The organism is Phaeovulum veldkampii DSM 11550 (assembly GCF_003034995.1).
In the GTDB taxonomy this organism is placed as follows: domain Bacteria; phylum Pseudomonadota; class Alphaproteobacteria; order Rhodobacterales; family Rhodobacteraceae; genus Phaeovulum; species Phaeovulum veldkampii.
In genome coordinates this window covers 1-56,897 of the sequence record NZ_PZKF01000012.1, presented here as the reverse complement: position 1 = coordinate 56,897, position 56,897 = coordinate 1, and the positions used below count along the sequence as shown (strand labels likewise).

Annotated in this window: 50 protein-coding genes and 1 tRNA gene (1 of these 51 running past the window's edge); 26 read left to right on the top strand and 25 right to left on the bottom strand. The window is 64.7% G+C overall.

Going from position 1 to position 56,897, the window contains the following annotated elements:
- From C5F46_RS06910 to regB, 5 genes are all read right to left on the bottom strand, one after another.
- Positions 1-352: the 5' portion of a nucleotidyltransferase family protein gene (locus C5F46_RS06910; protein ID WP_107324628.1), read on the bottom strand. It extends 338 nt beyond the left edge of the window; the window shows 352 of its 690 coding nt (coding positions 1-352); its start codon is at positions 350-352; its stop codon lies beyond the left edge, outside the window.
- Positions 328-1,347 (bottom strand): aminoglycoside phosphotransferase family protein, encoded by a 1,020-nt coding sequence (locus tag C5F46_RS06905; RefSeq protein WP_107324627.1) that lies wholly within the window; start codon positions 1,345-1,347, stop codon positions 328-330. Before C5F46_RS06905 ends, C5F46_RS06910 begins: the two co-directional genes overlap by 25 nt.
- Complete coding sequence (gene tsaE / locus C5F46_RS06900; RefSeq protein WP_107324626.1) at positions 1,340-1,825, bottom strand: tRNA (adenosine(37)-N6)-threonylcarbamoyltransferase complex ATPase subunit type 1 TsaE; 486 nt, start codon at positions 1,823-1,825, stop codon at positions 1,340-1,342. The genes C5F46_RS06905 and tsaE overlap by 8 nt, the downstream gene beginning before the upstream one ends.
- A gap of 52 nt (positions 1,826-1,877) precedes the next feature.
- Positions 1,878-3,452 (bottom strand): PAS-domain containing protein, encoded by a 1,575-nt coding sequence (locus C5F46_RS06895; protein WP_107324625.1) that lies wholly within the window; start codon positions 3,450-3,452, stop codon positions 1,878-1,880.
- A gap of 99 nt (positions 3,453-3,551) precedes the next feature.
- Positions 3,552-4,928, bottom strand: a complete 1,377-nt coding sequence (regB, locus tag C5F46_RS06890) for a sensor histidine kinase RegB (RefSeq protein WP_107324656.1) — start codon at positions 4,926-4,928, stop codon at positions 3,552-3,554.
- Positions 4,929-5,019: 91 nt separating this feature from the next.
- Between regB and C5F46_RS06885 the strand changes: the two genes are divergently transcribed.
- The 3 genes from C5F46_RS06885 (at position 5,020) to C5F46_RS06875 (ending at position 6,769) form a co-directional block, all read left to right on the top strand.
- Positions 5,020-5,643, top strand: coding sequence for an SCO family protein (locus C5F46_RS06885; protein WP_107324624.1), 624 nt, complete (start codon positions 5,020-5,022; stop codon positions 5,641-5,643).
- Between the two features lie 143 nt (positions 5,644-5,786).
- Positions 5,787-6,341, top strand: coding sequence for an ActR/PrrA/RegA family redox response regulator transcription factor (locus C5F46_RS06880; protein WP_107324623.1), 555 nt, complete (start codon positions 5,787-5,789; stop codon positions 6,339-6,341).
- Positions 6,342-6,454: 113 nt separating this feature from the next.
- Positions 6,455-6,769 (top strand): H-NS histone family protein, encoded by a 315-nt coding sequence (locus C5F46_RS06875; protein ID WP_107324622.1) that lies wholly within the window; start codon positions 6,455-6,457, stop codon positions 6,767-6,769.
- A gap of 20 nt (positions 6,770-6,789) precedes the next feature.
- On the opposite strand, the gene dnaQ is transcribed toward C5F46_RS06875, so the two are convergent.
- From dnaQ to C5F46_RS06855, 4 genes are read right to left on the bottom strand one after another with little or no spacing between them, the layout of a single operon-like run.
- Positions 6,790-7,485 carry a DNA polymerase III subunit epsilon gene (gene dnaQ, locus C5F46_RS06870; protein ID WP_107324621.1) on the bottom strand — a complete coding sequence of 232 codons (696 nt, stop codon included), beginning with the start codon at positions 7,483-7,485 and terminating at the stop codon, positions 6,790-6,792.
- Complete coding sequence (gene coaE / locus C5F46_RS06865) at positions 7,478-8,080, bottom strand: dephospho-CoA kinase (RefSeq protein ID WP_107324620.1); 603 nt, start codon at positions 8,078-8,080, stop codon at positions 7,478-7,480. Before coaE ends, dnaQ begins: the two co-directional genes overlap by 8 nt.
- On the bottom strand, positions 8,077-8,916 hold the full coding sequence (locus tag C5F46_RS06860; protein ID WP_107324619.1) for a shikimate dehydrogenase: 840 nt from the start codon (positions 8,914-8,916) through the stop codon (positions 8,077-8,079). The genes coaE and C5F46_RS06860 overlap by 4 nt, the downstream gene beginning before the upstream one ends.
- Entirely contained in the window at positions 8,916-9,512 is a 597-nt protein-coding gene (locus C5F46_RS06855) for a Maf family protein (protein WP_107324618.1), read from the bottom strand. Before C5F46_RS06855 ends, C5F46_RS06860 begins: the two co-directional genes overlap by 1 nt.
- Before the next feature lie 410 nt (positions 9,513-9,922).
- Between C5F46_RS06855 and C5F46_RS06850 the strand changes: the two genes are divergently transcribed.
- The 7 genes from C5F46_RS06850 (at position 9,923) to C5F46_RS06820 (ending at position 17,343) form a co-directional block, all read left to right on the top strand.
- Positions 9,923-10,387, top strand: a complete 465-nt coding sequence (locus C5F46_RS06850; protein ID WP_107324655.1) for a CopD family protein — start codon at positions 9,923-9,925, stop codon at positions 10,385-10,387.
- A gap of 126 nt (positions 10,388-10,513) precedes the next feature.
- A complete protein-coding gene (gene rho / locus C5F46_RS06845; protein WP_107324617.1) occupies positions 10,514-11,785 on the top strand; it encodes a transcription termination factor Rho in 1,272 nt (423 codons plus the stop codon).
- A gap of 48 nt (positions 11,786-11,833) precedes the next feature.
- Complete coding sequence (gene mnmE, locus C5F46_RS06840) at positions 11,834-13,117, top strand: tRNA uridine-5-carboxymethylaminomethyl(34) synthesis GTPase MnmE (RefSeq protein WP_107324616.1); 1,284 nt, start codon at positions 11,834-11,836, stop codon at positions 13,115-13,117.
- Positions 13,118-13,129: 12 nt separating this feature from the next.
- Complete coding sequence (mnmG, locus tag C5F46_RS06835) at positions 13,130-14,992, top strand: tRNA uridine-5-carboxymethylaminomethyl(34) synthesis enzyme MnmG (RefSeq protein ID WP_107324653.1); 1,863 nt, start codon at positions 13,130-13,132, stop codon at positions 14,990-14,992.
- Positions 14,989-15,621 carry a 16S rRNA (guanine(527)-N(7))-methyltransferase RsmG gene (gene rsmG, locus C5F46_RS06830; protein WP_235820107.1) on the top strand — a complete coding sequence of 211 codons (633 nt, stop codon included), beginning with the start codon at positions 14,989-14,991 and terminating at the stop codon, positions 15,619-15,621. Before mnmG ends, rsmG begins: the two co-directional genes overlap by 4 nt.
- Positions 15,614-16,441, top strand: a complete 828-nt coding sequence (locus C5F46_RS06825) for a ParA family protein (protein ID WP_107324615.1) — start codon at positions 15,614-15,616, stop codon at positions 16,439-16,441. The genes rsmG and C5F46_RS06825 overlap by 8 nt, the downstream gene beginning before the upstream one ends.
- On the top strand, positions 16,438-17,343 hold the full coding sequence (locus C5F46_RS06820) for a ParB/RepB/Spo0J family partition protein (RefSeq protein WP_107324614.1): 906 nt from the start codon (positions 16,438-16,440) through the stop codon (positions 17,341-17,343). Before C5F46_RS06825 ends, C5F46_RS06820 begins: the two co-directional genes overlap by 4 nt.
- A gap of 3 nt (positions 17,344-17,346) precedes the next feature.
- Here C5F46_RS06820 and hemW read toward each other — a convergent pair whose 3' ends face one another.
- The 4 genes from hemW to rph are packed head-to-tail and all read right to left on the bottom strand — an operon-like array spanning position 17,347 to position 20,199.
- A complete protein-coding gene (hemW, locus tag C5F46_RS06815) occupies positions 17,347-18,501 on the bottom strand; it encodes a radical SAM family heme chaperone HemW (protein ID WP_107324613.1) in 1,155 nt (384 codons plus the stop codon).
- Positions 18,502-18,504: 3 nt separating this feature from the next.
- Positions 18,505-18,879, bottom strand: a complete 375-nt coding sequence (locus C5F46_RS06810; RefSeq protein ID WP_107324612.1) for a RidA family protein — start codon at positions 18,877-18,879, stop codon at positions 18,505-18,507.
- Position 18,880: 1 nt separating this feature from the next.
- Positions 18,881-19,489, bottom strand: coding sequence for an RdgB/HAM1 family non-canonical purine NTP pyrophosphatase (rdgB, locus tag C5F46_RS06805; protein WP_181317737.1), 609 nt, complete (start codon positions 19,487-19,489; stop codon positions 18,881-18,883).
- Positions 19,489-20,199, bottom strand: a complete 711-nt coding sequence (gene rph / locus C5F46_RS06800) for a ribonuclease PH (protein WP_107324610.1) — start codon at positions 20,197-20,199, stop codon at positions 19,489-19,491. Before rph ends, rdgB begins: the two co-directional genes overlap by 1 nt.
- Before the next feature lie 112 nt (positions 20,200-20,311).
- Between rph and hrcA the strand changes: the two genes are divergently transcribed.
- A complete protein-coding gene (gene hrcA / locus C5F46_RS06795) occupies positions 20,312-21,373 on the top strand; it encodes a heat-inducible transcriptional repressor HrcA (RefSeq protein ID WP_107324609.1) in 1,062 nt (353 codons plus the stop codon).
- Between the two features lie 5 nt (positions 21,374-21,378).
- Entirely contained in the window at positions 21,379-21,918 is a 540-nt protein-coding gene (locus tag C5F46_RS06790; protein ID WP_107324608.1) for a nucleotide exchange factor GrpE, read from the top strand.
- 20 nt (positions 21,919-21,938) lie between these two features.
- On the opposite strand, the gene mutS is transcribed toward C5F46_RS06790, so the two are convergent.
- Complete coding sequence (gene mutS, locus C5F46_RS06785; RefSeq protein ID WP_168796865.1) at positions 21,939-24,569, bottom strand: DNA mismatch repair protein MutS; 2,631 nt, start codon at positions 24,567-24,569, stop codon at positions 21,939-21,941.
- Between the two features lie 144 nt (positions 24,570-24,713).
- Here mutS and C5F46_RS06780 point away from each other — a divergent pair, with 144 nt between their 5' ends.
- The 3 genes from C5F46_RS06780 (at position 24,714) to C5F46_RS06770 (ending at position 28,631) form a co-directional block, all read left to right on the top strand.
- A complete protein-coding gene (locus C5F46_RS06780; protein ID WP_107324606.1) occupies positions 24,714-26,981 on the top strand; it encodes an NADP-dependent malic enzyme in 2,268 nt (755 codons plus the stop codon).
- A 73-nt stretch (positions 26,982-27,054) separates the two neighbouring features.
- Positions 27,055-27,936, top strand: coding sequence for a PfkB family carbohydrate kinase (locus C5F46_RS06775; protein WP_107324652.1), 882 nt, complete (start codon positions 27,055-27,057; stop codon positions 27,934-27,936).
- Positions 27,933-28,631 (top strand): fumarylacetoacetate hydrolase family protein, encoded by a 699-nt coding sequence (locus tag C5F46_RS06770; RefSeq protein WP_107324605.1) that lies wholly within the window; start codon positions 27,933-27,935, stop codon positions 28,629-28,631. The genes C5F46_RS06775 and C5F46_RS06770 overlap by 4 nt, the downstream gene beginning before the upstream one ends.
- On the opposite strand, the gene phoU is transcribed toward C5F46_RS06770, so the two are convergent.
- The 5 genes from phoU to tsaD all read right to left on the bottom strand — a co-directional run bounded on the left by phoU (position 28,632) and on the right by tsaD (position 32,262).
- Positions 28,632-29,348, bottom strand: a complete 717-nt coding sequence (gene phoU / locus C5F46_RS06765; protein ID WP_107324604.1) for a phosphate signaling complex protein PhoU — start codon at positions 29,346-29,348, stop codon at positions 28,632-28,634.
- Between the two features lie 175 nt (positions 29,349-29,523).
- Positions 29,524-29,943 (bottom strand): EVE domain-containing protein, encoded by a 420-nt coding sequence (locus C5F46_RS06760; protein ID WP_107324651.1) that lies wholly within the window; start codon positions 29,941-29,943, stop codon positions 29,524-29,526.
- The gene (locus C5F46_RS06755; protein ID WP_107324603.1) at positions 29,943-30,212 is read right to left on the bottom strand and encodes a YciI family protein; all 270 of its coding nucleotides are present in this window, start codon (positions 30,210-30,212) and stop codon (positions 29,943-29,945) included. Before C5F46_RS06755 ends, C5F46_RS06760 begins: the two co-directional genes overlap by 1 nt.
- Before the next feature lie 2 nt (positions 30,213-30,214).
- Positions 30,215-31,174, bottom strand: a complete 960-nt coding sequence (locus tag C5F46_RS06750; protein ID WP_107324602.1) for an NAD(P)H-dependent glycerol-3-phosphate dehydrogenase — start codon at positions 31,172-31,174, stop codon at positions 30,215-30,217.
- On the bottom strand, positions 31,171-32,262 hold the full coding sequence (gene tsaD, locus C5F46_RS06745; protein ID WP_107324601.1) for a tRNA (adenosine(37)-N6)-threonylcarbamoyltransferase complex transferase subunit TsaD: 1,092 nt from the start codon (positions 32,260-32,262) through the stop codon (positions 31,171-31,173). Before tsaD ends, C5F46_RS06750 begins: the two co-directional genes overlap by 4 nt.
- 73 nt (positions 32,263-32,335) lie before the next feature.
- On the opposite strand from tsaD, the gene C5F46_RS06740 reads away from it, so the two are divergent.
- The 6 genes from C5F46_RS06740 to C5F46_RS06715 all read left to right on the top strand — a co-directional run bounded on the left by C5F46_RS06740 (position 32,336) and on the right by C5F46_RS06715 (position 38,295).
- Positions 32,336-33,052, top strand: coding sequence for a uroporphyrinogen-III synthase (locus C5F46_RS06740; protein ID WP_235820106.1), 717 nt, complete (start codon positions 32,336-32,338; stop codon positions 33,050-33,052).
- Between the two features lie 264 nt (positions 33,053-33,316).
- A complete protein-coding gene (locus C5F46_RS06735; RefSeq protein WP_133618511.1) occupies positions 33,317-34,480 on the top strand; it encodes a COG4223 family protein in 1,164 nt (387 codons plus the stop codon).
- Between the two features lie 16 nt (positions 34,481-34,496).
- A complete protein-coding gene (locus tag C5F46_RS06730) occupies positions 34,497-35,888 on the top strand; it encodes a heme biosynthesis protein HemY (RefSeq protein ID WP_107324649.1) in 1,392 nt (463 codons plus the stop codon).
- 146 nt (positions 35,889-36,034) lie between these two features.
- A tRNA-Thr gene (locus tag C5F46_RS06725) sits at positions 36,035-36,110 on the top strand.
- Between the two features lie 155 nt (positions 36,111-36,265).
- On the top strand, positions 36,266-37,495 hold the full coding sequence (locus tag C5F46_RS06720) for a putative DNA modification/repair radical SAM protein (RefSeq protein WP_107324599.1): 1,230 nt from the start codon (positions 36,266-36,268) through the stop codon (positions 37,493-37,495).
- The gene (locus tag C5F46_RS06715; protein ID WP_235820105.1) at positions 37,495-38,295 is read left to right on the top strand and encodes a TIGR03915 family putative DNA repair protein; all 801 of its coding nucleotides are present in this window, start codon (positions 37,495-37,497) and stop codon (positions 38,293-38,295) included. The genes C5F46_RS06720 and C5F46_RS06715 overlap by 1 nt, the downstream gene beginning before the upstream one ends.
- 37 nt (positions 38,296-38,332) lie before the next feature.
- On the opposite strand, the gene C5F46_RS06710 is transcribed toward C5F46_RS06715, so the two are convergent.
- The 4 genes from C5F46_RS06710 to C5F46_RS06695 form a co-directional block, all read right to left on the bottom strand.
- Positions 38,333-39,670, bottom strand: a complete 1,338-nt coding sequence (locus C5F46_RS06710) for an HlyD family type I secretion periplasmic adaptor subunit (protein ID WP_107324597.1) — start codon at positions 39,668-39,670, stop codon at positions 38,333-38,335.
- Entirely contained in the window at positions 39,667-41,682 is a 2,016-nt protein-coding gene (locus tag C5F46_RS06705) for a type I secretion system permease/ATPase (RefSeq protein ID WP_235820104.1), read from the bottom strand. Before C5F46_RS06705 ends, C5F46_RS06710 begins: the two co-directional genes overlap by 4 nt.
- 25 nt (positions 41,683-41,707) lie before the next feature.
- Positions 41,708-43,648: a hypothetical protein gene (locus C5F46_RS06700; RefSeq protein WP_107324595.1), complete on the bottom strand. Its 1,941-nt coding sequence runs from the start codon at positions 43,646-43,648 to the stop codon at positions 41,708-41,710.
- A 149-nt stretch (positions 43,649-43,797) separates the two neighbouring features.
- Entirely contained in the window at positions 43,798-45,861 is a 2,064-nt protein-coding gene (locus C5F46_RS06695; protein WP_146160217.1) for a hypothetical protein, read from the bottom strand.
- Between the two features lie 697 nt (positions 45,862-46,558).
- On the opposite strand from C5F46_RS06695, the gene C5F46_RS17055 reads away from it, so the two are divergent.
- Entirely contained in the window at positions 46,559-47,281 is a 723-nt protein-coding gene (locus tag C5F46_RS17055; protein ID WP_235820103.1) for a helix-turn-helix transcriptional regulator, read from the top strand.
- Entirely contained in the window at positions 47,281-47,805 is a 525-nt protein-coding gene (locus C5F46_RS06680) for a hypothetical protein (protein WP_107324592.1), read from the top strand. The genes C5F46_RS17055 and C5F46_RS06680 overlap by 1 nt, the downstream gene beginning before the upstream one ends.
- 15 nt (positions 47,806-47,820) lie before the next feature.
- Here C5F46_RS06680 and C5F46_RS06675 read toward each other — a convergent pair whose 3' ends face one another.
- Both C5F46_RS06675 and C5F46_RS06670 read right to left on the bottom strand, forming a co-directional pair.
- Positions 47,821-49,941 carry a hypothetical protein gene (locus C5F46_RS06675; protein WP_133618515.1) on the bottom strand — a complete coding sequence of 707 codons (2,121 nt, stop codon included), beginning with the start codon at positions 49,939-49,941 and terminating at the stop codon, positions 47,821-47,823.
- Positions 49,938-50,666 (bottom strand): hypothetical protein, encoded by a 729-nt coding sequence (locus tag C5F46_RS06670; protein ID WP_107324590.1) that lies wholly within the window; start codon positions 50,664-50,666, stop codon positions 49,938-49,940. Before C5F46_RS06670 ends, C5F46_RS06675 begins: the two co-directional genes overlap by 4 nt.
- Before the next feature lie 121 nt (positions 50,667-50,787).
- Between C5F46_RS06670 and C5F46_RS06665 the strand changes: the two genes are divergently transcribed.
- The 3 genes from C5F46_RS06665 (at position 50,788) to C5F46_RS06655 (ending at position 56,848) form a co-directional block, all read left to right on the top strand.
- The gene (locus C5F46_RS06665) at positions 50,788-54,048 is read left to right on the top strand and encodes an APA family fibronectin-binding glycoprotein (protein WP_168796862.1); all 3,261 of its coding nucleotides are present in this window, start codon (positions 50,788-50,790) and stop codon (positions 54,046-54,048) included.
- Positions 54,045-55,622, top strand: a complete 1,578-nt coding sequence (locus C5F46_RS06660; RefSeq protein WP_107324588.1) for a hypothetical protein — start codon at positions 54,045-54,047, stop codon at positions 55,620-55,622. Before C5F46_RS06665 ends, C5F46_RS06660 begins: the two co-directional genes overlap by 4 nt.
- Positions 55,623-55,807: 185 nt before the next feature.
- Positions 55,808-56,848, top strand: a complete 1,041-nt coding sequence (locus tag C5F46_RS06655) for a substrate-binding domain-containing protein (protein WP_107324587.1) — start codon at positions 55,808-55,810, stop codon at positions 56,846-56,848.
- Positions 56,849-56,897: the final 49 nt, after the last annotated feature.

Here is a 56,897-nt window from a genome sequence, read left to right as displayed (position 1 = left end):
TTAGCACGTTGGGTCCGGTCCAGACAGCATCGGTGTTAAGCGTGAACACCGGCCCCGCGCCCAGCAGAGGCCGCGCCGCCCGCAAACCACCGCCGGTTTCCAGAATCCGCTCCGGCTCGGCCGAGATCCGCACACCGCGCCCGGCAAGATGCGCGGCGATCTGGTCGGCCAGGTAATGCGTGTTGGCCACGATCCGCACCACCGCAGCCGCCTCGGCCAGTGTCAGCGCATGGTCGATCAACGCGCGGCCCGCCACCTTGATCAGCGGTTTGGGGCGCGTCGCAGTCAGCGCGCCCATCCGGGTGCCAAAGCCCGCGGCAAACAGCATCAACGCATCGGGTGCTGGGCACATTGGTCTGTGATCCGGTTCAGCCGCTCGGGCGTGGGTGCGGGCAGGGCCGCGCGCACGGCGGCGGCAAGGGGGGCAAGTTCGGGATGCGCGAGGTTTTGGCAAACATGGCCCCAGACGCGGGGGATCAGCGCGACATAGCCCGGCTTTCCGCGCGCCATGCACAGCCGGGCAAAAACCCCCAGAATGCGCAGCGACCGCTGCGCCCCCAGCAGCGCATAAACCGCCGCAAAGCGCGCCGGATCAAGCCCCGCTGCCGCGGCGTAGCGGGTGCATTCGCGCGCGGCGACTGCGGCCTGCACATCGCGGCGCGCATCTTGCAGCGCCGACACCAGATCATAGGCCGGATGCGCCGCAACGGCATCCTGAAAGTCCAGCAGGCCAAGCCGCGCGGGACCACTGCGGCCCGGTAGCCAGATCAGGTTCTCGGCGTGAAAATCACGCAGCGCCACCACCGGCGCCTCATGGTTCAGCCGGGCATAGGCGACCGATATCAGGCCCGGAATTTCACCCGCCGCCGCAGTAGGCGCAGCACCAATGCCGGGCAGATACCAGTCGGCCACGATCCGCACCAGATCGCCCAGCGCCGGGCCGTCAAGCGGGGTCAGAAAGCCAGGCACGGGGCGGGTGTGCAGGTGCAACAAAATCTCGGTGACCGCAGCATAAAGCGGGGCCTCGCGCGCAGGATCGGCGGCGATCAGACGGGCCAGCAGATCATCGCCCAGATCCTCCAGCAGCAGAAGGCCGCGGGCGGTATCTTTGGCAAGGATGGCCGGGGCCGAAAGGCCCTGTTCGGCCAGCCAGCGCGCCATGCGCAGGAAGGGGCGCACATCTTCGCCGGTTTCGGGCGGGGCATCCATCAGAACCGCGCGGCGGGGGCCGTGGGTCAGCCGCAGATACCGACGCGCCGAGGCGTCGCCCGCCAGCGGCGCGCGCGCGGCCCCGGCCCAACCCGCAGCAGACAGAAAATCGTCGATCCGGGCGGCGCGGTCAGCCATTGGCAAGCCTCGCCAGAACCGGCGCCCAGCGCGACTCGGGGCCGGTGAGGGTGACCACCCGCCCCTCGCCCGCATCAGGCCGAAAGCTGAGGCGCAGCGCCGTGTCGGGCGCAAGATCAGCCATCCGGTCAGGCCATTCGACAAGGCAAAGCGCGCTGTCGAAGGCCTCTTCCAGGCCCAGTTCGGCGATCTCGTCAGGCCGGGTCAGGCGATACAGATCGGCGTGCCAGACCTCCAGATCGCCGGCCTCATAGGTCTGAACCAGGGTGAAGGTGGGCGAGGGCACATCCTCGCGGCGCCCGACAGCGGCCAGACGGGCGAGAATGAGTGCACGGGCAAAATGGGTCTTGCCCGCGCCAATGGCGCCCTCCAGCAACAGCACATCTGCGCGGCCCAAAAGGGGCGCCAGCCGCGCGCCCAGACGGGCGGTCGCCTGGGCGTCGGGCAGCGGCAGGGTCAGGGTTGCGCAGGTGGCCATGGCGGGCAGTTTTACCGCGCGGCCCCGGGGCTGCAAGGCGCATTCGGCACGATCAGCCGATGTCGGCAAATGCCGCCGGGCGGCGCGGTGCGGGCAGTGGCCCGGCCAGCCGGAACCCGGCCAGCGTGGCGCCACCCGACAGCGGCACAAACCGGCACGACAGCGTGCGGCCATCGGTCAGTTCGGCACCGGCAAACCAGGCCGCGCGGTCGCCCAGCCGGACGACGAAATCACGCGCCTCCGCCCAGATCGGGGTCGGACGACATTGGTCGTGCCAGACGCGGGCGGCATCCAGCACCGTGACGCGGCCCAGCGTGCTGGACGGGTCCACCCCCCAAAGCCGGGCATAGGCGGCGTTCGAATTGACCAGATCGCCCGAGGGCAGGAACACCGCCACCGCCTCTTCCAGCGCATCGAGAACCTCTTGGCCCAGTTCCAGCTCGGCGCGGAAGCGGCGGGTGAGGGAAACCTCGGCCGATATATCCTCAAACAGGAAGGCCACAGCGCCGCCGGGGTGTGGGCGGCCGGTGACGCGGTAGGTCTGACCGCCGGACAGCGACCACGTTTCGGCGTGATACCCCGCCGACGCGGCCTGTTCCAACTCGGTCATCTGCTGGCGCCAGCTTCGATAATCGCGGGGTTCGGGCATCATCCGGGTTTCGCGCAGCCGGTCCAGAAAGGCATAAAGCGTGGGCCGGGCCGACAGGAAATCAGGGCCAAGCTGCATCAGATCGACCAGCGCCGGATTGAACATCTGCAACAGACGCTGCCGGTCAAACACCGCCAACCCGATCGGCAGATCGGCGAAGGTCTTGGACAGGGTCTGGACGAATTCGCGCAGGCTGCGTTCGGCGCGCACCGCGGCATCGGCGGGCAAGGCGAAGTGCAGGCCCTCATGGTCCGGCCCGACGCTGTAGCAATCAAACCAGGCCGGATGCTCGCCCTCATCGCCCAGCCGACAGCGGCGGGGCGCTGTGGCAGGGCCGGGGGGCAGATCGAACAGGCGCGGCAGCGGCCAGACCATTGTGTCATCGGCAGCCTCGATAGCGTCGGAATGCAGCAGATAGGCGCGGTTGGCCCAGGTCACCGCGCCATCGGGCCCCTCGCGCCAGGCCAATGCGGGCAGCGCATCGACCGTGGCTCGCAGTTGGGCCAACTCATCCTCCATCGCACGCTGGCTCAGCCCATCGACCAGAACACCGCTGCCCTCGGCCTCAGGATCGATCAGGGTGATCCGGGCCAGGCCATTCACGTCCTCTGCCAGAAGCCGCAGGGGGGCGGCTGTTTCTGCATCAGACCGAGAGACCAGTTCGACCCGGCCACGATCGGCCAAACTGGCCATATCTGCCGACACGTCACCAAAACGCGGGCTCAGAAAGGCCAGAAGCCTTGCCCAGTCGCTGCCGCTGACCGCCGCCGCCTCCAGCAGAGCGCGAGCCGGTGGAGTGGCGTCGATCAATAGCTGATCGTCGAACAGAAACACCGTTTCCTCCAGCGGCGGCCGCTCCGCAGCACTGGCGCGGCGCCGCCCGGTGCCGGGGGCAAGCGAAATCAGCATCAGCGCAATCAACGCCGATGCGACCGAGCTTGCCACGATGACAAGAGCCAACCCCCAGTTTTCCAGCATGACACCCCGCTAGGCCCGGTTTCCGATTGGCTCAGGATGGTCAGGAATGGTTAACGGCGGGTTAAGCCAGATTGGGCGCTGCCCCTCCCCGGCTCCGCCTTAGCCAGTGATCGGAACATTTTCGCCCAATGCGCCCTCGGGCGCGATGATGCGGGAAATCGGCCAGATCACCTCGATTGCGGCGCCCGACTGAGCCGGGCCATCGTCGGCCTGAAGCGGCGGTGTGCTGTTGTAGAATTCAACCTGCGCGCCGGTGCGTTCCAGCAGGGTCTTGGCGATGAACAGGCCCAGCCCCATGCCTTCGTATTCCGGCCTGTCGGGGCGTTCGGCCTCGGGGCGGCGCGAGGTCAGGAACGGGTCGCCGATCCGGCCCAGAAGGCTGGGCGGGTAGCCGGGGCCATCATCGACCACCCGCACAACGATATGCTCTTCGGTCCATTTCGCCTCGACCCAGACGGTCGATTTTGCGAAATCCACGGCGTTCTGCACAAAGTTGCGCAGGGCGTGAATAACCTCGGGCATGCGATAGATATTGGGGTGCTTACCAGAACTATCGGCGCCGGGAACGGCCTCGAACAGAATCGTCTTGCCGCGGTCCATATGCGGCTCTGCGGCCTCGCGCAGCACCGCCAGAACCGGGGCGATGCGCAAATGCAGGTCATCCTTTCCGGCCCTGCCCATTGAGCGCAGGATATCGCGGCAACGGTCGGCCTGTTCGCATATCAGTTCGGCATCGGCGCGCAAATCGGGCCGGTCACCCAGTTCGTCGGCCAGTTCGACCGAAACCAGCTTGATCGTGGCCAGCGGCGTGCCCAACTCATGCGCAGCAGCGGCCACCACGCCGCCCAGATCGGTCAGCTTCTGTTCGCGAGACAGGGCCATCTGCGTTGCCAGAAGCGCATCGCCCATCGAATGAATCTCGGACGAGACGCGGCGGGCGTAAAGCCCAAGGAAAACCACACCGATCACGATTGCCATCCAGTAGCCGAAGCTGAACACCTCGGGGACCAGAATTTCCTCACCGCTGCGGGTGTAAAGTGACGCGTCGCCCAGACCGAGGATGGTCACCAGCAGGATCGTGACCATGCCCACAAACACCAGCGAGCGGGTCTGAAGCGCGGTGGCGGCAATTGTGGCGGGCACAAGGATCAGCAGCGCAAACGGGTTGTTCAGCCCGCCGGTCAGCGCCAGCATGAACGACAACTGAGCGGTGTCGAACAGCAGCATCGTCATTGCTTCGCTTTCCGACAGGCGGCGGTTTTCGGGGAAAAACCTCATGGCAGCCAGATTGGCCACCACCGCCGCGCCAACCACCAGAAAGCACAGCCAGAGGTTCAGCGCGATGTCGTAAAACACCCATGCCACGATGATCGCGGTCAACTGGCCAAAAACAGCCGTCCAGCGCAGGTAGATCAACGTCCGAAGCCGGACCCAGTCGCTGTGCATTTCTCGCTGCGGAAAGATCGAGCGGGGCATATCCGGTCCTGTTGTCGGGAAGGGTTTGTTTCGATTGATAGTCGCCACGCTTTGGGCAATCAATGCGCCAGCCATGAAAACGGAGAGCACCATGCCGATTTCCGCCAGAACCGCCGCAATCGCCGCCTTGGGCGTGGTGGCCATCGCGCTGGGGGTCAGCTTTGCGATGACCCGCGCGAAAGCCAGCGATCCGTTCGCGCAATGCCGCGAAACCGGCCGACCCGCGCCAATCGGCGGGCCATTTTCGTTGACCGACGAAACAGGCAAGGCGGTAACAGACCGCGACGTGATCGCCGGGCCTACGCTTTTGTATTTTGGCTACACCTTCTGCCCCGATGTCTGCCCGCTGGACAACAGCCGCAATGCCGAGGCCGTCTATCTGCTGGAACAGATGGGCCATCTGGTGACGCCGGTGTTCATTTCGATTGACCCAGGGCGTGACACGCCGGAACTGCTGGCCGAATTCACCGACATCCTGCATCCGCGAATGATTGGCCTGACCGGCACACCCGAACAGGTGAAGGCGGCAAGCCAGGCCTACCGGACCTTTTACAAGATCCAGGATCCGAACGACCCCTACTATCTGATCGACCATTCGACCCAGACCTATCTGGTTTTCCCCGAAATCGGCTTTGTCGAGAATTTCGACCGTGACACCACCCCCAAAGACATGGCACGGCGGGTTGCCTGCTTTGTCGAGGCCGCGCCAAAATAGCTTTGAAAACAACAGGTCGCAGGCCGCCGCCCGCGATTGCCACGGGCTTGCCAGAAAAGACTGTGACAACCGCGATACGCAGAAATTGACCATTTCGTCGCAACCCCTTAGAACCGAAGTCAAGCAACAGTCGAGGGGTGGACATGACCGAGGAAGACTTCGCCGAACTAGGGCCGGATCGGTCGCTGCTTTTGGTTGATGACGACATCCCCTTTTTGACCCGTCTGGCGCGGGCGATGGAAAAGCGCGGCTTCCTGACCGAAACGGCTGAAAGCGTTGCCGCCGGCAAGTCAATCGTCCAGACGCGCGCCCCGGCCTATGCGGTGGTTGACCTGCGGCTTGAAGATGGCAACGGCCTCGACGTGGTGGAGCTTCTTCGTGAACGCCGCCCCGATGCGCGGATCGTGGTTCTGACCGGCTATGGCGCCATTGCCACGGCGGTGGCTGCGGTCAAGATCGGCGCGACGGATTACCTGTCAAAACCCGCCGATGCCAATGACATCACCAACGCCCTGCTGGCGCGTGGCGAAACACTGCCGCCACCGCCCGAAAACCCGATGTCTGCAGACCGTGTGCGTTGGGAGCATATCCAGCGCGTCTATGAGCTATGCGACCGCAATGTCAGCGAAACCGCGCGGCGGCTGAACATGCACCGACGGACATTGCAGCGGATTCTTGCCAAAAGAAGCCCGAAATAACAGAAAAGTTGATTACAGATCAAAATCCCCGCCAATTGGCGGGGGTTTTGTTTCTTGATTATCTAGCCGCAATGGAGAATAAGGGAAAATCTCCAATATGACGGGAACAAGAAATGTATAACGATCTGGACACCCTGTCTCTTAACGAGTTGAAGGCCCTCCGGGCTCGTGTCGATCGTGCGATTGCCACGTTCGAAGATCGCAAAATGAAAGAGGCCTTGGCGGAACTGGAAGAGGCCGCGCGCAAGATGGGCTATAATCTGGCCGAGTTGACGGCGATTTTCTCGGGCAAGAAACGCAAGCCCGCGGCAGCCAAATACGCCAATCCGGCGAACCCATCGGAAACCTGGACCGGGCGCGGCCGCAAGCCGCGTTGGATGGCTGCGGCGCTTGCCGAAGGCAAATCGCTGGATGATCTGGCAATCTGAGCCGCGAAGGCCGGGGCGGCTTAGCCGAACCGCCCCCAGATTGCCTGAGCGCCAAGCCTTTCGATAAAGGCAGCATGGGCCTGCGCCTCGGCTTCGGTCAGGCGCGATGGCAGGGCGACAGACCGCGGGCGCGGGCGCCAATCTTGTGTGGTTTGCGCGGCGGTTGACTCACCCGCGCTGGCTGACAGCACAAAATCGGGCTGTCGCCCGCCGATCAACTCCAGATAAACTTCGGCCAGAATTTCGCTGTCCAGAAGCGCGCCGTGTTTTTCCCGGCCCGAGTTGTCGACACCAAAGCGGCGACACAAGGCATCAAGCGTCGCGGGCGAGCCGGGGAATTTGCGCCGCGCCATCGTCAGCGTATCCAGCGCGCGATCTGCGGGCAGAACCGAAAGGCCGGCCCAGCCCAATTCGGCATTCAGAAACTTCATGTCAAAGGCGGCATTGTGGATGACCAAGCGGGCATCGGGGCCGATGAAATCCAGAAACTCGCGCGCGATCTGCGCGAATTTGGGTTTGTCGCGCAGAAAATCGTCGCCAAGACCGTGTACCTGAAAAGCCTCGGGCGGCATTGGTCGCTCCGGGTTGATATACTGGTGATAAATCCGGCCAGTCGGAACATGGTTGAACAATTCGACGGCGCCGATTTCAACAATCCGGTGGCCTTCGGTCGGTTCAAACCCGGTGGTCTCGGTATCCAGAACGATTTCACGCATGATCTGCCTCCAATTCCTTGACCAGCTTTTGCACGGCGGCGCGGGTCTGCTCAAGGCTTTCGGTTTCAATCACATGGGTGGCGCGGGCGCGCTTGTCAGCGTCGGGCATCTGCCGGGCAAGGATCAGCGCCAGTTGATCCTCGGTCATGCCGGGGCGCCCCAGAACCCGCTGACGCTGCACCTCGGGCGGGGCCGAGACGACCAGCGTTGCGTCAAGATCAGCGTCGGCGCCGGTTTCGAACAGCAGCGGAATGTCGAATAGAACCAGCGTTGCATCAGCGTGGGCGCGCAAGAAGGCCGCCCGCGATGCGACGACAAGCGGGTGAACGATTGCCTCCAGCCGGGCTAGTGCGGGGGGGTCTGCGGCGATCATCGCTTTCAGCACGGGGCGGCTGACGGCGCCGTCGGACACCGCACCGGGAAAGGCGGCGGCAATAGGGGCCACCGCCGCACCGCCGGGTGCATAGAGGGCATGCACGGTAGCGTCAGCATCCCAGACCGGCACCCCAAGATCGGCAAACATCGCTGCCGTGGTCGATTTACCCATGCCGATCGAGCCGGTCAGACCCAGACGGAACGGCCGCCGCCCGCTCATCCGGCCAGAACGGCGGCGCGGGTGGCCTCGTTCACCTCGGGGCGGGTGCCGAACCAGCGCTCAAACCCCGGTGCAGCCTGATGCAGCAACATCCCCAGACCATCAACCACGGTGCAGCCCGCCGCCGCAGCCTCATCCAGCAGGCGGGTTCGCAGGGGGGTATAAACCAGATCGGTGACGATCGCCCGAAAATCCAGCGCATCCAGCGGCACCCGCAATTCGGGCTGCCCGACCATGCCCAACGACGATGTGTTCACCACGGTCAGCGCATCTTCCATCATGTTTCCAGCTTGTGCCCAGTCATAGACCACGATGCGGGCGCCAAATTCGGCGCGCAGCGCGTCGGCGCGAGCGCGTGTGCGGTTGGCAATGCGGATTTCGGGCACACCGACCTCAAGCAACGAGGCGAGAACCGCCCGTGCCGCCCCCCCTGCACCGATCAACGCGGCTGGCCCGGCGGCGGGCAACCACTGCGGCGCGTTCTGACGCAGATTGGCAATGAACCCGTAACCGTCTGTATTATCGGCGTGGATCTTGCCATCCGGGCGAAAGATCAGCGTGTTGGCCGCCCCGATCAGCGCCGCCCGGTCAGAGATGACATCGGCCAGCACCAGCGCCGCCTCTTTGTGCGGGATGGTGACGTTGCAGCCGACGAAACCTGCCTTGGGCAAGGTGCGCAGCACCTGTTCCAGATCTTCGGCGGCGACATCCATGGGAACGTAATGGCCACGGATACCGTAGGTTTTCAGCCAATGCCCATGCAGCGCGGGCGAGCGGGAATGCGCGACAGGCGAACCGATCACACCGGCCAGCGGAATGCGGGGATGATCGGACATCAGGCGAAGTCTCCTCGGAACCGAAGCCAGGACAGGAACTCGATCAGGGGCAAGCCCAGAATGGTGAAATAGTCGCCTTCAATGCGCGAGAACAGCCGCGCGCCTTCCTCTTCGAGTTTGTAGCAGCCGACACAATGGCGGATGTCGGGCCAGTTGCGCAACAGATAGGCGGTGCGTTCCGGCTCAGGGATAGGGTGCATGGTCAACCGCGCTTCGCCAATATGGCGCCAGACCGGTTTGCCGTCTTGCGACACGACGAGAGCCGACAGCAGCCGGTGACTGCGACCAGAAAGCCGCGCAAGCTGGGCTGCCGCATCGTCGGGCGAGGTAGGCTTGGAAAATATCTGTCCGTCACAGTCCAGCACCTGATCGGCGCCGAGAACCAAGGCACCCGGATGCCGCTCTGACAGCTTGCGCGTTTTCATCTCGGCCAGGAGGTCGGCCAGATCACGCGGGCTTGCACCCTCGGCCAAAAGCGCCGTGCGGATCGCCTCTTCGTCGATCCGCGGAGAAATCACCTGTGGCGACAGCCCCGCGCCACGCAGCAACCGCGCGCGGATTTCGGAGCCGGAGGCAAGGATCAGGGGCGTGTGCATGAGCCTGTGGATAAACTGGGGTGAAGCCGGGGCGAACCATGAGGCAAACTGCTGCCCCAGACAGCGATCCCCGAAACCGGGAGGTTTTGTCAAGAAAGCCGATGGCTTTTCCACCTGAGGAGAACAATTCCCCATAGCTGTGGATGATCTGCCACAGTGACGAAGCGCGGTGTATTGTCCACATTAAATAAACAATAAATAGCATGTTAAGCAGTTGATATAAAACATATATTTTTGACACTTGGAAATTTTTCAGAGTTAGGCACAGCTTTATCCACAGGCTGCGGCGCTGTGGATAGTGCAGGGTGTGCCGATGTAGTCCACATTGTCCACCGCCCCTACATCATCATCATCTTTTCAATCTCTTTACTTATTCTTAGGGTGACACCGACACAGCGAAGGGCAAGATGATGGGCGATTTTCTGTTGAGCTGGTATCCTTGGGTGAAGGCATTTCATGTGATGTCAGTTCTGGCCTGGATGGCTGGTCTGTTCTATCTGCCGCGGCTGTACGTCTACCATGTCGAGGGGCTGAAGAAGGCTGGCGTTGTCACAGGCAGCGAGATGGACCTGTTGTTTCAGCATCAGGAACGGCTGCTGCTGAAAGCAATCATGAACCCTTCGGCAATCTCGACCTGGTTTTTCGGACTGATGCTGGTGTTTACGCCGGGCGTGATCGACTGGTCGTTGATCTGGCCTTGGGCCAAAGGGTTCTCGATCATTGCCATGACGGTGTTTCACATGTGGCTTGCAGCACGACGCAAGGATTTCATGGCTGGTGCAAACCGACTGACGGGTCGTCAGTATCGCATGATGAACGAATTGCCCACGATCCTGATGGTGGTGATTGTTCTGGCGGTATTCTTGAAATTCTGAGGCTTTGTTGACTTTGCGCAGGGGCAGGGATAGGGACGGTTCAAGCCTGACCGTCCGGTCGTAGGGTTTTCCCGAATCCATCCTTGCGCGCCCTTCGTCGGCGCCTTTGCCCCCTGTGGAAGTGCCATGAGCCAAGAGCGTTTGAACCTGTCCGACCTGAAGGCGAAAAGCCCGGCCGATCTGCTTTCGATGGCCGAGGAGTGGGAAATCGAGAACGCCTCGACCATGCGCAAGGGCGAGATGATGTTCTCGATCCTCAAGGAGCATGCTGAAGAAGGGCTGGAGATCGGCGGAGATGGCGTGCTGGAGGTTTTGCAGGACGGGTTTGGCTTTCTGCGCTCGCCCGAGGCAAACTATCTGCCGGGTCCTGATGACATCTATGTAAGCCCCGACATGATCCGCCATCATTCGCTGCGCACCGGCGATACCGTCGAAGGTATCATGCGGGCACCGGGTGAAAATGAACGCTATTTTGCGCTGACCAATGTCGAGCGAATCAATTTCCAAGATCCCGAACGCGCGCGACACAAGGTGGCGTTTGAAAATCTCACCCCGCTGTATCCGACTGAACGGCTGAAGATGGAGGTCGAAGATCCGACGATCCGCGACCGCTCGGCCCGGATTATCGACTTGGTGGCACCGATTGGAAAGGGCCAGCGCAGCTTGATCGTCGCGCCGCCGCGCACCGGCAAGACGGTGCTGCTGCAAAATATCGCCAATTCGATCGAAAAGAACCACCCTGAGGTTTATCTGATCGTGCTGCTGATTGACGAACGCCCCGAAGAGGTGACCGACATGCAGCGTAGCGTGAAGGGTGAGGTGATTTCGTCAACCTTCGACGAGCCGGCGACCCGGCACGTTGCGGTGGCCGAAATGGTGATCGAGAAAGCCAAGCGACTTGTCGAGCACAAGCGCGATGTGGTGATCTTGCTTGATTCGATCACGCGGCTTGGACGTGCGTTCAACACCGTTGTGCCTTCGTCGGGCAAGGTGCTGACCGGTGGTGTGGATGCTAACGCCTTGCAGCGCCCGAAGCGATTTTTCGGTGCGGCGCGCAATATTGAAGAGGGCGGCAGTCTGACCATTATCGCCACTGCGCTGATCGACACCGGTAGCCGGATGGACGAAGTGATCTTTGAGGAATTCAAGGGTACCGGCAACAGCGAGATCGTGTTGGACAGGAAAGTAGCCGATAAACGGGTGTTCCCGGCGATGGATATTTTGAAGTCGGGCACCCGGAAAGAAGAGCTTCTGGTGGATGCAAAAGATTTGCAGAAGACCTATCTGTTGCGGCGCATCCTGAACCCGATGGGCACGACCGATGCAATCGAGTTCCTGATCTCAAAGCTGAAGCAGACCAAGACGAATGGCGAGTTTTTCGAGTCGATGAACGCCTGACGGCCCATAGGTCTGAACTTTATCGTTTACCCATAAGGGGTTACGTTGATGGATACGATTTTTGCTCTGGCTTCGGCCCGTGGCAAGGCGGGCGTGTCTGTCATCCGTCTGTCGGGGTCGGGGGCCTGGGCGGCCGTGCGCAGCCTTGCCGGGAGCCTGCCTGAGCCGCGCGTGGCTGGTTTGCGCAAGCTCTGGCTGGCGGATGATGTGCTGGATGAGGCGGTCGTGATCTGCTTTGCCGCCGGGGCCAGCTTTACCGGCGAAGAGGTGGCCGAACTGCATGTGCATGGCGCGGTGGCGACGGTTTCCGCCGTGCTGCGTGCACTGGGTGCTCTGCCGGGTCTGCGCTTGGCAGAGCCTGGGGAGTTTACCCGGCGCGCGCTGGAGCAGGGGCGCCTGGACCTTGCGCAGGTCGAGGGTCTGGCCGATCTGATTGAGGCCGAGACCGAGGCGCAGCGCAAGCAGGCGCTGCGGGTTTTGTCTGGTGCGTTGGGGCGGGTGGTCGATGGGTGGCGCGCAGATCTGGTGCGTGCTGCGGCGCTGCTGGAGGCCACAATCGACTTTGCCGATGAGGATGTGCCGGTTGACGTAGTGCCGGAGGTTCTGGCGCTGATCGACGGCGTGGCGACAAGCCTGCGGGATGAAATGCGCCGGCTGGGTGCGGCTGAACGGGTGCGAGAGGGGTTCGAGGTTGCCATCCTGGGTCGGCCAAATGCCGGAAAATCAACTCTTCTCAATGCTTTGGCGGGCAGAGAGGCAGCGATCACCTCGGATATTGCGGGCACCACGCGCGATGTAATCGAGGTGCGGATGGACCTTGGAGGTCTGGCCGTGACGGTGCTGGACACGGCCGGGTTGCGTGAGGCGCAGGACATGATCGAAGGTATTGGCATCGCCCGCGCGCTGGACCGGGCCCGTGCGGCCGATCTTCGGGTATTTCTGCTTGATGACGAAGATGTGCCTCTGATCGCTCCGGAGGGCGACGATCTGATCGTTCAGGGAAAGGCCGATCTGGGCGGTGGGGTTGGGCTTGCGGTGTCGGGCAAGACAGGCGAGGGGATCGACCGTCTGGTTGCCGAAATTACGCGGATACTGTCAGCCCGTGCCGCAGGTGCGGGCGTTATGACGCGCGAGCGACACCGGTTTGCGCTGACGCGAGCGGTAGAGGCTATGGAATCGGCGCGCTCTGAGGTATTGAAGGGGGCGGACAGGGTTGAACTGGCCGCTGAGGGGCTTCGCAGTGCTATCCGGGCGCTGGAGATGCTTGTGGGTCGGGTGGATGTCGAACATCTGCTGGATGAGATTTTTGCCAGCTTTTGCATTGGCAAGTGAGGGGTGTTTCACGTGAAACATTTTGACGTGATCGTTGTTGGTGGCGGCCACGCCGGAACCGAGGCTGCCCATGCCGCGGCGCGGATGGGTGCGCGCACGGCGCTGGTCACGCTGAGGGCGGCGGCGATTGGCGTCATGTCCTGTAACCCCGCAATTGGTGGCCTGGGCAAGGGTCATCTGGTGCGCGAAATTGATGCGCTGGATGGCGTGATGGGGCAGGCGGCAGACCGCGCTGGAATTCAGTTCCGGCTGCTAAACCGGAAAAAGGGGCCAGCGGTTCAGGGCCCCCGCGCTCAGGCGGACCGCACGCTTTATTGCAGGGCTGTGCAGGCGATGTTATCCGCACAACCGAATCTGACGATCATCGAGGGAGAAGCCACAGATTTCATCGTCAATGCGGGCCGCATCGGTGGAGTTATTCTGGGTGATGGGGCGCAGATAACGGCGGAGGCTGTCATTCTGACTTCGGGCACCTTCCTGCGCGGGCTCATCCACATTGGGGACCGGCGTTCTGAAGGCGGGCGGATGGGTGATCGCCCCTCTGTTCCTTTGGCAAAGCGGATCGAGGCCATGGGTCTGCCGTTGGGGCGGCTTAAAACCGGCACCCCGCCGCGCCTTGATGGCCGCACGATCAACTGGGACATCCTTGAAAGCCAGCCGGGCGATGATGACCCGGTGATGTTTTCGTTCGTGAATTCTGCGCCTTTTGTGCGGCAGGTGTCTTGCGGGATTACCCACACGAATGAGCGAACGCATGACATCATCCGCGAAAACCTGAGCCGATCGGCGATGTATGGCGGGTATATTGAGGGAGTCGGGCCGCGCTATTGCCCCTCGATCGAGGACAAGATCGTCCGCTTCGCTGACAAGACCTCGCATCAGGTGTTTCTGGAGCCCGAGGGTCTAGATGACCCGACCGTTTACCCAAACGGCATTTCAACGTCGCTTCCCGAGGATGTACAGGCTGATTACGTTCGTTCGATCCGCGGCCTTGAGAATGTGAGGATCCTTCAGCCAGGCTACGCGATTGAATATGACTTTGTTGACCCGCGGGCGCTGCGGCCGACGCTGGAGTTGCGTGATCGGCCGGGGCTGTATCTAGCCGGCCAGATCAACGGCACCACGGGCTATGAGGAGGCGGGCGCACAAGGATTGGTGGCCGGTGTCAATGCCGCCCTTTCAGCCCGTGGGGCAGAGCCTGTCATCTTCAGTCGCCGCACCAGCTATATCGGCGTGATGATCGATGATCTCGTCACGCGCGGTGTGAGCGAACCCTACCGCATGTTTACCTCGCGCGCCGAATTTCGCCTGTCGCTGCGGGCCGATAATGCTGATCAGCGATTGACTGGCATAGGCCGCGCGCTGGGTTGCGTTTCGGACCAGCGCGCCGATCTGTTTGCGCAGAAGATGTCCGCGTTGGAAGCGGGGCGCAGTCTCCTTGATTCGGCGCAGTTCACGCCGAAAGAGGCGATGGCCCGAGGGATTCGTGTTAATCAAGATGGCATGCGCCGCAGCGCATTTGCGTTGCTGTCCTTCCCGGATGTTCGGTTCGCTCAATTGCGCGATGCCGCTCCAGAGTTGGCCGCGATTGCGCCAGAGATTGCCGAGCAACTTGCCCGTGATGCGCTTTATGCCAACTATATCGAGCGCCAGAACGACGAGGCGCAGGCCATTGAGCGGGATGAGAACTGGGCAATCCCGGATGGTTTTGATTTCGCCGCGTTGCAGGGTTTGTCGAACGAGTTGCGCGGCAAACTGGCCCGCTCACAGCCGCAGACCTTGGCGCAGGCGGGCCGGGTCGATGGGATAACGCCGGCGGCGCTGACCCTGATTCTGGCCAAGCTGCGCCAGCAGCAACGGGCGCGCTCGGCATGATGGCAGAGGCGGATCGCGAGTCATTTCTGCGCGCGGCAAATGTTTCACGTGAAACAGAAGCTCGCTTCGATACCTATGCCGCATTGCTGCGCAAATGGTCCGCGGCCATCAATCTGGTTTCGCCTGCCAGCCTTTCGCAGATATGGTCACGCCACTTTCTGGACTCGGCACAGATATTCTCACTTACCGCCACCAAAGCCGGTATCTGGGCCGATCTGGGAAGCGGCGCCGGCTTTCCAGGCCTCGTTGTCGCAATTCTGGCTACGGAACAGGCGCCAGACCTTGCCGTAACGCTGGTCGAATCCGACGCGCGAAAGGCGGCGTTCCTCTCAACGGTTGCGCGTGAAACCGGCATTTCGGTTCGCATCTGCGCCGAACGAATAGAATCGCTTGCACCTCTGAACGCCAACATTCTTAGCGCTCGGGCTCTGGCCCCGCTTCCGAAGCTGATGGAGTTTGCTGACCGCCATCTGGCCGCCGCGGGCGTCGCACTCTTTCCAAAAGGGGCGCAATGGCGCGCCGAGCTGGCCCGCGCCCGGTCCGCCTGGGCCTTCGATCCGATTGTGCATCCCAGCGTTACAGACCCCGATTCGGTCGTGCTGGAAATCAAAGGAGCCCGCCGTGTCTGATCCGACCCGCCCCCCGGCACCGCGCATCATCGCCATCGCAAATCAAAAGGGCGGCGTGGGCAAGACAACCACGGCGATCAATCTGTCCGCTGCGTTGGCCGAGGCTGGGCGCCGCGTGTTGCTAGTCGATCTTGACCCGCAGGGCAACGCCTCAACCGGCCTTGGGGTCGAGCCCGCGGATCGCCGCCATACCACCTATGACCTAATTCTTGACGATGTGGCTCTGGTTGATGTCATCATGCCGACCACCGTCGAAAATCTCTGGCTATGTCCCGCCACGACCGACCTCTCCTCAGCCGATATGGAGTTGGTATCGAATGAAAAGCGCAGCTTTCTGATGCATGATGCGCTGCGCCAGCCCGATATCGACGGCTATGGATTTGACTTTATCCTGATCGACTGCCCGCCGTCCCTCAGCCTGTTGACGATCAACGCGATGGTTGCAGCCGATTCTGTTCTGGTGCCTCTACAGGCTGAATTCTTCGCCCTCGAAGGGTTGTCGCAGTTGATGCTGACCCTGCGCGAGGTGCGCCAAAGCGCCAATACCGACCTGCGCATCGAGGGGGTTGTTCTCACGATGTATGATGCGCGCAACAACCTATCACAACATGTAGAGGCTGATGCGCGGGCAACTTTGGGTGAGCTCGTCTTCCGCACCATGATTCCGCGTAACGTGCGGGTGTCCGAGGCGCCGTCTTATGCGCTGCCAGTTATCGCCTATGACCCATCTTCCAAGGGTAGCCTGGCCTATCGCGCCCTTGCGCAAGAACTTCTCTCGCGCCATGACCGCGCGATTGGCAGCGAAAGGATTGCAGGATGAGCGACAAGAAACCCGAACGCCGCGGCCTTGGCCGGGGCCTTTCGGCGCTGATGGCCGATGTGAACCTTGCGCCCACCGCTCTGGCTCAGTCCGAGGCTGGCGGGCGCCGCGGAGAAATGCTCGTTCCCGTCGAAAAGCTGGAGCCGAACCCCGAACAGCCGCGCCGCGATTTTGTTCCCGAGGCGCTGGAAGAGCTTGCAGCGTCTCTGCGCGAAAAGGGTATCATCCAGCCGCTGATCGTGCGCAAGCATCCCACCAAGCCCGACCATTTCGAAATCGTCGCCGGCGAACGACGTTGGCGTGCTGCGCAGCTGGCGCAATTGCACGACCTGCCCGTGGTGGTGCGCGATTTGACCGATTCCGAGGTGCTGGAAGTTGCGATCATCGAAAACATCCAGCGCGCCGATCTGAACCCGGTCGAAGAGGCGATGGGATACCGGCAATTGATGGAGCGGTTCGGTCACACCCAGGAAAAGCTGGCCGAGGCGCTGTCGAAAAGCCGCAGCCACATCGCCAATCTGATGCGCCTGCTGCAGCTTCCGGCCGAGGTGCAGGGATGGCTGCGCGAGGGCAAGTTGACGGCAGGCCATGCCCGCGCGCTGATCACCACCGCCGATCCCGCCGCGCTGGCGCGCGAGGTGATGGCGCGGGGCCTGTCGGTGCGCGAAACCGAACAGCTTGCCAAAGGCCCGCGCAAGGCGGCCGCGCCGGGTGGCGCATCGCAGCCCCGCCGCGCCGAAAAGGATGCCGATACCCGCGTGCTTGAGAATGATCTTTCTGCGCATCTTGGAATGCGGGTGGTGATCGACCACAAAGGCATGGATGGTGGTATGCTCACCATCACCTATCGCAGTCTCGATCAACTGGATGAGCTTTGCCAAATCCTCAGCGCCATGCGCTGAGGATCAGGGCAACAGTTCACGGATCACCGCGTTCAGCACCGCCCGCCCCGCCGAGGTGGCGTGCAACCGGTCCGCCTTGGCCTCTATCATGCCCAGATCCTGCAACTGTTGAACCGCTTGCCGGGGCAGGGCGCGTCCTGCCAGCGCCTCGTGGCGCGCGGTGTCGATGCCCTCTGCCAGCCTAAGCCCCATCATCAGATATTCCGCCGCCTGATCAGCGCACGTCAGCGCCGCGCGCGCGCTTTCCCCGGTGCCCTCGCCCTCCACTCGCGTCAGCCAATCGCCCGGCGCTTTTGGCGTCTCGATCGCAAACCGTCCCTCCGGCAAGGTCAGCCGCCCATGCGCGCCCGGCCCGATGCCCGCATAATCGCCATAGCGCCAGTATATCAGGTTGTGTCGGCTTTCCGCCCCCGGTCGCGCGTGGTTGGAAACTTCATAGGCCGGCAACCCCGCTTCGCCACAAATATCTTGTGTCATCAGATACATATCTGCTGCTGTATCGTCTTCTGGCAGGCCCCTCAGGCCGCCCGCCGCGGCGCGCGCGGCAAAGGCGGTGCCGTCTTCGACCGTCAACTGATACAGCGAGAAATGATCGACCGTCATCGCCAGCGCGGCGCGCAATTCGGCGGCCCAGGCTGCGGGCGTCTGGTCCTGCCGCGCATAGATCAGATCAAAGCTGACCCGGTCAAACTGCGCTCGTGCAATGTCAAACGCCGCCCGTGCCTCGGCCGCCGTATGCCGCCGCCCCAGCCGGGCCAGATCGGCATCGTTCAGCGCCTGCACCCCCATCGACAGCCGGTTCACCCCCGCCTCGGCATAGCCCCGGAACCGCCCCGCCTCGACGCTGCCGGGGTTGGCTTCCAGGGTCACCTCCAGATCGTTTGCGATGCGCCATGTGCGGCGCACAGCATCCAGGATCGCGGCTACCAGGTCCGGCTCCATCAACGAGGGCGTGCCGCCGCCGAAAAAGACTGTGCTCAGCACACGCCCCTTGGTCAGTGCGCCCACGCGCGCGATCTCGGCCAGGTAGGCGGCCTGCCAGCGCCTCTGGTCGATGCTGGCCGCTACATGGCTGTTGAAATCGCAATAGGGGCATTTGGAGGCGCAGAAGGGCCAGTGCAGGTACAGCCCGAACCCGCCATTGCGCCAGTCGTCCATTGCCTAGCCTTTGAAGGCGGTGACTTCGATCTCCACCTTCATCTCGGGCCGGATCAACCCGGCAATCACCATTGTAGCCGCCGGGCGGATCTCGCTCAGCGCGTCGCCCAGGGCGGGCACAAGGTCATCTACCATCGCGGCACTGGTGACGGTGTATTGGACGCGTACGATGTCTGCCATGGCAAAGCCCGCCTCATCCAGAACGCGGGCGATGGTGGCAAAGCAGTTTCGCGCCTGATCGGCAACGGCCTCGGGCATGGTCATCGTGGCATAGTCATAGCCGGTAACGCCCGACACAAAACACCAGCCACCCTTCACCACGGCGCGCGAATAGCCCATAGTGGCCTCGAATGGTGATCCGGTGGAAATGCGTCGCATGTCAGCCCCCGAAACAGGCCATCAGCTTGCGGAAGGCATCCGCGCGATGGCTGATCACGTTCTTTTGGGCCGGTTCCATCTGGGCGAAGGTAATGTCGAACCCCTCGGGCTGGAACATCGGGTCATAGCCGTGCCCCTGTGCGCCGCGCATCGGCCAGATGACCTGCCCCTCGACCTTTCCCTCGAATACCTCGTCATGCCCATCGGGCCAAGCCAGAACAAGGGTTGATCGAAACCGCGCGCGTCGGGGCAGGGGGGCGTTGATCGCCTCCAGCTCGGCCCAGGTTCGCGTCATCGCCATGACGAAATCGCGCCCTTGCGGCGTTTCGGCCCAGTCGGCGGTGTATACGCCCGGCGCGCCACCCAGCGCTTCAACCTCGATGCCGCTGTCATCGGCAAGCGCGGGCAGGCCGGTGGCCTTTGCGGCCGCGTGGGCCTTGATGCGGGCATTGCCGATAAAGGTGGTTTCCGTCTCGGCGGGTTCGGGCAGCCTCATCTCGGCTGCCCCCACGCAGGCGATGCCAAAGGGCGCCAGCAAAGCCGCCATTTCCTCCAGCTTGCCGGCGTTGTGGGTTGCCACAAGCAGCCGGTCGCCGGTGAACCGCCGCATCACACCGCCGCCTTCTGTGCCGCCACCAGGGTGACGATCCCGGCTTCGGCCAGATCCAGCAGCTTGCCCATCTCGTCGCGCGAAAAGGTTGCGCCCTCTGCCGACATCTGCACTTCGACCAGACGACCGCGCCCGGTCAGGATGAAGTTGCCGTCGGTGCCCGCCTCGCTGTCTTCGGCGTAGTCAAGATCCAGCACCGGCTGGCCCGCATAGATGCCGCAGGAAACCGCCGCAACATGGTCTACCAGTGGGTCAGAGGTTACCAGCCCGGCTTTCATCAGCTTGTTCACGGCCAGCCGCAGCGCAACCCAGCCGCCGGTGATCGAGGCGCAGCGGGTGCCGCCATCGGCCTGGATCACGTCGCAATCGACCACGATCTGCCGCTCGCCCAGTGCCACGCGGTCCACGCCCGCCCGCAGCGCGCGCCCGATCAGGCGCTGGATTTCCTGTGTCCGGCCAGATTGCTTGCCCGCCGCCGCCTCGCGCCGGTTGCGGCTGTTTGTGGCCCGCGGCAGCATTCCGTATTCTGCAGTGACCCAGCCCAGTCCGGTGCCCTTCAGAAACGGCGGAGCGCGGTCTTCGATCGTGGCGGTGCACAGCACATGGGTATCCCCCATCCGGATCAGGCACGAGCCCTCGGCATGTTTCGTGATCCCGGTCTCAATTGAAATCGGGCGCATCTCGCTTAGATTCCGGCCAGAGGGGCGCATGGGGTGTCCTTTCTCGATGATGGGCCAATTACAGTTGCCCCGACGCCTGATGCAACCCCGATTGACGCCAGCCCCGCGCGGCCTTTAACTCCGGTCGGGGCCGAAGGAACAGATGACCGACACGCCAAAACTTCTTTCCGATCTGAACGACCGCTCCCGCGAGGTGTTTCGCCGGGTGGTTGAAGGGTATCTTGATACCGGCGATCCGGTAGGTTCGCGCACGCTTACCCGCACTCTCAGCGAAAAGGTCAGCGCCGCCACGATCCGAAACGTGATGCAGGATCTTGAATACATGGGCCTGCTGGACAGCCCGCATATCTCGGCCGGTCGGGTGCCCACGCAACTGGGGCTGCGGATGTTCGTCGATGGCTTGATGGAGGTGGGCGAGGTCGCCACCGCCGACCGTGAAAAGATCGATGCCACGATGGGCGTGAACGAGCCGGATGTTGACACGCTTCTTGACCGTGTCGGGGCGGTTTTGTCGGGTGTCACCCGCGGCGCCAGTCTTGTGCTGACGCCCAAGCACGAAGCGCCGATCCGCCACATCGAATTTGTCAGCCTTGCCCAGGACCGGGCGCTGGTGGTGCTGGTCTTTGCCGATGGACAGGTCGAAAATCGCCTGTTCACCCCGCCCTTGGGGCAAACCCCCTCGTCGATGCGCGAGGCGGGCAATTTTCTCAACGCGCTTGCCGAGGGGCGGACGCTGTCGGAACTGCGGGCACAGATCGGCCACGAAATTGCCGCGCGGCGGCAGGAACTGGACACGCTCGCTCGCGATCTGGTCGAAAGCGGCCTCGCCCTGTGGCAAGATGCGGGCGAGCGGCATGAGCGTCTGATCGTGCGGGGCCGGTCGAACCTGATCGGCTCCGAGGCCGATCTGGACAGGATTCGTACACTTTTCGACGATCTCGAACGCAAACGCGACATTGCCGAATTTCTCGAACTGACCGAGCAGGGCGATGGTGTGCGCATTTTCATCGGGTCGGAGAACAAGCTTTTTTCACTTTCGGGTTCCTCTCTGGTGGTCTCTCCCTATATGAACGCGGATCGGAAGATCATCGGCGCGGTGGGCGTGATCGGGCCGACGCGGCTCAATTACGGTCGCATCGTGCCGATCGTGGACTATACAGCGCAGCTGGTCGGGCGGATGCTGTCCGGTCGGGGCAAGGGGTAAGACGCATGAGCGATATGAAGAAAGACGAGATTGCCGAAGATCAGGCACAGATCGAAGAAAACTTCGATGAGGCCTTTGGCGAGCTGGAGGCGCTGCGCGCCGAACGGGACGAGCTGAAGGACCGGTTCATGCGCGCGCTGGCCGATGCCGAAAACATCCGCAAGCGCGGCGAGCGAGAGCGGCGCGAGGCCGAACAATACGGCGGCACCCGGCTCGCGCGTGACATGCTGCCGGTCTATGACGCGCTGCGTCGCGCGCTGGATGCCGCGGGCGAGGAACAGCGTGCCGCAGCGGCGGCCCTGATCGAGGGGGTCGAACTGACCCTGCGCGAACTGGTCAATGTCTTTGGCAAGCATGGTATCACCCCGATCATGCCGCAGGTGGGCGACGCCTTCGACCCGCAACAGCATCAGGCCATGTTCGAGGCGCCGCTGCCCGGCACCAGGGCGGGTGACATCATACAGGTGATGACCGAGGGTTTCCTGATTCACGACCGGCTTTTGCGGCCAGCTCAGGTGGGCGTGTCCTCCAGCCCCAAGTCATAAGGCAGCCGTAGGGTGCGCCTTTACGGCGCACCATTGCCCACCATCCCCTTCAATTCGTAAAGCGCCGCAAGCGCCTCGCGCGGGGTCATTTCGTCGGGGTGCAGGGCCTTCAGCCTGTTCTCCAGCGGCGACGCCCCGGCCGGGGTCGGGGCGGGCCGTGGCGCGGGTGCTGCGCGGAACAGGGGCAGGTCGTCGATCATCGCCTGTTTGCGCGCCGCGCCTTCGCGTTCGCCCGATTCCAGTGCCTCCAGCACCAGCCGCGCCCGGTCCACCACCGATTGCGGCAGCCCCGCCAGCCGCGCCACCTGAACACCATAGGATCGGTCCGCCGCGCCCTTCCTGACCTCGTGCAGAAAGATAACCTCGCCGTCCCATTCCTTTACCGAAACGGTGGCGTTTTCAACGCCGCTCAGTTTGGCGCCCAGTGCCGTCATTTCGTGGTAATGCGTGGCAAACAGCGCCCGGCACCGATTTGTGGCGTGCAGATGTTCCAGCACCGCCCAGGCGATCGACAGCCCGTCATAGGTCGCTGTGCCGCGCCCGATCTCATCCAGAATGACCAGTGCGCGGTCGTCGGCCTGATTGAGGATCGCCGCCGTTTCAACCATCTCGACCATGAAAGTGGATCGCCCCCGCGCCAGATCGTCGGCGGCGCCCACCCGGCTGAACAACTGGCTGACCAGCCCTATATGCGCCGAGCGTGCGGGCACAAAGGCACCCGCCTGCGCCAGCAGCGCGATGATTGCATTCTGCCGCAGGAAGGTTGATTTGCCCGCCATGTTCGGCCCGGTCAGCAGCCAGATGGCCGGTGTCTCGCCGTCTGACAGCGCACAATCGTTGGCAATGAACGGTTCGCCCGTGCGTTTCAGGGCCAATTCCACCACGGGATGCCGCCCGCCCTCGATCTCGAAAGCGCGGCTGTCATCAATCACCGGCTCCACCCAATCCTCGGCGGCGGCCAGATCGGCAAAGGCGGCAGTCAGGTCAATTTCGGCCAGCGCCCGTGCCGCCGCGCCAATCGGCCCGGCCTGATCCAGAATCGCGCCGCGCAGGCTGTCGTAAATTCGCTTTTCGATTTCCAGCGCATGGGCGCCCGCATTCAGGATGCGGGTTTCCAGCGCGCTCAGCGGCAGCGTGGTGAACCGAACTTGCCCCGCCGTGGTCTGGCGGTGGATGAAGGTTTCGCTCAGCGGCGGGGCCAGCATCCGGTCGGCATGGGTTACGGTGGTTTCGATGAAATAGCCCAGCACGTTGTTGTGCTTGATCTTCAGGCTATTGATGCCGGTCTGCGCAATGTATTCAGCCTGCATTCCGGCAATCACCCCGCGCCCCTCGTCGCGCAGGCGGCGGGTTTCATCCAGCCCCGCATCATGGCCCGGCGCGACAAAGCCGCCATCGCGCGCCAGCAGCGGCGGTTCTGCCACCAGCGCGGCATCCAGCAGCGCCACCAGCGCATCATGCCCGACCAGCGCGGTGGCGGCATCGGTCAGCAGGTGCGGCGCCTCGGATGCGGTCAGCCGCGCCGCGATGCGCCCCGCCTGTTCCAGCCCGTTGCGAATGGCCGCCATGTCGCGCGGGCCGCCCCGGTCCAGCGCAAGGCGACTGAGCGCGCGGTCCATATCGGGCACGCGCCGCAGATCGGCGCGCAGGTCTTCGGCCAGCCGGGGTTCGCCCAGCAGAAACCGCACGGCGGCATGGCGCGCGCGGATTTCGCCCAGATCGCGCGAGGGCGCCGAAATCCGCCGCTCCAAAAGCCGGGCGCCAGGCGCCGTCACCGTGCGGTCGATGGCCACCAGAAGCGAGCCGTCGCGCCCGCCAGACAACGCCTGCGTCAGCTCCAGGTTTCGGCGCGTAGCCGCGTCGATCTGCATCGTGCCGCCGGGGCTTTCGCGCAGCGGCGCGCGCAACAGTGGCAGCTTGCCGCGCTGTGTCAGGTCCAGATAATCGGCAATTGCGCCCATCGCTGACAATTCGGCGCGGCCAAAGGCGCCGAACGCCTCAAGCGAGCCTACAGCAAACGCCGCACACAGCCGCCGTTCGCCCCCCTGACTGTCAAAGCTCGCGCGGCTCAGCGGTGTCAGAGCGGCCCGCGCCTCGGCCACCAGCGGGGCACAATCGGCCTCTCGCGCCTCGCTGACCAACACCTCGCGCGGGGCGAGGCGCGCCAGTTCCGGCCCCAGCCGCACCAGAGAGCAGGGCATCACCCGAAACTCGCCGGTGGAAATATCCACCCAGGCCAGCGCGCCCTCGTCGCGCACCTCGGCCCAGGCCGCCAGAAAATTGTGCCGACGCGCCTCCAGCAGGCTTTCCTCGGTCAGTGTGCCGGGGGTGACCAGCCGCACCACATCGCGCGCCACCACCGATTTTGCCCCGCGCTTCTTGGCCTCGGCCGGGTCTTCCATCTGTTCGGCAATCGCCACGCGAAAGCCCTTGCGGATCAGTGTCAGCAAATAGCCCTCGGCGGCATGAACCGGCACGCCGCACATGGGGATGTCTTGCCCCAGATGCTGGCCCCGTTTGGTCAGTGCAATGTCCAACGCCGCCGCCGCCGCCACGGCGTCGTCAAAGAACATTTCGTAGAAATCGCCCATCCGGTAGAACAGCAGCGCGCCGGGGTTCGCTTCCCTGATCGCCAGATATTGCGCCATCATCGGCGTGACAGTCGGCTCGGACACCCTTTTCCCCCTTTTCGGATGACCCTACAAAACCGCCACTGGCCCGAAAAGCGGCAAATCCATTGAGGCGCAGGCGCGGTGGCGCTAAGAGGGCAGGGCTTGCAGGAGGAACCCGCCCCAATGTCCACCAAAAACCGCATTACGCCCGAAGAGGCGCTGGCCTATCACCTTGATCCGCGCCCCGGCAAATACGAGATCACGGCGACCAAGCCGATGACGACCCAGCGCGACCTGTCGCTGGCCTATTCGCCCGGCGTTGCGGTTCCGGTGCAGGCCATCGCGGACATGCCCGAAACTGCCTATGACTATACCGTCAAGGGCAACATGGTTGCTGTCATCTCGAACGGGACCGCCATTCTGGGCATGGGAAATCTGGGCGCGCTGGCGTCCAAGCCGGTGATGGAGGGCAAGGCGGTTCTGTTCAAGCGGTTCGCCGACGTGAACGCCATCGACATCGAACTGGACACCGAAGACCCCGACGAGATCATTCAGGCCGTGCGCCTGATGGGGCCGACCTTTGGCGGCATCAACCTTGAAGATATCAAGGCGCCCGAGTGTTTCATCATCGAGCAGCGGCTGAAAGAGTTGATGGACATTCCGGTGTTCCATGACGACCAGCACGGCACTGCGGTGATCTGTGCGGCGGGGCTGATCAACGCGCTGGAACTGTCGGGCAAGAAGATCGAAGACTGCAAGATCGTGCTGAACGGTGCGGGCGCTGCCGGGATCGCCTGCCTTGAACTGATCAAGACCATGGGCGCGCGGCACGAAAACTGCATCATGTGCGACACCAAGGGGGTCATCTATCAGGGCCGAACCGAGGGCATGAACCAGTGGAAATCGGCCCATGCCGCGCGCACCGAGGCGCGCACGCTGGAAGACGTGATGGTGGGTTGTGACGTATTTCTCGGCGTATCGGCCAAGGGGGCCGTCACAGCCGAGATGGTCGCCACCATGGCCGACAACCCGGTGATCTTTGCCATGGCTAACCCCGACCCGGAGATTACCCCCGAAGAGGCCCACGCCGTGCGCCCCGATGCCATCGTGGCAACCGGGCGCAGCGACTACCCCAATCAGGTGAACAACGTTCTGGGCTTCCCCTATCTGTTCCGCGGCGCGCTGGATATCCACGCCCGTGCGATCAACGACGAGATGAAGATTGCCTGCGCCAGCGCGCTGGCGGCGCTGGCGCGCGAGGATGTGCCCGACGAAGTGGCGATGGCCTATGGCCGCAAGCTGACCTTCGGGCGCGACTATATCATTCCCACGCCGTTCGACCCGCGGCTGATCCATGTGATCCCGCCCGCGGTGGCCAAGGCCGGGATGGATACCGGCGTGGCGCGTCGTCCGATCATCGACATGGCGGGCTATGCGCAAAGCCTGAGGGCGCGGATGGACCCGACGGCGAGCATCCTGCAGGGCATACACGCTCGCGCCAAGGCGGCGCAGGCCCGGATGATCTTTGCCGAGGGCGACGATCCGCGCGTGCTGCGCGCGGCGGTGGCGTGGCAACGCTCGGGGCTGGGCACCTCGCTTGTGGTGGGGCGCGAAGCCGATGTGAAGGAAAAGCTTGAGGCCGCAGGCATGAGCGATGCGGTGCGCGAGTTGAAGGTGGTGAATGCGGGCAATACCAAACACCTCGATTCCTACAAGGAATTTCTTTACGGGCGGCTTCAGCGCAAAGGCTTTGACCGGCACGATGCGCACAAGCTGGCCGCGCGCGACCGGCATGTGTTTGCCGCGCTGATGCTGGCGCATGGCCATGGCGACGGGCTGGTGACGGGCGCCACCCGCAAGTCGGCGCATGTGCTGGAACTGATCAACCATGTCTACGACGCCCGGCCTTCGGATGGGGCTGTGGGCATCACCGCGATCCTGCACAAGGGGCGGATCGTGCTGATGGGTGATACGCTGGTGCATGAATGGCCCGACGAGAATGACCTTGCCGATATCGCTGAACGCGGCGCGATGGTGGCGCGCGGTCTGGGGATCGACCCGCGGGTGGCGTTCCTGTCATTCTCGACCTTCGGCTATCCGGTGTCGGAGCGCGCAATGAAGATGCATCAGGCGCCCTCGGTGCTGGATGCGCGCAAGGCCGATTTCGAATATGACGGCGAAATGGCCGTGGATGTGGCGCTGAACCCCGACCAGATGGCGAATTACCCGTTCTGCCGACTGACCGGGCCTGCCAACGTTCTGGTCGTGCCCGCGCGGCACTCGGCCTCGATCTCGGTCAAGCTGATGCAGGAAATGGCGGGGGCCACGGTGATCGGCCCGATTCTGACGGGGGTGGAAAAGCCGATCCAGATCTGCTCGACACTGTCGACGGCGAACGACATCTTGAATATGGCGGCGATTGCAGCCTGCCGGTTGGGGCAGGGTGGCTGAGGGTAGAGCGGGGGGCCGTCTGCCCCCCGCGCCCCCCCGAGGATATTTGAACCAAGATGAAGGGGGCTTGGCCGTGACGATCTGGACCTTGGGGTCGATCAATATCGACCATGTCTATCGGCTGCCCCATCTGCCGCAGCCGGGAGAAACGCTGGCCGCGCTGGACTATTCGACGGGGCTGGGCGGCAAGGGGGCGAACCAGTCGGTGGCCGCAGCGCGTGCCGGGGCGCGGGTGCGCCTGATCGGGGCCATTGGCCCCGACGGGGGGCAGGTGCTGGCGCGGCTGGTAGCGCTGGGGGTTGATTGCGCGGCGGTGGCGCGGATGCAAACGGCAACCGGGCACGCCATCATCTTGCTGGATGCGGCGAGCGAAAACGCCATCGTGATACACCCCGGCGCCAACCGGGCGATTGCGCCACAGGCGGCGGTTGCCGCGCTGGATGCAGCTGTGCCGGGCGATACGCTGCTGCTGCAGAACGAAACATCGGCGCAGGCCGAGACGGCCGAGGCTGCGGCAATCCGGGGGCTGCGGGTTGTCTATTCAGCGGCGCCGTTTGAGTTGGCGGCGGTGCGGGCCGTGCTGCCGCATGTCACCACGCTGGCGCTGAATGCGGTTGAGGCCGGGCAACTGACGGCGGCGCTGGGCTGCGAGCTGAGCGATTTGCCAGTGGCCGAGGTTCTGGTCACGCACGGGGCTGAGGGCGCCGATTGGCACGATCTTGGCGCGGGGCGGGTGATCTACCAGCCGGCTTTTGCGGTGAGCCCGGTCGATACCACCGGTGCGGGCGACACCTTTGCCGGATATTTTGCCGCTGCGCGGGATCAGGGCTTCGGCCCCGCTGCCGCGCTGCGGCTGGCCGCCGGGGCGGCGGCGCTGAAAGTGACGCGGGCAGGGGCCGCCGAGGCGATCCCTGCCCGTGCCGAGGTAGAGGCGTTTCTGGAGCAACGCGCATGAGCGACTTTGTTTTCGGTCCTGCCCCGGTGCGGGCGATTCCCGTGCAGGGGATAGAGGCGCTTTACCCTGTGCACCGCATTTTTTGCGTCGGGCGCAACTATGCCGAACATGCCCGCGAGATGGGCGGCGAGGTGGACCGCTCTGCTCCGTTCTATTTCACCAAATCGGCCCTTGCATTGACTGCGACCGGAGCGACGGTTCCCTATCCGCCGGGAACGGCGGATTATCATCACGAGATGGAACTGGTCGTGGCGCTGGGCGCGGCCCTGTTCCGCGCTACCCCCGATCAGGTGCGCGCGGCGATCTTTGGCTATGCGGCGGGGCTTGACATGACCCGGCGCGATCTTCAGGCCGCCGCCAAGGACAAGCGCCGCCCCTGGGACACCGGCAAGGATTTCGAGCATTCGGCCATCGTCGCCCCGATCACGCCCGCCGCCGACGTCGGCTCCGTTGGCCCACAGCGGATTTGCCTGTGGGTGAACGGTGCGGTTCGGCAAGAGGCGCATCTGGGAGATATGGTCTGGAGCGTCGAAGAACTGATCTGTCACCTCTCAACGCTCTATCACCTTGGCCCCGGCGATCTGATCTTTACCGGCACTCCGGCGGGCGTGGGCCCGGTATGCCCCGGTGATGTGATCGAAGGCAAGATCGACGGGCTTGATCCGGTGCGGCTGGCCATCGCCGCGCCGGAGTGATCAGTCTTCTTCTTCGTTCAGACGGGCGACGCTGTCGGTTTTGGGGCGGTCATCCTCGGGCATTTCGCCGGTGACCAGATAGATCACCTGCTCGGCGATCGAGGTGGCGTGGTCGCCCATGCGTTCGACGTTCTTGGCGATGAAATGCAGGTGCATGCAGGCGGTGATGTTGCGCGGGTCTTCCAGCATGTAGGTCAGAAACTCGCGGAACAGCGCGTTATACATCTGGTCAACCTCCAGATCGCGGGCGCGCACATCGGCGGCAAGTTGGGCGTCGCGGTTGATGTAGGCGTCCAGCGCGTCCTTCAGCATCGCCTCGACCGCGCGCGCCATCCGGCGGATCGCCCCGCCCGAGCCCGCGATGGGCGCCATATGCGCCAGCACATGGCTGCGCTTGGCCATGTTCTTGGCATAGTCGCCCACGCGCTCAAGGCTGGCGGCAATCTTCATCACGCTCAGCGTCATGCGCAGGTCGCTGGCGGTGGGCGCGCGCAGCGCGATCAGGCGCGCGGCTTCGGTGTTGATCTGCTCTTCCAGCGCGTCGATGGCCTTGTCGCGCAGGCGGACCTGTTCGGCCAGATCCTCGTCGCGGCTCTCCAGCGCCAGAGCGGCGTCAAGGATGGCGGCCTCTACCATGCCGCCCATCTTGACGACCAGAGCCTGAACCTTTTCCAGATCGCGGTCGAAGGCCAAGGTGATGTGATGCGTTTCGGTCATGTTTCTCTTCCCTGCTGCCGGTGCGCCCGGCCTTTTGAATAGATGGGCCGGGGTCTGCGGGGTTCAATGGCCCCCTCGCCGCGGCGGCGCGTCGGCCAGCCGGTAACGCTTGGAGTAAAGATACGACAATGGCATGAATTCAAACATGTTTTCTTGATATCGATTTGCGGGCAGTTCAGGGGTCTACCCCGCCCAGACCGCATACAATGCGCCATTCCTCCGCAGTCACCGGCTGCACCGACAGCCGCATGGATTTGACCAAGGCCATTTCTTGCAGGCGGGGATCGGCCTTCACCTCGGCCAGCGTCACAGGGCGCATCAGGGGCCGCACCGCGCGGATATCGACGCAATCCCAGCGCGGGTCATCGGTGGTGCTGTCGGGGTGGCTTTCGGCGCAAATCTCGACAATGCCGACGATCTCCTTGCCGATGTTGGAATGGTAGAAAAACCCCAGATCGCCGATCTTCATGGCGCGCATGTTGTTGCGGGCAAGGTAGTTGCGCACGCCGTGCCATTCTTCGCCAGCATCGCCTTTTGCGACCTGATGATCCCAGCCCCAGACGTCGGGTTCCGATTTGAACAGCCAGTAGGCCATCAGCCGATCACCTTTTTCCATTCGGTCACGCTGACGCTTTCGAACAGGCCGGCAGCGGCATAGGGGTCGCCCGCGGCCCAGTCTTGCGCGGCCTTCAGGCTGTCGGCCTCGACCACCACCAGCGATCCGCACATCTGCCCTTGCTCAAGGAACGGGCCGGCCATCTTCACGATGCCGGTTTGTTCGATATAGGCCAGATGGGCGGCGCGGGTCTCCAGCCGCACCTGTAGGTGCCCCGGCTTGTCGCGGCAGATGATGGCGTAAAGCATGATCACTCCTGTTTCAGCGGGCGCGACAACAGCGCCTGAACGGCATTTTCCACGGTGATTGCACCCGCGACAAGGGCGGCGACCATCTGCGTCACCGGCATGTCGATACCGTGGCGCGCGGCAAGGGCGGTGGCGGCGCGTGCGGTGGCCACGCCTTCGATGGTTGCTTCTGCATCAAAGCTTCCCGCAGCACCCAGCGCCTGACCAAAGCGGAAGTTGCGCGATTGCGCCGAGGTGCAGGTCAGCACCAGATCGCCAAAGCCCGACAGACCCATCAGCGTATCGGGGTGGGCGCCGAAGGCAGTGGCAAGGCGCGTCATCTCGGCAAAGCCGCGGGTCATCAGCGCGGCACGGGCAGAATCGCCCAGCCCGGCGCCGATTACCACTCCCGCGGCAATGGCGATCACGTTTTTCAGCGCGCCGCCCAGCTCTGCGCCGGTGGTGTCGGTGGTGCGGTAAAGTCGCAGCGTGGGGGTTGACAGGGCGTGTTGCAGGGCGGTGCCCGCCGCCGCGTCGGCGCAGGCAAGCGTCAGCGCGGTGGGCAGGCCGCGGGCGATGTCGGCGGCAAAGCTGGGGCCGGTCAAAACCGCCGGAATGGCGCCGGGGCAGGTGGTGGCAATCAGCGCCGTCGGCCCCTGGCCGGTGGCGAGATCAATTCCCTTGGAACAGGCGACCAGCGCTTTGCCCGCAAGGCGCCCGGTGTTCTGGGCCAGAAACGCCGCCGTTTGCTGCATCGGAATGGCAAGCAGCACCACATCGGCCATGGCCGCATCCAGATCGGCGGTCACCGTCACGGTGTCTGGCAGGCGCACCCCCGGCAGGCGGCGCGCGTTCATCCGGGCTTCGGCCATCTGCGCCGCCTGCGCCGGGTCACGCGCCCACAGCGTCACCGGCCCATTCTGCGCAAGGCTGACAGCCAGTGCCGTGCCAAAGGCACCCGCGCCCAAAACAGAAATGCTCATGCCTTGGCCCCCTTCTTGCCCGCGCCCAGCATCGGTGCGGCGGTTTCATCCAGCGGCCAACGCGGGCGGGCCGACAGGCTCATTCCGTCACGGTGGCCCAGCCGGAACCGCTCGATCCCGGCCCAGGCGATCATCGCCGCATTGTCGGTGCACAGCGCCAGCGGCGGTGCGACAAAGCGCGCGCCCGCGCGTGCGGCCACATCCTCCAGCGCGGCGCGGATCGCCCGATTGGCAGCCACCCCACCCGCCACGGCAAAAACCGGATCGGCGGGGGCCAGCGCCAGATAATCCGCCAGCGCGCGGCGCGACTTTTCGGCCAGCACAGCGGAAACGGCGGCCTGAAACCCGGCGCACAGATCGGCCCGATCCTGCCGCCGCAGAGCGCCATCCGCCATCACCCCGTCGCGGGCGCGCAACAGCGCGGTCTTCAGCCCCGAAAACGACATGTCGCAGCCCGGCCTGTCCAGCAACGGGCGCGGGAAGGCGAACCGCCGCGGATCACCCAGCGCCGCTTCGGTTTCCACCGCCGGGCCGCCGGGCTGGGGCAGCGCCAGAAGTTTGGCGGTCTTGTCAAAGGCCTCGCCCGGCGCGTCGTCGATCGTGCCGCCAAGGCGCGTGAACGCTTCGGCGCCGCGCACCAGCAGAAACTGGCAGTGCCCGCCCGACACCAGCAGCATCAGATAGGGAAACTCCAGCCCGTCAGTCAGGCGCGGGGTCAGCGCATGGCCCGCCAGATGGTTGACACCCACCAGCGGCAACCCGGCGCCCGCGGCAAGGCCCTTGGCGCACATCACCCCCGCCATTACCCCGCCAATCAGCCCCGGCCCCGCCGTCACCGCCACGCCGTCAAGATCGGTCAGTCCAAGCCCCGCCTGGGCCAGCGCCTGTTCCACGCAAAGATCCAGCTTTTCGGTGTGCGCGCGCGCGGCCAGTTCCGGCACCACGCCGCCAAAGGCCGCGTGCAGATCAGTCTGTCCCGCCACGACCGAGGCCAGAACCGTGCCGCGCCCCTCCGCCAGCCGGACAACGGCGGCGGCGGTATCGTCGCAGCTTGACTCGATGCCAAGAAGGGTAAGCGTTTGTGCCATGTTCTGCCGGTTGCCTGCGCGCCCTGTGGCAGGTAACACTGCCCCGGCTTTCGCACAATCCCGGGGGGTTTTCGTGCCAGACCTGCGCCCGACCTTGCTGTTGACCCGACCTCTGGCGCAATCGCGCCGGTTTGCCGCCGAATTTGCCGCCCGCTACGGCGCCGACTGGCCGGTGGTGATTTCGCCCCTGCTTGAAATCGTGACTGTGCCTGCCGAGGTTCCGCCTGCGCCGGTGGTGGTCTTTACCTCGGAAAGCGCGGTGGCGCCCTTCGCGGCGTTGTCGCCTGCGGCGGGGCGGCGGGCTTGGTGCGTGGGGCCGCGCACCGCCAAGGTGGCCGAGGCGGCGGGGTTCGTGCCGATCCTGGGGCCCGGCGAGGCGCAGGGCCTGGTGCGCGCCATTCTGGCCGAGGAAACCGCGCGCCCGCTGCTGCACGCCCGCGGGCGACATGTTGCCGCAGAGCTTGCCGCCCTGCTGAACGCGGCGGGGGTGCAGACGCTGGAAGCCACGGTCTACGACCAGATCGAGCTGCCGCCCTCGATCGAGGAGGGGCGGTTGCTGGCCACCGATGGCCCGCTGCTGGTGCCGCTGTTCTCGCCCCGCTCTGCCCGCCTGTTTGCCAAACGCGCGGCCAATGCCCAGGCGCGGTTGTGGATTGCCGCGATCAGTGCTGCTGCTGCGGCCCCTCTGGTGGCCCTGACGCCCGCACGACTGGAAGTTGCGCCAACTCCCGATGCTGCGGGCATGATGCTGGCCCTAGACCGCATTGTCGCATCCGCCGATGCGGGTTGAGACAAGCTGGGCGCGCGTTTAGACTGCGCCTGAAAAATAACGCCGCTTGGCGGCTGGAACTGGAGGGATGTTCCTGTGATGAAGCCCAACGAGGGGGGCTCTGCCCCGGATGAGCAGCCCGAAAACGCCCCCCACGGGGCCAAAGCTGGCGCTGCCGAAACCAAAGGGCCCGGTGTTGCTGCCGCTGCGACCGGGGATGACCAGATGCTTGATGACGTTGAAAAAACGCCCCGAGCCGAGGCCGCCACTGCGGAGGATGAGGGCATGACCATCAACCTTCGCGACAAGCCCTTCACGCTTGACGACTACAAGCCGCAGGACGACGACGAAGACTATTCCGCCAACGCCACCGAATCGTTCGAGGAAGATGACCGTGAAACGGGGCAGACTGCGCGCGAATCGGCACCCGTGCGGGCGGTCCAGCCTGCGCCGCAGCGCAAGGGCGGGTTCTTCCCGATGCTGATGGGCGGCGTTGCTGCCGCTGCGATCGGCGCGGGCGGCGTGATTTATGGCCTGCCGCAGATCGCCCCCTACCTGCCCGAAAACCTGCGTCCGGCCGGGTCAAGCTTTGACCCCGCGCCTCTGCAGGCCGCGTTGGATGCGCAGGCCGCCAAAATCGCGGCACTTGCCGCGGCCCCCGTTGCGCCCGCAGAGGTCGATCTGTCGTCGGTCGAGGGGCAGCTTGCCGCGCTGACTACGACTCTTGCGACGCTTGATGAGCGGATCGTTGCGCTGGAAAAGCGCCCCGTTGAGGGCGGCGCAGCCTCGGTCACCGCTGTTGAGGCGTTTGAACGCGAACTGGCCGACATGCGCGCGCTGATCGAAAAGAACCGGTCATCTGCCGATCTGGTGCAGGAAGAGGTGGCCGCCGCCGCCGCCGAGGTCGCCGAGCGAATTGCAGCCGCCGAGGCCGAAGCCGCCGCGGTGCGCGCTGAGGCGCAGGCCGCCGCCGAAAAGGCTCTAGCGCAGGCCGCCATCGCGCGGATGCGTCTGGCGATGGACAATGGCGCGCCGCTGGTCGAGGCTCTGGCCGAACTGAACGCCGCGGGTCTGGATGTGCCCGAGGCGCTGAACGCAACCGTGCCGACGCTGGCCGCCCTGCGCGAGGGCTTTGCCCCCGCCGCCCGTGCCGCCTTGATAACCGCCCGCAAGGACACCGCCGGCGAAGAGCCGCTGGACCGTCTGGGCGCCTTCTTGCTGGCCCAGACCGGCGCGCGCTCGCTTGAGGTGCGCGAGGGCGACACGGCCGACGCGGTGCTGTCGCGCGCCGAGGCCGCGCTGAACGCGGGCGACGTTCCCGGCGCGCTGGCCGAGGTGGACGCGCTGCCCGAAGCTGCCAAGACCGCGATGACCGACTGGATTGCGCAGGCCGGAGCACGCGTGGCTGCAACCGATGCCCTGGCCGCTTTGGCCCAGAGCCTGAACTGAGGAGACGGCGATGGGGATGATCTGGTCTTTCGTCAAGGTAGCACTGTTTCTGGTGATCGTCGCGGCTTTGACGCTGGGCGCCATGCGTCTGGCCGATTCTGGCGAAGGCGTTCGTATTACGGTGGCCGATTACGAATTTACCCTTGGTGCGCTGCAGGCCGCCATCGTGGCCGTTCTGGCGGTGATTGCGATCTGGGTTGTGTTCAAGCTGCTGGGGCTGGCGCTGGCGGTGATCCGCTTCATCGCGGGCGATGAAACCGCGATCAGCCGCTATTTTGACCGCTCGCGCGAGCGCAAGGGCTATGAGGCTTTGGCCGAGGGTATGTTGGCGATCGCCTCCGGCGAGGGCCGGATTGCGCAGGTCAAGGCCGCGCGGGCCGCACGGTATCTGCGGCGGCCCGAATTGACCACGCTTCTGGCGGCGCAGGCAGCCGAAGTGTCGGGTGACACGCGCAAGGCCGCCGCTGCCTACAAAAAGCTGCTGGACAACAACACGACCCGATTTGTGGGTGTGCAAGGTTTGATGCGGCAAAAGCTGACCGAGGGCGATACCGGAACGGCGCTGAAGCTGGCGGAAAAGGCCTTTGCGCTGAAACCGCGCAACGAGGCTGTTCAAAACACGCTGCTGAAATTGCAAACCGAGGCGCACGACTGGAAAGGCGCGCGCAACGTTCTGGGTGCCAAGCTGCGTCAGGGCCTGCTTCCCAAAGAGGTGCACAAGCGGCGCGATGCCGTGCTGGCGCTGCAAGAGGCCAAAGAGGTCTTTGCCGACGGCGCCTCGATCGAGGCGCGTGAGGCCGCGATTGCGGCCAACAAGGCCTCGCCCGACCTGATCCCCGCAGCGGTGATGGCAGCCAAGGCCTACGCGGCCAAGGGCGACGGCAAGAACGCGGCGCGCATTCTGCAAAAGGCATGGGATGCCCGGCCGCACCCTGATCTGGCCGCAGCCTTTGCCGAAATCGAGCCTGAAGAATCGCCAAACGCTCGGCTGAAGCGGTTTGACGCGCTGCTGAAATCGCGCCCCGAAGCCGAGGAAACCCGCCTGCTGCGCGCCGAGTTGAGCCTTGCTGTCGAAGATTTCCCCGCCGCCCGCCGGGCTCTGGGCGATCTGGTCGAGAAGCATCCCACCGCGCGCGTGCTGACGATCATGGCTGCCGTGGCGCGCGGCGAGGGCGAGGATGATGCGGTTGTCCGCGGCTGGCTGGCCAAGGCACTGGTGGCGCCGCGCGGCCATCAGTGGTGCTGCGACAAGTGCCACAATATTCAGGCAGAATGGAGTCCGGTCTGCGACAACTGCGGCGGCTTCGACACGCTCAGCTGGCGCGAACCGCCGCAGGGCGGCATCCCGCTGGCCCATGGCGCCGAGATGCTGCCGCTGATCGTGCGCAGCCCGCAGGAACGCGGCTGATCGTTGCCCTGACGGGCAAGCAAAAGACCCGGTCGCAGCGATGCGACCGGGTCTTTTGCTGCCGCTGATCTTGGCTCCCCGTCGCGTGCCCTGATTAAATTAGGGCTACACAACCCCCAAGGAAGATGCTATCCGCCCGCCACCAGGCCGCTGTAGCTCAGCTGGTAGAGCACGTCATTCGTAATGATGGGGTCGGGGGTTCGAGTCCCTTCAGCGGCACCACGCCTTCTAGACAGATTTGATCTTGCCGCTTGTCGGGACGCCCGATTGGGGCGTGCGCGGTTGGTCGCTTGATCAGAAATCCCCCAACATCGTTTCACCCTGTGCTGATCAGAGCTGCGCTTGCTTTTGTCGAGATAAGAACATAAGATGAACAAATGGCCAAACGTACACTTTCAGAAAAGCTTGCCCTTCTTGCCGACGCCGCGAAATATGATGCGTCATGTGCATCTTCGGGTGGCGAGCGGCGCAGTTCGCGCGATGGTGCCGGGCTTGGCTCCGCGGGGGGCGCGGGCATCTGCCACGCCTGGGCGCCAGATGGGCGCTGCGTCTCGCTGCTCAAGATATTGCTGACCAACTTCTGCATCTACGATTGCGCCTATTGCATCAACCGCGCCTCAAGCCGGGTCGAGCGTGCGCGTTTCACCGTTGATGAGGTGGTGCAGCTCACCATCGAATTCTATCGGCGTAATTATATCGAGGGGCTGTTTTTGTCGTCCGGCATTATCCGCTCGCCCGACGACACCATGGCCGAAATGGTGCGCATCGCCCGCACCCTGCGCGAGCGGGAACATTTCCGGGGCTACATCCACCTGAAAACCATCCCCGACGCCGCACCCGACCTGATCGCCGAGGCGGGGAAATGGGCGGACCGGCTTTCGATCAATGTCGAACTGCCGACTGAAACCGCGCTGCGCCAGCTTGCGCCCGAGAAATCCGCACGCACGATTCACGGCGCCATGGCCGAGGTGCGCGCCCGCGCCGAGGCGGCGCGCGACCGCAGCCACCGCGGCGCCCGGCCTGCACGCTTTGCCCCCGCGGGGCAATCGACGCAGATGATCGTCGGGGCTGATCCGGCAACGGACGGCCAGATCCTGAGCGCGTCATCGCGGCTTTATGCCGATTATCAGCTTCGGCGGGTCTATTACTCGGCCTTCTCGCCGATCCCTGATGCATCGCGTCAGCTTCCCCTGACCCGGCCGCCGCTTCAGCGCGAACATCGGCTGTATCAAGCCGACTGGCTGATGCGGTTTTATGGCTTTGCGGCCGCAGAAATCGCGCCCCCGTCTGGCATGCTCGATCTGGAAATCGACCCAAAGCTGGCCTGGGCGCTGGCGCATCGCGGGCTGTTTCCGGTCAACGTCAACCGCGCCCCGCGCGAGATGCTGCTACGGGTGCCCGGCTTTGGCACCCGTAGCGTGCAGCGCATCCTTGAGGCGCGGCGCCACCGGACGCTGCGCTATGAGGATCTGTTGGCGATCGGGTGCGTGGTCCGGCACGCCGAGCCTTTCATTACCCTGCCGGGCTGGTCGCCGCGTGCACTGCCTGATGCTGCCAACCTGCGCGCCCGCTTTGCCCCCGCGCCCGCGCAACTGAGCCTGTTCTGATGCAGGTGGTGCTGCCCCGCATCGGCACCGTGGCCGCATGGCGGGCCGAGGTGCGGCGCCTTGCGGCGACAGGCGTGCCGCCCGAGGCGGTGCAATGGGCGGTGGGCGATGCCGCTGACGATCTCTTCAACGCAGCCCCCATTGCAGCCGGGCGCGCGGTTCCGCTGACCCTGCCGCGCGATGCGGTGCTGGCCATCGAAACGGCGCTGCATCATTCCGACCCGCAGCGTTTTGCGCGCGGCTATGCCATAGTGCTGCGGCTGGCGCGCAAGGATTTGCGCTGGGGCGACCGTTCAGACCCGGCGCTGCGGCGCCTGCTGGATCAGGAAAAGGCGGTGCGACGTGACATCCACAAGATGCACGGCTTTGTGCGCTTTCGAGAGGTCACGCCCCCCGGCGCGAACCGCCGCGCCTTTGCCGCATGGTTCGAGCCTGACCACCCGATCGTGGAACCCGCAGCCCCCTTCTTTGCACGCCGCTTTGGCGATATGGATTGGCTGATCGCCACGCCCGGCCTGACCGCGCGCTGCGAGACGGGGCAGCTAGAGTTTTTCGCGACGCAAGGCTGCGCAGCGCCCCCGGCGGATGCAACCGAAGACCTGTGGCGCGTTTACTTTGCCAGCATCTTCAACCCGGCCCGCCTGATGATTGCAGCGATGGCATCGAACATGCCGCGCAAATACTGGAAGAATCTGCCAGAGGCCGACCTTATCCCCGAACTGATCCGCTCTGCGCCTGCGCGCGTGCGCGCCGCGCACGACGCGATGACATCAGCCCCCCGGCGCCCGCCGCGTGGCTGACGGCCCGCGTTTGCCGCCCAAAGCCCCCGCCGCCGGATCAATCCTCGCGGAAGGCGCGGGCCATGGAATCTGTTATCGGCTTGGTGATATACTGGGCAAAGGTGCGTTCATGTGTGGTCACGATCACCTCGGCAGGCATGCCGGGCATCGGCTGAAAGCCGGAAACTCGATCCAGTTCCTGCTTGGGCAGCCTGACACGCGCCAGATACACGTCCCGCCCGGTCGGATCGTTCTTGTCGCGCACCGCATCGGCCGAGACATAAAACACTTCCCCCTCCAGAACCGGCGTTGTGCGCTGGTTCAGCGACACAAGCCGCACCGCTGCCGTCTGACCCATCTGCAACAGGTCGATGTCGCTGCGCTGCACCATTGCCTCGATGATCAGGTCGGCGTCCGCGGGCAGAATTTCGGCAATCGGCTTGCCCGGCTCGATCACGCCGCCGGGGGTGTTGTATTTCATCTGCACCACGATCCCGTCCACCGGCGCAAGGATCAATGATCGTTCGGCGATGGCCGTCGCATTCACATGCTGTTCGCGCACGGCATCCAGATCCGCCTCGATCAATTGCAGCTCATCCATCGCGGTGCTGGTATAGGCGGTGCGCGCCTGCGCGATCTGCTCCGCGGTCCGTGACAGGATCACCTCGTTTTCGGCGATCTGCGCCTCGATCCGCCCCAGTTGGCCCTCAGCATCAATGCGGGCGCGGCGCAGCGTGTTGACCGTATCCTTGCGCGTCAGCCCCGCTTTCATAAGCTCTGCCTTGCCGTCCAGTTCTTCGGTCAGAACCGCAATCATCTCCAACAGCGAATTGCGCTGCGCGACATAGCCGATCTGGCGCAGTTCCGTAGCGCGCAGATTGCTCTGCAGCAAGGTCACGTCCAGTTCCAGCTTACGGCGCGACACGACGAAGGCTTCGCTCTGGCTGCGCAGGATATCAGCCACCTCGGGGTTGGAAGCGTTGTTTTGCAAAAACGGCGAAAGCGTCATGGCAGGTCGGTCGGCGGCCATCGCGCTCAGCCGCGCGGCCATCGCCTCAAGCCGGGCGCGGCGCAGGAACAATTCTTGTTCGCGCGCATTCGCCGCGGTCATGTCCAGCCGAACGATGGGCTGGCCCGCCACCACCCTGTCGCCTTCGGAAACTGTGATTTCGGCGATGATGCCGCCCTCCAGATGCTGCACGATCTGATTTTTGCCGGTGGCCACGAAACTGCCCTGGGCGATCAGCGCCGCGGCCAGCGGCGCGGTCAGCGCCCAGACCGCAAAGCCCCCGAGCGCCAGAACGAACAACGCAATTCCAAGAACCTTGTGCGCGCGCACCGACCGGGGCACCTCGGCATACCATTCAAGCTGATGATAGCTGACAGGCAGGGTCATTGCGGGGTTCCTTTCGCGGTGGGCTGGCCGTTCGTGACGGGCCGGGCGGTGCCAGCGGCTTTCACCTGCTGCGGCTGGCGGCGCTGTTCCAGCGCGGCCAGCACCTGGGCGCGCGCCCCGAACATGGCAATGCCGCCATCGGCCAGAAGCATGATCTTGTCCACATGCTGCAACAGCGAGGGCTTTTGTGTGATGACGACCACGGTGATCTTCTTGTTGCGCGCATGTTCCACGGCGCGCGCCAGCGCCAGATCGCCGCCGGTGTCTAGGTTGGAATTCGGCTCGTCCAGCACCAGAAGGCGGGGGTTTCCAAAGAAAGCCCGCGCCAGCGCAACGCGCTGTTTCTGTCCGCCGGAAAGCGGTGATCCGTCGGCCGCCACGGTGGTTTCATAGCCATGCGGCAGGTTGGCGATCATGTCATGCACATCGGCCAGCCGCGCGGCTTCGTAGATCTGTTCATCGGTCGCATCGGCCCGCATCCGGGCGATGTTGTCCTTGATCGTGCCGGGGAACAGCTGCACATCTTGCGGCAGATAGCCCACGTTTTCACCAAACTGCCGCTGATCCCAGTTGCGCAGATCCATCAGATCCAGCCGGACCGCGCCCGAGGTGGGCAACAAGGAACCCACCAGCATCTTGCCCAACGTGGTCTTGCCCGCGCCCGAATTGCCGATCACGGCCAACGATTCACCGGGCGCAAGGCAGAAGCTGATACCGTTCAGAACCACCGATTTGGTGCCCTGCGGCACATACAGCAGCCGTTCCACATCCAGCCGCCCTTCGGGCCGGGGCAGGCGCAGCCGTTCGGTGTTCAGCGGCGAGGCGCGCAGCAGTTGCGCGATGCGCTGATAGGCCGTCTGCGACAGAAGAAAATGGTTCCAGCCCTCGATCGCGCCTTCGATCGGCGCAAGCGCCCGGCCGGCGATGATCGAGGCGGCAATCACCATGCCGCCGGTGATCTGGCCCTCCAGCGACAGCCAGGCGCCCCAGCCCAGCATCGCGACCTGAGTCAAAAGCCGCACTCCGCGCGAAATGGTGGCGGAAATGATGTTGCGGTCCTGCGCCATGACCTGCGCGGTCAACGACCCCGCCGTATCGCGGCCCCAGATCCGCACCGCCTCTGGGATCATCGCCAGCGCGTTGATGATCTGGCTGTTGCGCGACATGGAATCCAGGTGCAGGTTAGCCCGGCTTTGATACATATTGGCGCGGGCAAAATGCTGCGCCGTCATCCGCTGGTTCACCAGGGCCAGCACGAACAGCAACAGCGCCGTGCCCACCACGATAAAGCCCAGATGCGGGTGGATCAGAAACACCGCGATGATGAAGATCGGCGCAAAAGGCACATCCAGAAATGACAGCAAAGTGCCCGACACAAGGAACGAGCGCAGTTGTTGCAGGTCGCCCAGGGTTTGGTATTCGCGCCCGTTGGAATGCAGCGAGGCGCGCGCGGCGGCGCTGAGGATCGGGCCGCCAAGCTGCACCGCAACCTCGACCGCGGTGCGCATCAGGACAAACCGGCGCATCGCGTCAAACACCGCATAAAGCCCGATCGCCGCCACGATGACCCCGGTCAGCATGATCAGCGTATCGACCGAGCGAGAGGTCAGCACCCGGTCAGAAATCTGAAACAGATAGATCGGAATCGCCAGGATAAGCACGTTGGTGGCCAGCGTGAACAGCATCACTGCCGCCATGTTGCGCCGCACGACCGAGATGCCCGCCTGCAGGCTTTGGCCGAAATCAACCGGGCCAAGGCGGGCGTGAAAGCCGGGGCCTTTGGCCTTGCCGCCGCCGCCCTGTCCGGCAGTTGGCCCAGCCGTTCCGCCGGGATCAGGGCGCTCCGCCCCGCGGCCCGCGCCCGTGGGCGGCGGGTCGGCAGCGCGCGCGGTTTCGGGCGCCGGGCCGGGGGGTGGGGCGCCGACCCGCAGGTCGGGGCTCAGATGCAGCAAGCCTTTGGCCTCAGGCGGGCCGCCCGCGTCCTGATCGCCTTGGTTGGCCAGATCTTTCACGATACCTCTCCTCGTCCTGTCGGCCTCAGGCCAACATGACATTCAACCCGTCGGTCTGAATCCCGTGCAACGCCGCATCAAGAACGGCGGGGTCGGGTGCGTCGCCCTCGGCGATCATGTCGTCAGCCAGAAACGCCACGGCCTCTGCCACAAGGCCCTGAAGGCCCGGCGCCACCCCATCTTCGGGGTCACCGAAAAAGTTCGCCTGATAGAGTAACGCATCGGAATAGGCCTCGCCTTGCACATGGATCGTGCTGTCCATGCCGCCGCTGGCAATCTCGGCGATGTTGATCAGCGCATTGGCGCCGGTGATCAACGAAATTTCGGCACCCTCTTGAGTCATCGCGGCCCCGGCGGCCATCGCCACCTGATCGGCGTCGCCCATCACATTCGTCTGGTCGATCGCCTGCACCATCAACAGGTCGCCCTCGATATGCAGCACACGCAGCAGATCGAGCCCGTCAAAGGCCGGGTCGTTGAGGATGCTTTGCCCCAGCCCCATGCCGCCCTTGGCCGCGGCATTGGCAAGCCCGGCCATCCCCGGCGCCATTGGCGCAATGGTATCCAGCCCGTCGTCGCTGATCACCGCCTGGTTCCACAGCAGATTGCCGCCCATGTCGGCCAACCCGCCGGTCACGGCGTCAACGTCATGCAGCACGTTGGTCTGGCGGATCAGCGCAAGGTCGATCATGCTGCCGCCGATCACGATCAGATCGTAGCTCCAGCTCAGTTCCAGAAGATCGGCGGTGTTCACCAGCGTATTGTCACCGGTAACAATGTAGCTGGTGCTGCCGGTCAGCGCGACGCTGAGGATGTCGGTGTCGATCAGGAAATTCGTCTGGGTGATCCAGTTCAGAACGATCAGGTCGCCCGCCACTGTGGTCACGATCCAGCCCAGGGGCGACCCGCCGTCCTCGGTGCCGGCGGTGCCTGCATCGGGGCGATCAAAGAGCGCCGAATTGATCAGCCCCTGCGGCGCCTCGACCGGGGCAAGCGGCGCCCCGTCAAGCCATTGGCTTTCGGCACTGACGTTGATCTGTGATATCGCATCAATGCGGATCAGCCCGCCCATAACCGTAATGACCGGCGCATCAAGCCAGGAAATCGACACGAGCGCCTCGTTCACCACCGTATTGCCTCCGGCCAGCACCAGATGGTCGATGTCAGGCGCCGGGGTCTCCTCCTGTGCGGCGGTGGCCTGCGCGATTTCGACACTGGTTTTCGGTGCGTCGGGCACTTCTGGAAGGTGGTCCTGCAATACCGGCAGATCGTCGGCCGCCACGCCATTCACATGCACGCCCAGCGTATCGGTGCCGCGTGCGATGAAAACGTCGGCACCAGCCACAGCGGCCGGTGCGGCAGCCTCGACAGCGGCCTGCAGGGCGCGGCCCATCTCTGCGATGGACGCCTGATCGGACGGCGTGGGCAGCGCGCCGATTACGCCAAGGCTTTGCGCCACCGCCATCAGATCCTGCAACGGGTCGGCAAAAATCGCCGGGTCCAGAAACGCTGTCTCGGCCGGGGTCATCAGCAGCAGGTCGGAATCTGTGGCAACATTCGACTGCCGCATCACGATCATCACCGATCCGGGCGGCGGCAGGTCTGGCAGCGCCGATCCGGCGGACCCTGACAGGTTCACAGGGGCGCCCGTATCGGGGTTTGCGGACGCCGGGGGCGGCGCGGTGCGGTCCTGCGCCGGAGCGGACAGGTCAAGTCGGGACTCCGTAACCGGCCCCGATGTCGCAGCCTCGGCGGGCGCCGGGTTGCCGGTCTTGGGGCGAAACTCGGGCGCGGCGGCGTCGGGGTGCGGCGTGGTTGGGGAAACAGCCGCCATCTCCATCTCGGCCTGTCCATCGGCAGCGCCGCGAAAGCCGTCATAGTCGATGCGCTGACGGGCCTGTTCGACGATCTGATCGAACAGCCCGATGAAGTGCCAGATTTCCTGGGTGATCAGATCGCTGCGCATCGCCCCCCCCTTGCTTGCTGGCACATCCGGCGCCTGACCGCACCTAAGGCGAGGCACCGACAGGTCCGCGCGGTGCAGTTGCGCGCAGGCCCTTGAAATCCGGTTGCCCCGGCCGGGGCGGATGCCCGGCCGAGGCAGTGTTCGTCCGATCAGCTCAGGTCGTCGCCGGTCAGCGTCGAGGTGAGGCTACCGCCTACCACGGTCATATCGACCGAATTGCCCAGCACGTTGGCGCCCATCACGATCTGCTGGTTGAACGCCTCGGTCGCGAACAGCGCTTCGTTCGCAGCAGCCGAGGTGCCCGAGACATAGCCGTTTCCGCCATTGCCCGTGCCCCACGATCCGGCGTCGCCGCCATAGACCTCCATGCCGGCGTCGGCCCAGCCACCTGCGCCGCCCGCGCCCGAGGTGGCGTAGACATCGCCGATGCTGGCGGTGCCACCGGTCGCAGCTGCGTCATAGGAACTGATCGCCTCGCCCATGCCGCCGCCGCCGCCGCCGCCAGCCAAGGCCGACCCCGTGGCATCGGCAATGCCGCTGCCCGAACCCGTGCCGCTGGAGTCGCCGCCCATCGCCATGCCGCTGTCGGCGCTGCCCGCGCTGCCCGCGGTGGAGTTGGCACCACCGGCCCACGCGTCGGCCGCACCGCCGTTGGCATCCGAGGCGCTGCCGCCATGTGCATGGCCCGCATCGCCCCCGATGCTGTTGGCATCGGCGCCGGTCGCGCTGCCGTTGGCACCGTTTGCCAACCCGGCAATGTCGCCGCCATCGACCCAGCCTGCGTCACCGGCCACCGAATTGGCACCGCCCCCCTCGCCCGTGGCATCGGCGTCGGCGCCAAAGCCGCCGACATCGCCCGAGCTTGCCGGACCGGCGTTGCCCGCGGTCGTGCCGGCATCGCTGTCGGCTCCGGCAAGGCCCAGCCCCACCAGACCCAAGCCAAGCCCAAGCGCGTTTGCGCCAGAGGTCGGATCGCCGCCGTCGCCGCCTTCGGATTCGGTGTTGCCACCAATCGCGCCCTGGCCGACACCAGCACCAGCGATCGCGCCGCCGCCATAGGCGTCGTCGGCATCACCGGCTTCGTTATCGGCTTCGCTACCTTCGGTGCCCTGAAGCGCCCCGGCCAGCGTGCCAGCATCGCCGCCATAGGCGTTGTCACCATCGCCAGCTTCGTTGTCGGCCTCGCCACCTTCTGAGTCGCCGCCTTCACCGCCGACCACAAGGCCGTTCAGGCCCCCCCCTGCGGGACCGGCATTGCCGCCCGTCGACGAACCGCCATTGCCGCTGTCGGCTGCGCCATCGGCGACGTTGCCGACGCCGATCCCGGCCGCAAGACCCAGCGACAGGTTGCCCGCCGAGCCGCCATCGCCGCCATCGCCACCGATGGCCCCAGCCGAAGAAACGCCCATGTTGCCGGCGTTGGCGTCAGCATTGCCGCCATCGGCTTCGGCATCGTCGGCATCGCCGCCCTTCGACATCGCAACGCCGCCCTTGGCCATCGCGGTCGGATCGACGCTGATGCCTTCGCTTGCGTCGGCGTCAGAGGCCGAGGCCGAGCCGGAGACGTTGAATTCGCCGCCATTTTCCAGCGTCACGTCGGACAGGTTGTCGTTGTCTTCCAGCGTTGCCGACTGACCGAACACCATAGCGGTGGCCGTGCCCGTCACCGACATGTTCGACAGGACATTCGAAAAGTCCATGTCGTTGCCGGTGTCATAGGTGTAGACTGCATCACCCCCGGCTTGCTGCATCACAAAGTCGCTGATCTCGCCGCCATCGAGGTCAAAGTCGGCAAAGTCGTTGTCTTCGGGGATATGCGCGCCCAGGTCGATTTCAGCGGTCACGGTGGTGGTGACATTGGTGGCATTCGTCGCCGAGTTCGCGGCATGGTTCGCCGCCATGCTGCCCGAGGTCGCGTTCGAGGCCGCAGCATTCGCGGCAAAGTTCGAGGCCGCGTTGTTGGCTGCGTTGGCGTTGGTGTTGCTGTTGCCGTTCAGGTTGCCATTGGCGTTACCGTTCAGGTTGCCGTTGCCATTGGCGTTGTCATTGTCCGAACTGCTGGTGCTGTCCTGGCTTTGGCCTTGACCCTGCATCGAGGCCTGCCCCTGCAACGAGGCCTGGCCCTGCAGTTGACCCTGACCCTGGTCTTGATCCTGGTCTTGATCCTGCCGGGACATGTTCGGCATCATGTGCATGTGGCGTCTGTCACCCATCGTCGTCACTCCGTGATGTGGGCACGCCGCTCCCGCAACTCTGTTAAAAGCGGGTCATTTCGGCATGCGGTTACGTTGGTCTCCGGTCGGTGTGGTCCGGTCGGGGCGAGTCGCCTGCAACCGGGCTGACGCGGCACCTGCGGCGCGGGCCATGTCTCGAACAAGCGCAGGAGGGCGGCGGGCTCATGCCCGAACTTCAAGGGGCTGACCCCAAGCGCCGATCCCGGTGCAGTCTTGCTTGACGAAACGCAGGCTTCTGCTTCAGCCATGTCAGATTGCGCCCTGCCATTGCCGCAAAATAGCCATCAATTCCGGCTATTTACCATTAATGGCGTTGAAAAATATTTTCCTGCCAATGTCTTGCAGCCCGCGCCTCTTTCGAACCAGGTGCGCATAGGGTCATTTTGCTGCGCTGCGGCTAAGCCGAATCGGGGACAAACGCCACCAGCAGTGTTTAGCCCGCAGGCCACGCCTTCCCAATCATCGGATAGTAATGTTCTTGCCCGAATTGGGGGTAGAACGAGCGGTTAATACGTTTTGGCTACTTAGTTACGACATGATCCTGTGCTATAAAATGTCACAGTGAGCATATACTTTTTGAAACGGGGCGGGTCGATGCGGGGGGCATCGGCCGTCGGCGGAGGCGTTTGAAACCACAGAGCGCCGCCGTGTCCGTGTTACGAGTGCAGGAGGAGAGATGAACGCGATCAAGGGGGCTGGTCCTGCCGTGCGAAACATTCGCACCGCAGCCGATGAAGACCGGCTGGAGGTGGTGCTGGTCGGCTCCAGGCTTCAGTTTTCCGACTGCCTCGCCCGGTTGATTGCAACCGAGATCGAGGGAGCAGAGGTGAAGCGCGCAGCCACGCCGCTTGATCTGGCCGATTCCGCCACGCCCGCGCCCCATCAGTGCCGACTGATCCTGCTGGATGAGGTTTTCGCCGAAGGGCTGGATCTTGCCCTGCTGGATCGGCTTCGTCGCAGTGGCCGGGACTGTCTTGCCATCGGCTATCGTGACGGCGCCGCAATGGTGCGGCGCTTGCGTTCCGACCCGGCGCTGATGCGGGCCATCAGCTTGGTGCCGATGGATCTTAACCCTGATTCATGGCTGTCGATCCTGCGGCTGATCCTTTCGGGGTGTCACTATGTGCCGACCGAGCTTTTTGCACCTGCCTCAGCCGCGCCCGACCCCGTGCCCGCAGCCGTTCCTGCTGCCAAGGTCTCAGCGCCGCTTGCCGCGCTGACCGCGCGTGAGATGGAGGTGTTGCAGCTTGTGGCCGAGGGCTTGCAGAACAAGCACATCGCCAACCGGCTGAAGCTGTCGGAAAACACCGTCAAGCTGCATCTGCACCACGTCGCCACAAAACTCGGTGCGCGCAACCGGACCGAGGCGGCCCTGCGCTACCGTGCGGAACTGGGCTGATGAACGTGCCGCCGCAGCCGCCGGGTCGGCCGCTGACGGGCGATCTATTGTTGCAAAACCTGCTGTTGCGCGTGGGGCGGCTGAATTACGTCTGGACCAACACCGAAAGCCTGCTGATCCATGTTATCGCGGGGCTGTCGGGCATGACCAAAGAGGCCGCCGTCATCGTCTTTCTGACGCTGAACACCACGCGGGCGCGGCTGGATCTGGTCGAGCGGCTGGCCAAGATGCCCTCCACCCCCGCCGCACAGCGCAAGGAGGTTCTGTCGCTGACCCGCGGCTTTCTGAAAGAAGCCCCGCTGCGCAACAAGTATAATCACTGCATCTACAGCTTTGACCCCGAGATGGGGCAGTTGCGCACGATCCTGATGCGCATTGCCGACCGAAAGGACGATTTGCTGATGGGCAAGGCCGAAGTGGCCGATGAACAGGAACTTGGCGCGATTGACGCCGCGATCGCCCGCATCGAGGCGTTAAACCGCGACATCTGGCGGGCGATCATCGCCTTTGGCTACCCGGTCTGACGCCGGAGCGCCCGTTCAGTCGCCGCTGCCCGGCCCAAAGCTGTTCGCCATATAGGCTACGACCGCGTCAAACTCGGTCTTGCGTGCCTGCGGATAGCTGATTTCAAATACCCGGATCAGCCCAGACATGTCCTCGATCACGCGGCGATAGTAGATGTCGCTGCCGATGGCCCCCGAAATCACATACCAGCCCGGCCCCGAGGCGCTGTAGCTGGCGCTGCCATGGGCCTCGATGTCGCGCGCCATCTGCTGCGCGGGCGTCAGGGCTTCGGCATTATAGCTCGCAAAGACATAGAACCGCGCCCAGCCGTCGACCGAGGTAAATGCGCGCCCGTCATTGTTGCCCGGCGGAGGGTCGGGCAGAAAATAGCTGGCCGGATATGAGATGAAGGTTCCATAGCGCGCATTCTGATACAGCGCATAGCCGCCCTGCCCCGGAAAGAACTGGTCAGGCTCGGCTTCGGGCGCGGCGCCGGGCGTGGCCGCCGGCGCCACGGGCGCGATTTGCAGGGGCGCCGATTGAGCCGGTGCCGTCTGCGCGGGCGCTGTCATGGCTGGTTGCGCATCCTGCGCGGCAGCCTTGATCAGGTCGCCCAGCATCGGTTCGGGGCAGGGTCGGGCCGCATCGGGCATGGCCAGCTTCAGCCCACGATAAAGATCGCCAAACGGCTTGCCCTCGAAAAATGCCTTGCTTGCGCTGATCTTCAGGCCGAACGGCTCGTCGCCCGGCAGGCAGTGTTCATAGAGATACAGCCGCTGCTCCTGCCCGCCATCGCTCCAGTCAAAGCGCCGGACAGGCCAGCCCAGGATGATATCGCTGCGGGGCCATGCGTCTTTGGGCACCCCCGCAGCCAGCCCTCCCGGTGCACCGATCCGGGCGGCGCTGCGGGCCAGTTCTGCCGTCTCGCCCTTGGGTCCGGCGAGGCCGATACCTGTATCGCCCGGCTCGGGTGCTGCGGTCCAGCCGATCGGCAGGTGGTATGTGATCAGCCCGCCCAGTGCCGTGCCCTCGGCGCGCGGCTGCACCGCGCCCACGGGGGCCACATCAAAAGGCGGCAAAACCGCGGGGCGCGGGCTGCCCGGCGCCGCGATCTGCGCCCCTTCGGGCAAGATCCCTGGCGCGCAGGGCCGGGCGCCCTCGGGCATCACGATCAGCCCGTCGGCAAAGGGGCTGATCACCCGCGCATCATGAAAGAACCCCGGCATCCCGCTGAACAGGATCGACACGGCGCCGCCATCGGGCAGGCAGGTTTCCAACACCACGATACGCGTCTGCCCGGTCTGGCCTGTGCCGTCGTCAACCGTTTCGGAGCCGTCTTCATAGCCGAACAGTTGCGCGGGCTGGCCCAGAAAGCTGATCGCCTGCCCCGGTGTGCCCGTGCGCAGCCCCGCAGTCTCGGCTGCGCCACGCTCGATCCGCAACCGTCCGGGCAGGTCATCGACGAACATCCAGATGCTGTCGGGCGCGCTGGAGCCGAGGCCGTTCCACCCTGTGCCAAAGGGCAGCCGCAGCACGCCGTCGAACACATCGCGGCGCATCGCACTCCCCGGCGCGGGCAGCATGATGCCGCTGACAAACGTCTCGAACTCGGTTTGGGCAGCTTTGAAATCGGTGTTCATCGTCATGACCGAGATCGCCAGCCGATCCTCGCCGCGCACCGGCAGATCGGTGACCAACACCTCGGCGCGGCCGGGCACACCGGCTTCGGGCGGGGCCTGCATCTGCCAGCGGCGCAGCACATGACCATTGGGCAGCATGATCGCCCCCGCCGCCTGGGCATTGTCGCGCTTCAGGGCGCGCTCGGGGGCTTTGTCAAACTCCAGCCCGAACATGACGCCGGTTCGGCTGGTCTCGTCAAGGCGCCCCCAGACCTTGGTGTCGCTGTAATCCTCCAGCACCGACCGCCCCGGCGGCAAGCGCAGATCAAGCCCCTCAAGGCGCAGCTTTGGCCAGTCGCCGGGCACTGCGCGCGGCACGAATACCTCGGGCGCGGCAGCGGCATCTTGTGCGGCAACCGGCCCCGGCAGGGTGAAAACCAGCGCAGTCACGGCAATGGATATGGCTTGAAGGCCAAACAATGCCGCAGCCAGCGTTCCCCCAAGCCTTGCGGCAAGGCGTCGGATCGGGTCGGTCATCGGGGCGTCTCCTTGGCTTTGGGCGTGCTGGTTCGGGCGGCAGAGCATGGTGGCCCGCCTACGCCTGCCCGCGTCAGCGCCAGCAACAGCGGCTCGGGGCCGGGCAACAGCGCATCGGTTTCGATCACCACCTGTTCGCCATCGTGCAGCTCCAGCATCATCCCCCGGCGCGGCCGCGCCAGCATCACCGCGCCCGCCGCAGTCGGCCGCCCCGACGCCAGCAGCGGCGCCAGCGCCCGCATCCAGCGCGGCAGATCGCGCCGCCATGGGCGATGCGCCCGGATTTCAGCATAGGGCAGGTGCAAACGGCCAAGGCCGCGGCGCAGGTCCAGTCCCTCGGCGCCGGGATCAAGGCCAAAGGTATCGGCGCGCCAGCCAATCCACAGAAAGATCAGCCCGGCCCCGGCCATCGGCCACAGCAGCCAGACTGACGGCGGCAGCCCCGGCGCCGCATCCGCCGTCCACAGCGGCAGCGCCAGAAATACCGCCCCCCAGACAAGGCCCAGCCAGTCGGGGCCGATCACGGCAGGGCCTGCGGCATAGCGAAGTGCAGCCTGAGTTTTGCGGCGCGTCACGGCATAGATCAGCACGGCCAGCAGCAAAACCGCCAGCGCAGGCCACAGCCCCGCGCGCCCCGCCAGAACCGCTGCCGCACAGACCAAGGCAGCCACGATCAAGCGGCGCAGCAGGCCCAGCAATCCGATCCCTGAAAAGCTGCGCGTCATGAACCCCTCGCCAAGGCCAGCATGGTGCCCGCGCGCGGGTCACATGTCCTTGGCATGGATCAATCCGCATGGGCGCGGGGCGCGCTATGATTCAGGTCATGGTCACAGTTCAGAGGCTGCAATGAACGCTCTCCCGTGCCGGACCACTTTCTTGCCCGCCGCCCTGCGTCGGGTCGCGGGGCTGCGCGGCCTGCTGGTGGTGGTGCTGGCGCTGATGATGCTGGGTCAGCCCGCCCGCCCGCAACAGATGCAGCAATTCGACCTGCGCAGCGCCAGCTTTCAGGTGCCTGCGGGCTGGACGATCAGCTACCAAAGCCGCGATCAGGAATATGATTTCATCAGTCCCGATGGGCGGTTCCAGCTTTGGGCGCGCTGGTGGTTTCCTGACGAGCCGTTGCTGGCCTTCGAGGGCACGCTGGCCCATGCCATCGTTCCGCTGGCCGGGCAGCAGGCGCTGTATATTGTCAGCGAGAACGGCCCCGAGCGGATGCTGCAACTGGCCTTTCCGCAACTGGATGCCGAGGGTGAACAGTTCCTGTTCCAATTGCTCGCGCCCGCTGCGCAGGTGCCGATGGCCGAACACCAGGCGCTGCTGGAACAGCTTTTGTCCGGGCTTTCCCTGAACGGGCTGGCGGCAGCCGGGGCGCCCGGTGGCGGGGCGGGCGTGGCACCGCCCACACCCCCGCAGCCGGTGGCGCCCGTGGTTCCGGTGCCGCAGCCACCTCCGGCCGATCAGCACGGCAGCGCGGTTCCGGTTCCGCAGCCTTCGGCCATTGCCCCGCCCGTGACAGTCGCGCAGCCTCTTGAGGGCACACGCTTTCAGGATGCCACGGGCGCCTTTTCACTGCCGCTTCCTGAGGGCTGGACCAGCTATGCGACCGAGGCTGCGGGTCTGCGGCAGGCGGTGCTGCTGTCGCCGGGGCGTGACGCGTTGGTTCTGGCCGCGCTGGCCATGCCCGAAGGCAGCCGCAGCGCGGCACAGGTGCTGGAAGATTTCGTGGCGCTGCTCTATCGTGACGCTCTGGTGATCAAGTCGATCGAGGCCGAGGCCTGGCCGCAAATCGCCGGGCACGAGGCACATATGGTCGAGTCGGTCGCGCGGGTTTATGCGATCAACAGCGTGGCGATGCCCTATCCGCGCGGGCGCGTGCAGGTTTACAGCATGCCCGGCGCCGACCCGGCCTTTTTGCTGGTCACCATCCGCGGACCCGAGGCGCCGCCGGATCAGGCTGCGACGCTGGCCGCAATCGTCGAGGGCTTTGTGCCCGGCACCGCCGCCGCTGCAACCGCGATCCCTTCGTTTCCAGTCACCGCAATGTTGGTCGATGCGGTCCCGGTCAGCGCGCCCCCGGCGGCCACGCCCGGTGTTCTGTTCGACGGGCGCAGCCTGGCGGGCCTGCACCCGCTGGCCCTGAGCGGTGCCGATTTTGCACAGGATGCGGAACTGACCCCAGACGGTCTGCGCATTACCTTTGCCGATGGCCGAGGTTGGGCCAAGGCGGGCTTTGCCGCCTCCTCGCAGCCGATAACCATGCCTGCTCCGGGTCGCCAGCGCCGCCTGACCGCCTCGCTGGACGGGGCGAATAGCGCCGGGCTGACGCTGGCGCTGATGCCGCCCGAACAGGCCGGGGCCGACCCCGACGGCGTGCATCTGATGCAGGTGCAATTTGTTCATCAGGGCGATGGGGTCGGCAAGGTGACGCTATCGCTTGACGGGGGCGCCGAGAGTGCCGATGCCAAGTTTCCATGGCCCGCAGGGCCTGCGGTCTTTGATGTCCTGATCCGCCCTGACCGCGTGGTTGAAATCCGCGACGGCGCCGGGGCTCAACTGGCCGAACTGGCCTATCGCACCGATCCGGGTGCCGTGCCGGTGGTGGTGCAGGCGCTTTTGGCGGTGGACAGCAAGAACTGGGCGACCAAACTTGTATTGCAGGGCTTGACCACCGAGGAGGCAGACTTTGTGCCGCCGCCACCGCTGGATGCGCTGGTCAGTGCGCCCACGGCAGAGGTAGAACTGTTCAACGGCATGGGCCTGGGCCGCGTCTGGGCGGGCAATGCGCGCACCGCGGCGCATTTCCCCCGGTTTGCGCGCCTGCACGACGGCGCGCTGCGGATCGGCTGGACCCCTGAGGACAAGGCCTCTTATGTCGGGATCGTCTCGCCCGAGACGGTGCTTTGGCTGGACGGATTGCACGGCATGGGCGAGGCCCGGCTGCATGTGGCAATCGACCCGGCCGCGACGGGCGACTTTGAAATCAGCCTTGCCGGTAGCTATTCACTGCCCGGCAACCTGTCATCGAACGATACCTATGTGCTGCGATTTGCGCGCCAGCCCGACGGCAGCTTTACCGCGCTGAGTGCCACCCGAAACCAAGAGAAAAAGGGCATACGCACCGAAGGGCTTGCGGCCCTGCCTGCCGAGATCACGCTGGTCATGCGCCCCGGCCGCGTGTTTGTCGAGGCCGAGGGGCTGAACCCCGGCGCGCTTGGTCTGCCCCTGCTGGCTGAGGGCGCAGGCTTGCGCGTTGCGGTTCACGCAATGGCTGATGCCGAGGGGCGCGGTGCGCTGGCGTTGCGGCGGATCGCGCGCAGCCAGACCCCCGCGCCCCGGCGCCCCCCGGCCACGCCCGCTGCGGGCATTGCGCCGCTGCCCGAACACGCCCTGTTCACCCCGCCCATGGGCCCCGACTGGCAGGGCGTCAGCGCGGGCGCGGCCGAGTTTGCCAGCCTGTCGCAGGCAGACCCCGGTGGCATCACCTTGATGCGGCGCGATCCGGTGCCCGACTGGAACCGCATCGCACTGGTTGGCCCCGCCCCTGCTGTTGCGCTGGATTACCGCATCGAGACAACGCCTTATGACCTGACCTTGCAGGTTGACCCTGTGGCCGGTCTTGCCGCCCGGTTGTTTCTGTCTGCCGATCCCGCGAATTTTGAAAACAGTGCCCGCGTCGCGTTAAGCGTGCGGGTGCTGCGCGACGGACCCGAGGCGGGCGCGCTAGAGATCCGGCTGCATACCGGGCATTTCAGCTATGATCACTGGCGCCGGGTGCTGCCAGCCGACTGGTGGCAGGCGAACTGGGACGGGCGGCTGGGGCTGCGGTTCGACACTGACCGGATCGCGGTGATGCTGGCGGGTCAGCCAATCATCCATGGCCAGACCGCCGTCAGCCGCCGCGACGCCATGCTTTACCCCGCGATTGTTCCGGGCGGCATGGGCAAGACCGATCCGGGCCGGGTGACATTGCGCGCGATGACCGGCGCCTGGGTCACGCCCGCGGGGATGGATGCAGCCGAACGGATGCGGCTTCTGGACGCGGCCAGTTTTGACGCCGAGGCTTTCGCCGATCTGTTGGCTGGCACCTTGAAGGAGGATCGACCATGATCCGCGTTTTACTGCGGCGGCACGCCGCAATCCCCGCGCTGGCCCTGGCCTTGGCGCTGCCGCTGGCGGCCGCGGCGCAGACCGCGCCCGACCCGCTGCCGGGACGTGATGCGCATGACAGCCACGCCTTGACCCGCTGGATCGGACTGCCGCATGAGCGCCAGCTTTTGGTGCTGCAATCTTTGGGCGTTGCGGTGCCGCAGGATTATTTCAACTGCGTCTGCCGCGCGGCCGGTTATGGCAGCCCCGGCACGGCGCAGTTTTATCACCCCGATACCTTGGGAGATTATGACAAGCGCTATTCCTGCCAGCACCCCGGCCCGCCCTGTATCGTGTCGGGCTTTGGTTGTTTGCGCCATGATCTGCCCACCGATCCCGCGATCTTTGAGCGCTGCGCGGCTTTGGCGGGGCTGGAGGGTGGAAACCCTATGGACAATATTCTTGAGGCGCTGGCAGATCGCGCCAACCGCACGGCGTTGCCCGGCAACCCGGTTGTCATGAACGCCGATCCGCTGGGTCGCCCCCAGGCTGACTGCGCCAAGGCGCGCGCCGAGGCGGGGCTGGCGCCGCCCGCGGCAGACGCAGTGCCGCCCGAGCGCGAGATCTACACCATCTCGCCCGAGACGATGAAACTGCTTTATGATGTTGCGCTGGAGCCAGAGCTGAAACAGCGGCTGATCAATGTCATTCGCGAGGCGATGGCGGCAGGCCACCAGATCATACCGGGCGACGAGGCCGATCTGCGCTTTGATATCGACGCGGGTGATTACGGGTTTGAGGCCGCCGTCTCGATCGACGCGCAAAAGCGTCTCCACATCTCTGAGATCATCGTCAAGAAGCAGATCAACAAGAAATATGCCGACACATGGGGCAAGCTGAACGCCGAAGGCGGGCTGAAGCTGTCTTATTCCGACCCCGACGAGGGCACGTTTTTGCCCGGCAGCAAGGTCACCGGTGGCAAGGTTGGCCTGTCGTGGGAATATGGCCGGATCGAAGCCAAATATGGTATCGACATCAACACCAGCAGCAAGGCCACCGACTATTACGACGGCGAGTGGCGCAACGCCTCTGAAAACCGTCTTGTGCGCGGGCTGGAGGACGTTCTGTCAAACCTCGATTTCTACGGTGGCGGCGCGGTGAATGTGAAGGAGGTGGCGCTTCCCGGTGAGGGCATCAAGATTTCGGTGGGTGTCGAAAGCGGCTGGAAGCTGAAAGACCGTTATTCGAACTGGGTCTTTTCCGACATGCACGAGGCGCTTGACGATCTGCTTGACAATCAGAAGCAGTGGGAGGAGCAGCGCCACGCCTATATCGACCGCGAGGCGCAGCGATTTGGCATCGACGCGCGCTGTTTTGCCACGGGCGAGGCGATCAGCCTTGTTCACGCGGCCTATGAAAAGGCAAAGGCCGCCGACCCGTCCATAGTCGCGCCGTTCCAGACGATCACCGAAAAGATCGCCGAACGGCGCAGGATCGCAACAGAGCCTCCGGCCCCGCCAACTGTCCGCCGCACACCCACGCCTGCCCCTGCGCCCGTGCATGAGGGTATCTGGCCGAGGGTGTTCGAGCGGTAGCAAACGCCCTTGGCGCCCTGGTGTGGCCGCAGCATCGGGGCGACCGCTGCGCCCTTTGCCGTGATCTGACCGGGCCGCCCGGCTTGTCATCTGGTTGTTACATCGCTGACGCATGACTGTCGCGCGCCGCAGCTAAACCCGGCGCAGGCCGAGTCGTTTGGCCATCAGCAATTCAGGAGTGATCCATGAAGACCATGAAACTCGCCGTCTCGGCCCTTGCCATCGCCGCTGTCTCGGCCACCGCGGCTGCCGCGCGCGACAACGTGCAGACCGCCGGTTCCTCGACCGTTCTGCCCTATGCCACCATCGTCGCCGAAGCCTTCGGCGAAAACTTCGACTTTCCGACCCCGGTCGTCGAATCGGGTGGCTCGGGTGCGGGCCGCAAGAAGCTGTGCGAAGGCGTGGGCGAAAACACCATCGACATCGCCAACTCGTCGAGCCGGATCAAGCAATCCGACATCGACCTGTGCGCGCAGAACGGCGTGACCGAGATCATGGAAGTCCGCTTTGGCTATGACGGCATCGTCTTTGCCAGCGACATCAACGGCCCGGAATTTGCCTTTACCCCGGCCGACTGGTTCAACGCGCTGGCCGCGAAAGTGGTGAAAGACGGCGCGCTGGTAGACAATACCGCCAAGACCTGGGCCGACGTGAATGCAGCACTGCCCGCGCAGGACATTCTGGCCTTCATCCCCGGCACGAAACACGGCACCCGTGAAGTGTTCGATGAAAAGGTCATCATCCAGGGCTGCAAGGACACCGGCACGCTGGAGGCCCTGACGGCCGCTAATGGTGGCGACGAGAAGGCCGGCGAAAAGGCCTGCATGTCGCTGCGCACCGACGGTGTGTCGGTCGATATCGACGGCGACTACACCGAAACGCTGGCCCGCGTGGATGCCAACAAAAATGCCATCGGCGTGTTCGGTCTGTCGTTCTACCAGAACAACACCGACAAGCTGCGCGTCGGCACGATGAGCGGCGTGGTTCCCTCGGTCGAAACCATCGCTTCGGGCGACTATCCGGTTTCGCGTCCGCTCTACTTCTACGTCAAGAAAGCGCATATCGGCGTGATCCCCGGCCTGCAGGAATACATCGACTTCTTCGTGTCCGATGACATGGCTGGCCCGGATGGCCCGCTGGCTGCCTATGGTCTGGTATCCGACCCGGAACTGGCCAAGACCCAAGCCGACGTGGCCGCCGGCGTGGTCATGGGCCCGCTGAACTAAGACGACCTTTGCGGGTGGCGCAGGCTGCGCCACCCGTTCTCTTAGCCCG

Bases quoted from the DNA above. Each gene is read 5' to 3' on its own strand.
- C5F46_RS06790 (WP_107324608.1), top strand. From the start codon at position 21,379: ATGAGCGATATGAAGAAAGACGAGATTGCCGAAGATCAGGCACAGATC.
- dnaQ (WP_107324621.1), bottom strand. From the start codon at position 7,485: ATGCGTGAAATCGTTCTGGATACCGAGACCACCGGGTTTGAACCGACC.
- C5F46_RS06715 (WP_235820105.1), top strand. From the start codon at position 37,495: ATGCAGGTGGTGCTGCCCCGCATCGGCACCGTGGCCGCATGGCGGGCC.
- C5F46_RS06905 (WP_107324627.1), bottom strand. From the start codon at position 1,347: ATGGCTGACCGCGCCGCCCGGATCGACGATTTTCTGTCTGCTGCGGGT.
- regB (WP_107324656.1), bottom strand. From the start codon at position 4,928: ATGCCCCGCTCGATCTTTCCGCAGCGAGAAATGCACAGCGACTGGGTC.
- rho (WP_107324617.1), top strand. From the start codon at position 10,514: ATGAGCCAAGAGCGTTTGAACCTGTCCGACCTGAAGGCGAAAAGCCCG.
- C5F46_RS06750 (WP_107324602.1), bottom strand. From the start codon at position 31,174: ATGAGCATTTCTGTTTTGGGCGCGGGTGCCTTTGGCACGGCACTGGCT.
- C5F46_RS06780 (WP_107324606.1), top strand. From the start codon at position 24,714: ATGTCCACCAAAAACCGCATTACGCCCGAAGAGGCGCTGGCCTATCAC.
- C5F46_RS06665 (WP_168796862.1), top strand. From the start codon at position 50,788: ATGAACGCTCTCCCGTGCCGGACCACTTTCTTGCCCGCCGCCCTGCGT.
- C5F46_RS06820 (WP_107324614.1), top strand. From the start codon at position 16,438: ATGAGCGACAAGAAACCCGAACGCCGCGGCCTTGGCCGGGGCCTTTCG.
- C5F46_RS17055 (WP_235820103.1), top strand. From the start codon at position 46,559: ATGAACGCGATCAAGGGGGCTGGTCCTGCCGTGCGAAACATTCGCACC.
- coaE (WP_107324620.1), bottom strand. From the start codon at position 8,080: ATGAGCGGGCGGCGGCCGTTCCGTCTGGGTCTGACCGGCTCGATCGGC.
- C5F46_RS06850 (WP_107324655.1), top strand. From the start codon at position 9,923: ATGGGCGATTTTCTGTTGAGCTGGTATCCTTGGGTGAAGGCATTTCAT.
- C5F46_RS06810 (WP_107324612.1), bottom strand. From the start codon at position 18,879: ATGCGACGCATTTCCACCGGATCACCATTCGAGGCCACTATGGGCTAT.
- C5F46_RS06855 (WP_107324618.1), bottom strand. From the start codon at position 9,512: ATGCACACGCCCCTGATCCTTGCCTCCGGCTCCGAAATCCGCGCGCGG.
- C5F46_RS06675 (WP_133618515.1), bottom strand. From the start codon at position 49,941: ATGACCGACCCGATCCGACGCCTTGCCGCAAGGCTTGGGGGAACGCTG.
- C5F46_RS06680 (WP_107324592.1), top strand. From the start codon at position 47,281: ATGAACGTGCCGCCGCAGCCGCCGGGTCGGCCGCTGACGGGCGATCTA.
- rph (WP_107324610.1), bottom strand. From the start codon at position 20,199: ATGCGCCCCTCTGGCCGGAATCTAAGCGAGATGCGCCCGATTTCAATT.
- C5F46_RS06730 (WP_107324649.1), top strand. From the start codon at position 34,497: ATGATCTGGTCTTTCGTCAAGGTAGCACTGTTTCTGGTGATCGTCGCG.
- C5F46_RS06735 (WP_133618511.1), top strand. From the start codon at position 33,317: ATGACCATCAACCTTCGCGACAAGCCCTTCACGCTTGACGACTACAAG.
- C5F46_RS06895 (WP_107324625.1), bottom strand. From the start codon at position 3,452: ATGCTGGAAAACTGGGGGTTGGCTCTTGTCATCGTGGCAAGCTCGGTC.
- C5F46_RS06670 (WP_107324590.1), bottom strand. From the start codon at position 50,666: ATGACGCGCAGCTTTTCAGGGATCGGATTGCTGGGCCTGCTGCGCCGC.
- mnmE (WP_107324616.1), top strand. From the start codon at position 11,834: ATGGATACGATTTTTGCTCTGGCTTCGGCCCGTGGCAAGGCGGGCGTG.
- hemW (WP_107324613.1), bottom strand. From the start codon at position 18,501: ATGGACGACTGGCGCAATGGCGGGTTCGGGCTGTACCTGCACTGGCCC.
- C5F46_RS06700 (WP_107324595.1), bottom strand. From the start codon at position 43,648: ATGCGCAGCGATCTGATCACCCAGGAAATCTGGCACTTCATCGGGCTG.
- phoU (WP_107324604.1), bottom strand. From the start codon at position 29,348: ATGACCGAAACGCATCACATCACCTTGGCCTTCGACCGCGATCTGGAA.
- C5F46_RS06875 (WP_107324622.1), top strand. From the start codon at position 6,455: ATGTATAACGATCTGGACACCCTGTCTCTTAACGAGTTGAAGGCCCTC.
- hrcA (WP_107324609.1), top strand. From the start codon at position 20,312: ATGACCGACACGCCAAAACTTCTTTCCGATCTGAACGACCGCTCCCGC.
- rsmG (WP_235820107.1), top strand. From the start codon at position 14,989: ATGATGGCAGAGGCGGATCGCGAGTCATTTCTGCGCGCGGCAAATGTT.
- C5F46_RS06770 (WP_107324605.1), top strand. From the start codon at position 27,933: ATGAGCGACTTTGTTTTCGGTCCTGCCCCGGTGCGGGCGATTCCCGTG.
- C5F46_RS06885 (WP_107324624.1), top strand. From the start codon at position 5,020: ATGCCGATTTCCGCCAGAACCGCCGCAATCGCCGCCTTGGGCGTGGTG.
- C5F46_RS06860 (WP_107324619.1), bottom strand. From the start codon at position 8,916: ATGTCCGATCATCCCCGCATTCCGCTGGCCGGTGTGATCGGTTCGCCT.
- rdgB (WP_181317737.1), bottom strand. From the start codon at position 19,489: ATGCGGCGGTTCACCGGCGACCGGCTGCTTGTGGCAACCCACAACGCC.
- C5F46_RS06720 (WP_107324599.1), top strand. From the start codon at position 36,266: ATGGCCAAACGTACACTTTCAGAAAAGCTTGCCCTTCTTGCCGACGCC.
- C5F46_RS06660 (WP_107324588.1), top strand. From the start codon at position 54,045: ATGATCCGCGTTTTACTGCGGCGGCACGCCGCAATCCCCGCGCTGGCC.
- tsaE (WP_107324626.1), bottom strand. From the start codon at position 1,825: ATGGCCACCTGCGCAACCCTGACCCTGCCGCTGCCCGACGCCCAGGCG.
- C5F46_RS06710 (WP_107324597.1), bottom strand. From the start codon at position 39,670: ATGACCCTGCCTGTCAGCTATCATCAGCTTGAATGGTATGCCGAGGTG.
- C5F46_RS06655 (WP_107324587.1), top strand. From the start codon at position 55,808: ATGAAGACCATGAAACTCGCCGTCTCGGCCCTTGCCATCGCCGCTGTC.
- C5F46_RS06755 (WP_107324603.1), bottom strand. From the start codon at position 30,212: ATGCTTTACGCCATCATCTGCCGCGACAAGCCGGGGCACCTACAGGTG.
- C5F46_RS06880 (WP_107324623.1), top strand. From the start codon at position 5,787: ATGACCGAGGAAGACTTCGCCGAACTAGGGCCGGATCGGTCGCTGCTT.
- C5F46_RS06760 (WP_107324651.1), bottom strand. From the start codon at position 29,943: ATGGCCTACTGGCTGTTCAAATCGGAACCCGACGTCTGGGGCTGGGAT.
- tsaD (WP_107324601.1), bottom strand. From the start codon at position 32,262: ATGGCACAAACGCTTACCCTTCTTGGCATCGAGTCAAGCTGCGACGAT.
- mutS (WP_168796865.1), bottom strand. From the start codon at position 24,569: ATGATGGCGCAATATCTGGCGATCAGGGAAGCGAACCCCGGCGCGCTG.
- C5F46_RS06695 (WP_146160217.1), bottom strand. From the start codon at position 45,861: ATGGGTGACAGACGCCACATGCACATGATGCCGAACATGTCCCGGCAG.